We start from the raw sequence: 56371 nt of genomic DNA on the forward strand, positions 1-56371 counted from the left end.
CTGATAACCCGGCTCCCTCACCAATCTCACCTGCCAGTCAAGGCCACCACCGAAGCCTAACAACCGGCCCAAAACCATCCCGGGGGAAACAAATCCCACCTCACCGCTCAAACGAGGCGTTTCGCTGTGGTCTCTCAAAAGATTTCGCACCGCTTTCTTTTCAAGAAAGCGGTGCCCCAGCTTTCCCAGCCGGGCAAAGCGCGCTAGCTTTCGCCCATGTTCCCGATCCGCGATCACAACCCGTCGGGCTCGACCCCTTATGTCACCTGGGCGCTCATCGCGCTCAACGTGGTCGTGTTCCTGAGCTACTGGCAGCTCTTCTCGGACGAGCGCGCGCTCAGTCTGTTCTTTCGCGACTGGGCGATGATCCCGGCCCTGGTTACGGCACGGGGCGAGTATGCGGGGCTGTTCACCTCGATGTTCCTGCACGGTGGGCTGATTCATCTCGCGGGCAACATGCTGTTCCTGTGGATATTCGGCGACAATCTCGAGGACCGGATGGGCCACCTGCCCTTCCTCGCCTTCTACCTCGCCTCGGGACTGGCGGCTGGGGCCACGCAGGTAATGGGCGCACCGGGCTCGATGGTGCCGACGGTGGGCGCATCTGGGGCGATCGCGGGGGTTATGGGGGGCTACATGCTGCTGTTTCCGCGCGCGCGGGTCGATATCCTGATCATCATCATCTTCTTCGTGCGCATCATCACGATCCCGGCGGCGCTGGTGCTGCTGCTGTGGTTCGCCATCCAGGTGGTCGCGGGGCTGGGCAGCGATCCGGACATGGGCGGCGTGGCCTACTGGGCCCATGCCGGCGGCTTCGTCGCTGGTATAATCCTGACACTGCCGGTGTTCCTGCGGCTGGGCGGGCCGCGGTTCTGGGCGCTCCATGACGGGGTGCCGCCCAACCCCGAGACACTCTACCGCTTTCGCCGCACGCCCATACCGCGCGTCGGGAGACGCCGATGACCGCCCCGCTCAAGGCCACCTGCCATTGCGGCGCGGTCGAGCTGCGCCTGCGCCCGCTCAACCCGGGCCTCGGCGATGCGCATCGCTGCGACTGCAGCTTCTGCCGGCGGCGCGGGCCGGCCACGATCAGCGTCGCGCTGGACGATCTGGAGATCGTCAGGGGGGCCGCGGCGCTGACACTCTACCGGTGGGGCACCGGCACGGCGCAGCACTGGTTCTGCAGCCGCTGCGGCATCTACACCCATCACCGGCGCCGATCGAATCCAAACGAATACGGCGTCAATCTCGGCGCGATCGAGGGGGTGAACCCGCGCGATTTCGACCCCATCCCGTGGGAGGACGGCGTCAACCACCCCTCCGACCGCTGATCCTTATCCCCGTTCCGACACCCCGCCTCAGCCGCGCGCCGCGCGGATGAGATCGAGGATATCGCGCGCTGCATCGGGGATGTTGGTGCCGGGCCCAAAGATCGCCTTGACCCCCGCCTTTTGCAGGAACTCGTAATCCTGCTGCGGGATGACCCCGCCGCAGATCACGATGATGTCGCCCGCATCGCGCGCGCGCAGCGCCTCGATCAGCTTGGGCGCCAGCGTCTTGTGCCCCGCTGCCTGGCTAGAGATTCCGACCACATGCACATCGTTGTCGATGGCATCCTGCGCCGCCTCCTCCGGCGTCTGGAAGAGCGGCCCCACATCCACGTCAAAGCCGATATCGGCAAACGCCGTGGCGATCACCTTGGCTCCGCGGTCGTGCCCGTCCTGTCCCATCTTGACCACCAGCATGCGCGGCCGCCGGCCCTCGTCCTCGGCGAATTTCTCGACATCGCGCTGGATCGCGGCGAACCCCGCATCGCCCTCGTAGGCCGCGCCATAGACGCCCGCGAGCGTCCGTACCTCGGCGCGGTGCCGACCGAATTCCTTTTCCAGTGCCATGCTGATTTCCCCTACAGTGGCGCGTGCGCGCGCGGCCTCGACCGCCGCCTCCAACAGGTTTCCGCCCTCGACCGCGCGGCGCGTGAGCTCATCGAGTGCCGCATCACAGGCCACCTGGTCGCGGCTGGCGCGGATGCGCTCCAACGCCTTGATCTGGCTGTCGCGCACCTTGACGTTGTCGACATCGAGAATGTCGATCGGGTCTTCTTTCTCCTTGCGATACTTGTTGACGCCGACGATCACCTCGTCTCCCCGGTCGATCATCGCCTGCCGCGTGGCCGCCGTCTCCTCGATGCGAAGCTTTGGCATACCGCTCTCGACCGCGCGGGTCATGCCGCCCATCTCCTCGACCTCCTCGATCAGCTCCCACGCCTTTTCAGCCAGGTCATGGGTCAGCTTCTCGACGTAGTAAGAGCCCGCCAGCGGATCGACCACATTGGTCACGCCCGTCTCTTCCTGCAAGATCAACTGCGTATTGCGCGCGATCCGGGCACTGAAATCCGTGGGCAGTGCAATCGCCTCGTCGAGGGCGTTGGTATGCAAGCTTTGCGTGCCGCCGAGAACCGCGCTCATCGCCTCATAGGCGGTGCGGATTACGTTATTGTACGGGTCCTGCTCCTGCAGGCTGACACCGGAGGTCTGGCAATGGGTGCGAAGCACCTTGGATTTCTCGGATTTCGCGCCGAATTCCGTCATGATCCGATGCCACAGCAGCCGCGCGGCGCGCAGCTTCGCGGCCTCCATGAAGAAATTCATGCCGATGGCAAAGAAGAACGACAGCCGCGGTGCAAAGCGGTCCACATCCATCCCCGCCTCGATCGCCGCCTTCACGTATTCGCGTCCATCGGCCAGCGTATAGGCCAGCTCCTGCACCAGGTTCGCGCCCGCCTCCTGCATGTGGTAGCCCGAGATCGAGATCGAGTTGAATCGCGGCATGTGCTCGGCGGTGTAGCCGATGATGTCCGACACGATCCGCATCGAGGGCGCAGGCGGGTAGATATAGGTGTTGCGCACCATGAATTCCTTCAGAATGTCGTTCTGAATGGTGCCCGAGAGTAGCGCCTTGTCGTGCCCCTGCTCCTCGCCCGCGACGATGAAACTGGCCAGAACCGGGATCACCGCGCCGTTCATCGTCATGGACACGCTGACCTTGTCGAGCGGAATGCCATCGAACAGGACCTTCATATCCTCGACCGAGTCGATGGCCACGCCCGCCTTGCCCACATCGCCCTCGACACGCGGATGATCGCTGTCATAGCCGCGATGGGTGGCGAGATCGAAGGCGACCGAAACCCCCTGCTGCCCGGCGGCCAGGTTGCGGCGGTAGAAGGCGTTCGATTCCTCCGCCGTGGAAAACCCGGCATATTGCCGGATCGTCCAGGGGCGGCCGGCATACATCGTCGCCTTGACGCCGCGGGTAAAGGGCGCCTGCCCGGGGATGCTGCCCATGTGCGGCAGCCCCTCGACATCCTCCTCGGTGTAGAGCGGCTCTACCGCGATCCCCTCCAGCGTCTGCCAGGTCAGGTCTTCAAGCGGGCGGCCCTTCAGTTCCGCCTCAGCCAGTTCACGCCAGGTGTCTTTCTTCGATGCCATCGTCTTGTCCTCTTGTCGGATGACCGTCGCGCGGCTGTATCTCCGCGTTCAACGGTCCGGTTTCCCCGGCCAGTCGTGCCAGCCCGTCCGCCCCGGTGCGCAGCCAGAACAGATCGTCGTCATAAGCCTCTTTCAGTGCGGCGGCCTGCGCCGCACCGAACGGGTACCAGCGCCCGATGCCGTCCGGCAGGCGCGCGGCATCGCCGCCCCGGCGCTCCACGGCGCGGCGCAGCGCGGGCAGGTCGGGCGCGCGGCCCAGCCATGCGGCGGCCTCGTGCCCATGTCCGGTGTCGGCCTCGCCCGTCATCAGCGCCAGACGCGCGGCAGGGCGATCAGCGAATTGCTCGTGCGGCAGGATCACGATCTCGACACCCGGCAGCGCGCAGGCCACGTCCGCGATGACATCGCGCCATTGCCGACCTCCCGTCACCAGCCGGTCGAGATCCCCCGCCGAGGGCAGCCGGTGGCCACGCGCCACCGCATAGGCCAGAACCGAGGCCCACCACGCGTCCTGCGCCCGGATCGACAGCACGGCGCGGGTGATCCGCCCGCCGAAGGCATCGCCAAGGCGCGCCATGCGCTCGCCCGCCCCGGGATAGAGCCGGTGACGCCGCAGGCAGGTGCGCGGCGCGCCGATCATGTTCTCGTCGCTGACCACGAGCCGCGTTACGCCCGCCTCGCGCGCCCGCGCGACACGCAGAGCAATCCGCCCCCGGGCGCGCGCGGCCCGCGCCGCGTCGGAATGGTCACCCGGCGCCGGAATTACCCCGGCCAGCAGCCCGTCGCGGGTGACCGGCGGCCCCCAGAACGCCAGCCCGTGCGTGGCCAGCGCGGCTGTCTGCGCCTGCGCATGGCGTTGAAGGCTCGTGGTGGCGGTGCGGTGGGCTCCGAGGTGAAGAATGATATCCATGATCGCGCGCGTCCCTTGCTGCCCGGCGTCGGGCCACAGGATGCCACCAACACGTGAGCGCGGGATTAACCGCGTCGTTTTTTCCCAATGCGGCCAAACGGGCTTCGCAATCCGGCGCGATCCGCCTATATCTTGCCGGACAGGAGATCGCATGAAACCGTTACTCGCCCTTGTTTTGCTTGCCTTCGCAGCGGCCCCCGCCGACGCACAAGACACTGCGCCGGAGACCGACACGTCCCTGATCGTCCCCGCCGAAGAGGTCACACCGGACGAATTGCTCTGGATCAAGCGACCGCTCGTGGTGTTTGCCGACACCCCCGCGGATCCGCGATATGCCGAGCAGATGGGATACATCACCGACCGGATCGACGCGCTCGCCGTGCGCGACGTGGTGGTGATCACTGACACCGACCCCCCGGCGCGCTCGGAATGGCGGCAGAAGCTGCGGCCGCGCGGCTTCAACCTCGTGCTCGTGGGCAAGGACGGAGAGATATACCTGCGCAAGCCCGCGCCGTGGCAGGTGCGAGAGATCGTGCGCTCCATCGACAAGCTGCCGGCGCGCCAGCGCGAGATGCGCGAGGGAACGGCAGGGGGAAGCTGAGCGCGCACCATCGCTCAGCCCTCCCCCATCGCCACGACGAGCAGCCCCTCGCCCGGCATCATCAGCAGGAGCGCGCGGCGCGCCCCGTCCCAGGCCAATACCGTCTCTCCGTCATCGAGCGCATGGCGAAACACGCTCTCGCTGCGCGCGTCCATGCAGGCCCGCGCCTCGATCCCGGCACGGCGCATCGCCATGCCGGTTTCGCGGTGGTGGTTGGCCATCGCCACCAGAGCCGCATCCGCCGCCTGCCCCGGCAGATCGAGCGCCGCCGCCCCCCGTCCCGCGATCTCGCGGCGCATCTGCGCCACGTCACGGGTAACCGGCAGGGCCGATTTCACCTCTGCGTTCACCACAGAGTAGAGCCCCACGGCACAGTCCCGCCTTGCCACGAAGGACAGCGTCTCGCACAGCGCGAACCACTGCCCCAGCCACACCCGCTGCGCCGCCTCCTGCTCGCGCTGACAGGCGGCGAGGATGACGAGCGCGGCAAGACAGGCCACCGGCACGGGATTATGGCGCGGGGCGCGGGTCATCCTCTCACTCGAACTCCATGATGACCTCGTCCACCGCGAGGCTGTCGCCGGGCGCGGCGTTGACGCATGAAACCACGGCCTTGCGTTCGGCGCGCAGGATGTTCTCCATCTTCATCGCCTCCACGGTGCACAGCGCCTGCCCCTCCTGCACCTCGTCACCCTCGGCCACGTGGACCTTCACGATCATGCCGGGCATCGGGCAGAGCAGCATCCGCGACGTATCAGGCGGAAGTTTCTCGGGCATTAACGCTGCCAGTTCCGCCTGCCGCGGCGTGCGGATATTGACCTTGAGATCGGCCCCGCGGCTCCGGATACGGAATCCCTGCGTGATCTTGCCGACCTTGAGCACCAGCGGCCTGCCGTCCACGTCAAGCCGCGCGAGTTGATCGCCGGGCGTCCAGTCACTTGTGACGCGCAGGATGGCACCATCCTCGAAGCGCACGCTCGCGCCCTCCCGGTCCGCGGAAACGGTGACCGGATAGCTCTCGCCCTGAAGGCTCACCACCCAGTCCTCGCCGACGTGGCGCTCGTGGTTGTCCATCCGCCCCGAGATGCGCGTGCGCCGGATTTCCGCCACCCGGTGCATCGCCGCCGTGCTCGCCGCGATCCGGCGCAGCACGCCCTCGGGCAACTCAACCCCGTCGAAGCCGTCGGGATATTCCTCGGCGATAAACGCGGTGGTGATGTCGCCCGAGACGAATTTCGCATGATCCATCACCGCGCTGAGGAATGGCAGGTTGTGCCCGATCCCCTCGACCTCGAAACTGTCGAGCGCCACGCGCATCGCCTCGATCGCCTGCGCACGGTCCGGGGCCCATGTGCACAACTTGGCGATCATCGGGTCGTAATACATGCTGATCTCGCCGCCCTCGTAGACGCCGGTATCGTTACGCACCGCCGTCTCGCCGGCGGGCGCCTCGCCCTGCCATTTGGCCGAGTCCAGCAGCGGCCCGGCGGCGATTTCCTGCGGCGGGCGATAGCGCGTGAGCCGCCCGATCGAGGGCAGGAAGCCGCGATAGGGGTCCTCGGCATAAAGGCGGCTCTCCATCGCCCAGCCCTTGAGCGTCACGTCGTCCTGCGTGATCGACAGCTTCTCGCCCGCCGCGACGCGGATCATCTGCTCGACGAGGTCCACACCGGTGACAAGCTCGGTCACCGGATGCTCCACCTGCAGGCGCGTGTTCATTTCGAGAAAATAGAAATTTCGCGCGCCATCGACGATGAATTCCACCGTCCCGGCACTGGCATAGCCCACGGCATGGGCCAATGCGACCGCCTGCTCGCCCATCGCGCGGCGGGTCTCTTCGTCGAGGAACGGGCTCGGCGCCTCCTCGATCACCTTCTGGTTCCGGCGCTGGATCGAGCACTCGCGCTCGCCCAGGTAGATGCCGTTGCCATGAGCGTCGCACAGCACCTGTATCTCGATGTGGCGCGGCTGGGTGACGAACTTCTCGATAAAGATGCGGTCGTCGCCGAAACTGCTGGCCGCCTCGTTCTTCGAACTTTGAAAGCCCTCGCGCGCCTCCTCGTCATTCCACGCGATGCGCATGCCCTTGCCGCCGCCGCCCGCGCTCGCCTTGATCATCACCGGATAGCCGATCTCGCCGGAAATCTTCACCGCCTCGTCGGCGTCCTCGATCAGGCCCATCACGCCGGGCACGGTGCTCACCTCCGCCTCCTGCGCGATCTTCTTGGAGGTGATCTTGTCGCCCATCGCCTCTATCGCGCGCACCGGCGGGCCGACAAACGCCACACCCTCGGCCTCCAGCGCCTTGGCGAACTTGGGGTTTTCCGACAGGAAGCCATAGCCCGGATGCACCGCCTCGGCGCCGGTCTTGCGAATCGCGTCCATCACCTTGTCGATGACGATATAGCTCTCGTTGGCGGGCGAGGGACCGATATGCACGGCCTCGTCGGCCATCTGCACATGCAGCGCCTGCGCGTCGGCATCGGAATGGATCGCGACGGTGGCGATCCCCATCTTGCGCGCGGTCTTTATCACCCGACAGGCGATCTCTCCCCGGTTCGCGATCAGGATTTTCTTGAACATTCCTCGTCCCTTCCTCTAGCGGTTCCAGCCCGCGCGGCGGGGCGCGCAGACAGTGTCACATTCCGATAACGGATTTGTAACGAAAGATTTATTATCAATTTTTTTCAAGTGCTTACACATTTTCGTAGATCACCTTGACGTGAGGGGCACGTGACCAAACGGCTTGGCATTGTGGGACAGGCCGCCTGTGCGACGCGGCCTGCGGGGCGCGCAGCGTGCCCGCCTGACACCACAACCGGGAGGAGACCACCCCATGAAACGACACGTCGCAATGGCCCTTGCGCCATCCGCGCTGCTGGTGGCAATCCATGCCGCCCCCGCGTTCGCCGAGAGCGACGCGGAACTCAAGCAACAGGTGCGCGCGCTGACCGAACGTGTGAACGAACTCGAGGATCGCGGGCACGTCAACCTGCCCGCGGGCACGACACTCACCTTCGGCGGCTACACCAAGCTCGACTTGATCTACGATTTCGATCAGGGGCAGGGTGACACCACCTTCGTCCCCGGCCTCGCGATCGGCGCGCCCGATGGCGGCGGCTTCGACGCCCATGTGCGCCAGACGCGCCTCAACTTCCGCACCGATACCCAGACCGACAAGGGGCCGCTCACCACCTTTGTCGAGATCGACTTCTTCGGCACGCGCGGCAACGATGTGCAAACCAACTCGCACCGCCCGCGCCTGCGCCACGCCTATGGTCGCTGGAACGGCTGGACCACGGGCCAGACCTGGACCACGTTCATGCCGATCGAGGCCTACCCCTCGACCGTCGATTTCCAGGGCCCGTCGGGCATTCCCTTCATCCGGCAGGCGCAGCTTCGCTACACCTTCCCGGCGGGCGAGGGGCTCGATGTCTCTGTCGCGCTCGAGAACGGCGAATTCTCCGGTCGCGGTGTGGTCGGCGGTGCGACCGTGCCCATCGGCGAGACCATCGGCGGTGCCTTCTCGGGCAACAACTCGGATTTCGACCAGTCGCCCGACCTCGTACTCGCGGCCAAGTGGCAGCAGGATGACACCCTCCTGCGCGGGGCGTTGGTACTGCGCGACCTCGAAGCCCCGCGCCAGATGGGCGGCGACAGCGATACCGGCTGGGGCATCAACATCGCCGGCGGCGCACCGCTCTGGGCGGGCGGCCGGATCGTCGGCTCGTTCACCTATGGCGACGGCGTGGGCCGGTACATCATCGACGGCGCCGGGCAGGATGCGTTCGTCGATGCCACCGGACGGCTCAACACCATCGAGTCCTACGGCGCCACCGCGCAGGTGTCGCACGACTTCTCCGACAAGGTGACGGCGGGGCTGTCTTACGGCTTCTACTCGGTCGAGGACACTTTCGCGCCCACCGACAGCGACCAGCACCAGACGGTGCACGCGTCGATCTTCTACAGGCCGGTCGATCGCATGACCGTCGGCGCAGAACTGAGCTGGGTCGAGCGCGAGCTTGTCAGCGGCGCCTCGGAGGACGCCACGCGCCTGCAAACCTCGGTTCAGTTCAGCTTCTGAGCCACGGGCACCTGCACCCGCAAAAAGGGGCAGCCCGGCGCCCGAACTGGCACCGGACTGCCCGCAAGAGGGGACACCATGGACCAAGCGCCGAAATGGCGCGCTCGGGGAAAGACGATCCATGGCTCCAAAAAGACTGTCAGCGACGGGGGCCCGGGCCAAGCCCCGCATCACACGCGCCCCGCATTCGGCATGCGACCGCCGGAAACCGGCCCGGCTGCGCAAAACTCCGCCGATCCCGGCCCGACTCATGGCGCATCCCCACCGTCGAACACCTCGGGAAAGCTCTGCCGGGCAACGCCCAGGTCGAGCACCAGCAACGCCTCGTAGCTTTTCGGATCGAACGGGTCCTCTGCGGGCTTGATTTCGCGCCCCAGCAGCCAGCTCAGCCGCCCGGCATCGAGGTTGCCCCGCTCAAAGGGCTGGTCGCCGAAATGCTCCCAGATGGCGCGCAGGAACTCGGTATCTGCACGCCTGTCGATTGGCTTGCGGTCACGATAGCGCTCGCGCGCGATAAGCGGCGTGATCCCGCGCGGGTTGCCCCGCCTGATTGTGAACTGGTAGTCTGTACCTGCAAGACGTCCCGGAAAACCGCGATGTTTCAACATGTTGCACCTCCAAAGACGCAGAGGTGCGGCACGTTTGGCAGGTGTGGCGGGACGGACGATACCGCCCGTCCCGCCGTCAGCCCGAAGGGCTTACTTGTACTTGCCGGTCTGCTCCGGCTCGGTCGTGACCGGCTCGACCACGACGAATTCTTCCTCGGCCGGCTGTGCGCACGCGGCGACGACGGCAACGAAGCCAAGGGCGAGAACGCTCTTGAGGGTCTTGGACATGTAATACTCCTGTCTCTCGTGTCTTCGGTTGATGGCGCGTTCGGGCACAATGCCGAAACCCGCCACGTTGGCGAGGTAAAGGTCGCTTGGGCGCAACCTGGGACAACGCTAGCGGAAATCGAGCGATTTGAATACATTGAATGCGCGATCCCACGCGCATGTGTCCCCAAAGACGCACCTCGCCAAAGGCCGGTCCATTTGCTTGAGCGATATCGCGACGGCATCAGAACATCTCCCATGTACAACGGTCATCCTCGATCCGGTAGGCCTCGAAGACCTGCGTGACCGTCTCGTCGTAGACGCCGAATTCCGACTCGCGGTCGGCCAGCGAAACAACCACCTGCCCGGGCTGCGGGCCGATATTCGAAATCCGGGGCAGCGCATGCGTCTCGCACAGCCACACAAGATCGCCGGAGATGGCATCGAACCGCTCCGCCCCGGCTGTGAACCCGTCGGCGACATAGCGAAACCGATAGATCAGCCCGCCGCCAGAGGGCCGGTTGGTCAGCACCTCGAAGAACCGCGCCTCCAGCCCCGAGGGCAGCCGCAGCGCCTCCTCCTGCGCCGCGGCTGCGGGGGCCTGCGCCAGCAGCACGCTCGCGGCCATGCCCGCCAGCGGCCTCATCCGCCCGCCCCCGTCCAGCGCGCCACGCGCGCCGGATCCTGGAACAGCGCGGCGATCCGCGCCTCCGCTTCTGCCCGCGCGAACCGGCCCGCCACCGTGCCGCCCGCCCGTACATGCAGGCCGCCTGGCACGCGCCACACACGCACCACGGGGGCAAAGCCGCGCAAGTGCCGCAGCGCCCGCCACATGTCCTGCCGCAACCGGTGCGCGACACGGGCGCGCGATGCCTCTGGCACCCGCCCCTCGACCGCCAGATCGAAGCGCACGGGCAGCCGCCGCGCCAGCGTCAGCGCGCCGTCCTCCTCGTGGGTCAGATGCCATTGGTCGCGGGCCATGTCCTGCGTCTGTCCTTGCTTCTTCTTGGTTCGGATACCCTGGCGGGGGCAGCGCCCCCAGCCCTCACAACGGGATGTTGTCGTGCTTCTTCCAGGGCAGCGCGATCTTCTTGTTGCGCAACGACGCGAACGCCCGGCTCACGCGCATCCGCGTGCTGCGCGGCTGGATCACCTCGTCGATAAAGCCGCGCTCGGCGGCGACAAACGGATTGGCGAACCGGTCCTCGTAGCTCTCGGTATGCGCCGCGATCTTCTCGGGGTCCTTGAGATCGGAGCGATAGATGATCTCGGTCGCGCCCTTGGCGCCCATCACCGCAATCTCTGCCGTCGGCCAAGCATAGTTGAAATCGCCGCGCAAATGCTTTGACGACATCACGTCATAGGCCCCGCCATAGGCCTTGCGGGTGATCACCGTGACCTTGGGCACCGTCGCCTCGCCATAGGCAAAGAGCAGCTTGGCGCCATGCTTGATCACCCCGCCGTATTCCTGCCCCGTGCCGGGCAGGAAGCCGGGCACGTCCACCAGCGTCAGGATCGGGATCTCGAAACAGTCACAGAACCGCACGAACCGCGCCGCCTTGCGGCTGCTGTCGATATCGAGACACCCCGCCAGCACCATCGGCTGGTTGGCCACCACACCCACGGTCTGCCCCTCCAGCCGGATGAATCCGGTGATCATGTTCTTGGCGAATTCCTCCTGGATCTCGTAGAAATCCGCCTCGTCCGCGATCTTCAGGATCAGCTCCTTCATGTCATAGGGCATGTTGGGGTTCTCGGGGATCAGCGTGTCGAGGCTCGCCTCGACACGCACCGGCTGGTCAAAGAACGGGCGCACCGGCGGCTTCTCGCGATTGTTCAGCGGCAGGAAATCCACCAGCCGCCGCACCTCGGCAAGCGCCTCGACATCGCTGTCGAAGGCCCCGTCGGCGACGCTCGACTTGCGCGTATGGGTGAGCGCGCCGCCCAGCTCCTCCGCCGTCACCTGCTCATTGGTCACGGTGCGCACCACGTCGGGGCCGGTGACGAACATGTAAGAGCTGTCCTTCACCATGAAGATGAAATCGGTCATCGCGGGGGAATAGACGGCGCCGCCCGCGCAGGGCCCCATGATGACGCTGATCTGCGGGATCACGCCCGACGCCTCGATATTGCGCTGGAATACCTCGCCATACCCCGCGAGACTGTCTACCCCCTCCTGGATGCGCGCGCCGCCCGAATCGTTGATGCCGATGACCGGCGCACCGTTCTGCATGGCCATGTCCATGATCTTGCAAATCTTCTGCGCATGGGTGGCGCTGACCGAGCCGCCCAGCACGGTGAAATCCTGGCTAAAGACATAGACCTGCCGGCCGTTGATCGTGCCCCAGCCGGTGACCACGCCATCGCCGTAGGGGCGGTTCTTCTCCATGCCGAAATCGGTGCAGCGATGTGCCACGAACATGTCGAATTCCTCGAAGCTGCCCTCGTCAAGCAGCAGCTCGATCCGCTCGCGCGCGGTAAGCTTGCCGCGCCCGTGCTGCGCGTCGATGCGCGCCTGTCCGCCCCCGAGCCGGGCATCGGCACGGCGGGTTTCGAGTTCCTGAAGGATATCTTTCATGGCGGTCCCCTTTCCTCACCGGGCCTCCCCGGCCATCGTTGGCGCGCACCATACGCAGTCGGGGCCACAGGGCCAAACGGAATCCCGCAAATTTGCAAATTACTGCGAACAAATTCTTGAATACCTGCAAATCAGCAAATCAACCCCGGCTTTGCACCCTATGCAAATGGACATCTTCACCCGATACCCCTAGCGTGCCGCCATGCTGTCCGAGGTCAAGGTCCGGTTTCTGGACCGCTCAACCCCACCACATATCGTCACGCTGATCCTGATGGCGGGATTGTCGGCGCTGGCGATCAACATCTTTCTGCCGTCCCTGCCCGGAATGGTGGCGTATTTCGACACCGAGTATCGGCTGATCCAGCTTTCGGTGGCGCTCTATCTCGCGGTGAACGCGGGGCTGCAATTGCTGATGGGGCCGATCTCGGACCGCTGGGGGCGGCGCCCGGTGGTGCTATGGGGGGTCGGGCTGTTCCTCGTCGCGACGGTCGGCTGCCTGCTCGCGCCGACCGTCACGGTCTTTCTCGCCTTCCGCATGGTGCAGGCCAGCATCGTCGTGGCGATGGTGCTGTCGCGCGCCATCGTGCGCGACATGGTGCCCCAGGACCGCGCGGCCTCGATGATCGGCTATGTGACGATGGGCATGGCCGTGGTGCCGATGATCGGCCCGGCGTTCGGCGGACTGCTCGACGAGGCGTTCGGCTGGCAAGCGAATTTCTGGGCGCTCCTCGTTCTGGGCGCCGGGCTGTTCTGGCTGTGCTGGTACGATCTGGGCGAGACCGCGCCGCTCTCGGGGCGCACCCTGGCACAGCAGTTCCGCGACTACCCTGCACTTCTCACCTCCTACCGGTTCTGGGGCTACGCGCTGGCGGCGGGGCTCAGTTCGGGGTCGTTCTTTGCCTATCTGGGCGGTGCGCCCTTCGTCGGCGACCAGGTGTTCGGGCTGTCGCCCTCGCTTCTGGGGCTTTTGTTCGGGGCGCCCGCCGTTGGCTATTTCCTCGGCAATTTCGCCTCTGGGCGCTTTTCCACGCGGATCGGCGTCAACCGGATGGTGCTGTGGGGGACACTGTCCAACGCGGGTGGCATCGGGCTCAACCTCACGCTCTTCTACGCGGGCTTCGGCACGCCGCTCAGCTTCTTCGGGCTGATGATGTTCATGGGGCTGGGCAACGGCATGGTGATCCCCAACGCCACCGCCGGCGCGCTATCGATCCGGCCCGACCTCGCCGGCACGGCAAGCGGCCTTTCGGGCGCGCTGATGATCGGGCTGGGGGCGGTGCTCTCGGCGCTGGCGGGGCTGCTGCTGACGCCCGAACGCGGGGCATTCCCGCTGTTGTGGCTGATGTTCGCCACCGGGGTCGCGGGCGTCGTCACAATCCGTCTGGTCATGCGCCGCGAGCGGCGATTGGGGCTGGCAGGCTAGAAGGCGCGGCTGATCGATCACGGCGCTCCGCGCGATCCACCCACCGTCAGGGCAAGGCCCACGAACCCCACCTCCACCCCGGGCGATTCGAAACAGCACAGCCGCCCACACCGTCCGACCTCACCGGCACATCACGGCCCCCACGGGAAATCGTGGGCCTGCATCTGGCGCGAACACGACCGCGGCCAGCGCAGGCCGGAAAATCGAATCAAATCACGCGTGATTCGCATCAGATTCCACGCCCCAGGCTGGTTGAACATCAGGAATCGCGATGTTTCCGAGCATTTTCCAAACCGGATTCACAACTTTCTTGGAAATCATGGGAAGTTTCGAATGAGTAGCATATGTTGCGTTATCTTGATAATCGAGGCCTATATGAAGGGAAGAATACCTGAATATTGGCACATAAAATTATTCCGAGAGGGCACACAGGGCACCAAAACATGCAGAGAAACGCAGAAAAAGATTGCCATGGGACAATTTCCCATATTATCTAGGAAACACGATGAGGACGGGATCATAGAGAGGCATCAAGACCTCCGGAGAACTCCCAAGTCAGGTTTCATACAGGCACCCGGCTTCATCGAACAAAGAGTTCCGGCGCGCGGGCGAGCAGACATCCCCCCAGGTGGCGCGCGCAGTCGGACCCCCCGCTCAGGCGGGACGAGGGCGGCGGGTTGATCAGTGGCAGCAGATCAACCCGCTGTTTCGTATCCGGGGGGCGGTTTTCGGGACGCGGGGGCGCAACAAGGGACCAGCGGGACAGTGGGCCGGATATTCAGGGGCGAGAGCCTCCACAAGGTGGATGGAAAGGGCAGGGTATCGATCCCGGCCCTCTATCGCCGTGTGATAGAGGCCTCCGACCCCAACTGGACCGACGGCCTCAGCCCCGAGCTCATCATCGTCTACGGCGACCACCGCCGCAATTTCCTCGAATGCTACACGGTCGAGGCGATGCAGGAGGTGGATGCCAAGATCGCCGCCCTGCCCCGCGGCTCGAACGCGCGCAAGCATCTTCAGCGGCTGTTCCACGGCCAAAGCTTTCCCACCAGCATCGACGAAACCGGGCGGCTGGTGCTGCCCGCCAAGCTGCGCCGCAAGATCGACCTCGAGGGCGAGGCGTTCTTCATCGCCGCGGGTGACACCTTCCAGATATGGAAGCCCGAGACCTACGAGTCCGAGGAACTCGCCAAGACCGAGGAATGGCTCGACGAATTCCCCGACGATTTCGACCCGCTCATCCTGCTCGACAATCCCGAAGGCGCCTGAACGATGGCCGCTGCCGCTGCCACACCGCCCTCTCCTGCCCCGCACGTCCCCGTCCTTTTGCGCCCGCTGCTGGCGGCGGTGGCCCCGGTGCGCGGCACCTGGCTCGATGGCACGCTGGGCGCAGGCGGCTATGCGCGCGGGCTGCTCGACGCGGGGGCAGAGCACGTGATCGGCGTCGACCAGGACCCTCTGGCCATCGAGATGGCGCGGGACTGGGGGGCCGAATATGGCGAGCGGCTCAGCCTCGTGCAGGGCAATTTCGCGCAACTTGACAGCTATGCCGACGCGCTCGACGGCGTCGTGCTCGATCTCGGCGTCTCCTCGATGCAGCTCGACCGGCCGGAACGCGGGTTCTCCTTCCAAAAGGACGGCCCGCTCGACATGCGGATGAGCCAGCAAGGCCCCACCGCCGCCGATCTGGTCAACCAAACCCCCGAGGCCCGCCTCGCCGACATCCTATTCCTCTACGGCGAAGAGCGCGCCAGCCGGCGCATCGCCCGCGCCATCGTGCGGGCGCGCACCGAGGCCCCCTTCGAGACCACCGGCGCGCTCGCGGCCATCGTGGAACGCTGCCTGCCGCGCCCCAAGCCCGGGCAGGTCCATCCCGCCACCCGCACGTTTCAGGCCATCCGCATCGCCGTCAACGACGAGTATCGCGCCCTCGTGGACGGGCTCGAGGCCGCCGAGCGCGCGCTGGTCCCCGGCGGGCGGCTCGCGGTCGTCACCTTCCATTCCATCGAGGATCGCATCGTCAAGCGTTTCTTCCAGGACCGCGCCGGACACGGCGGCGGCGGCAGCCGCCACGCCCCCGAGGCCGCGGCAAAACCCGCGCAGTTCACCCTGCCCTCGCGCAAGCCAATCGCCGCCGATGCCGAAGAGTTGGACGCCAACCCGCGCGCCCGCTCGGCGCGGCTGCGCATGGGCATCCGCACCGACGCCCCACCGGGCACAAGCGACCGCACCGCGCTCGGGCTTCCCCCGCTCGCAGGAGAGAGATGATGCGCAGCCTCGTTCACGTCCTCACCGCGCTCGCCGTGATCGGCCTCGCCTTCTGGGCCTACCGCGAGAATTACCGCACCCAAGAGGCGCTCGCGCGCGCCGACACGCTGCAATCCGATATCGCCACCGCCCGCCAGCGGCTGCGGATGCTCAACGCGGAATGGGCCTATCTAAACCGCCCCGACCGGCTCGCGGCGCTGGTCGAGATGAATTACGACCGGCTCGGGCTGATGCCGCTGCAACCGCATCAGTTCGGGCGCATCGACCAGGTCGCCTACCCGCAGACCAAACCGGATTTCACCATCACGAACCCCGTCGATGTCATGAGCGACGGAGGGCGCCCATGATCCGCACCCCGCTGCGCCCGCTCGCGCGTATCCTCGATGCCCGCCGCAAGGGCGAAAACCCCGACGCGATCGAGCGCGAAAACATCCGCCTGCGCCACGAGGAAATGCGCGACCGTGCCCGCCGCCGGGCCGAGGGGCGGCTGCTGGTGCTGGCGGGGCTGTTTCTCGCCGGGTTCGCGGTGATCGGCGGCCAGATGGCGGTGCTGGCACAATCGGAACCGGCCGAACCCCGCGCCGGGGCGAGCGGCGCGCGCATCCTCGCCCAGCGCGCCGATATCACGGATCGCCGCGGCCGCGTGCTGGCCACGAATTTCGACACCTACAGCCTCTATGCCCAGCCGCAGCAGATGATCGACCCAGAGGGCGCCGCCGAACAACTGGCCGCCATCTTCCCCGACCTCGACCGCGCGCGGCTGCTGCGCGGCTTCACCGGCAAGCGCAAGTTCCTGTGGATCCGCCGCACCCTCAGCCCCGAGCAGAAGCAGGCCGTGCACGACATCGGCGAGCCGGGGCTGCTGTTCGGCCCGCGCGAGATGCGGCTCTATCCCAACGGACAGATCGCCGCGCATGTGCTGGGCGGGGCGAGCTTTGGCGACGAGGGCGTCAGCGCCGCCGAGATTGTGGGCGTGGCCGGGATCGAAAAAGCGCTCGACGCGCGCCTGCGCGATCCGGCCCGCGCCCACGAGCCGCTGGCGCTGTCGCTCGATCTCAGCGTGCAGGCGGCGATGGAAAAGGTACTCGCCGGCGGCATGAGCATCATGAACGCCAAGGGCGCCGCGGGCATCCTGATGGAGGCCGACACCGGCGAGATCGTCGCCATCGCCTCGCTTCCGGATTTCGACCCCAACAACCGCCCCGCGCCGCCCGTGCAGGGCAACCCCGACGATAGCCCGTTGTTCAACCGCGCGGTGCAGGGCGTCTACGAGCTCGGCTCCACCTTCAAGACCTTCACCATCGCGCAGGCGCTGGAACGCGGGCAGGTCGAACCCGACACCATGATCAACACCCAGAGCCCGATGACATGGGGCAAGTACAGGATCCGCGATTTCCACAACTACGGACGCGAGTTGAGCGTCGAGAAGGTGCTGGTGAAATCCTCCAACGTGGGCACCGCGCGCATCGCCGTCGAGATCGGGGCCGAGCGGCAGCAGGCGTTTCTGCGCACACTGGGCTTGCTCGATCCCGTGCCGCTCGAGATCACCGAGGCCGGCGGCAGCCAGCCGCTTCTGCCGCCGAAATGGTCGGAGTTGTCGACCATGACCATCTCTTACGGGCATGGCCTTGCCATCAGCCCGCTGCACCTCGCCGCGGCCTATGCCACGGTGGTGAACGGCGGGCGGCGGGTGACGCCCACGCTCCTGCGCGATCCGGATCGCGCGCCCGGGCCGCGTGTCATCTCCGAGACGACATCGGCCGCGATGCGCGACTTGCTGCGCCGGGTGGTGACCGATGGCACCGCCAGCCTCGCCGAGGTGCCGGGCTATGCCGTGGGCGGAAAGACCGGCACCGCCGACAAGCCAAAGGCCAGCGGCGGCGGCTATCACGACGACCGGGTGATCGCGACTTTCGCGGGCATGTTCCCGGCCCACGATCCACGCTACGTGATCGTCGTCACCCTCGACGAGCCGGTCGAGACCTCGGGCGAGGAGCCGCGCCGCACCGCGGGGTGGACCGCCGTGCCGGTGGCCGCCGAGATCATCCGCCGCACCGCACCGCTTCTGGGCCTCAGGCCCGCGATTGAACAGGTCGGGGCGGCTGCTATAAGGCGGGCATCGAACTGAGATGACAACCGGGGTGGCAGGCGCGTGGCGCATATCCGAACACTGGCAGAACTGGGGCTGACCGCGCAGGGCGGGCGGCAGGCACGCGTCACGGCGCTCGCCACCAACAGCCGCGCGGTCGAGGACGGCGCGCTGTTCGCCGCCCTGCCCGGCACGCATACCCACGGCGCACGCTTCATCGCCACCGCGCTTGACCGGGGCGCCGGGGCGATCCTGACCGATGCCGCGGGCGCGCGCCTCGCCGCCGACGCGCTCGCGGGCTCGGATGCCGCGCTCGTCATCGCCGAAGACCCGCGCCAGACGTTGGCCTATGCCGCCGCGCTGTGGTTCGGCGCCCAGCCCGAGGTGATGGTCGCCGTCACCGGCACCAACGGCAAGACCTCGGTGGCCACCTTCACCCGCCAGATATGGGAGGCACTGGGCCTTGCCGCGGTCAACCTCGGCACCACGGGCGTCGAGGGGGCGGTGCGTGCGCCCCTGAGCCACACCACGCCCGAGCCGGTGACGCTCCACCGGCTGCTGGCGGACTGCGCAGCCCAGGGCGTCACCCATGCCGCGATGGAGGCCTCATCGCACGGGCTCGACCAGCGCCGCCTCGACGGCGTGCGGCTCGCGGCGGCGGCGTTCACCAACATCACGCAGGACCACCTCGATTATCACCCGGATTTCGCCGCCTATCTCGCGGCCAAGGCCGGGCTTTTCGACCGTGTGCTGCCCGAGGACGGGGTGGCCGTGGTCAATATCGACGACCCCCACGGCACCCACATGGCCGAGATCGTGGCGGCGCGCGGGCAGGACCTCATCACCGTGGGCCGCCGCCCGGGGGCCGATCTGCACATCACCGGCCAGCGCTTCGATGCCACCGGGCAAGTGCTCCGCTTCGACTGGGAGGATCGCGCCCACCAGGTTCGGCTCGACCTGATCGGCGGGTTCCAGGCGGAAAACGCGGCGCTTGCCGCGTGCCTCGCCATCGCCGCCGGGGCGGATGCCACCCGCGTAATCGCCGCCCTGCCCGCGATGACCACCGTGCGCGGGCGGATGCAGCTTGCCGCGACCCGCGGCAACGGCGCGGCGGTATTTGTCGATTACGCCCACACCCCCGACGCCGTGGCCACCGCGCTCAAGGCGCTGCGCCCGCACGTCATGGGCCGGCTCACCGCCATCGTTGGCGCGGGCGGCGACCGCGACCGCGGCAAGCGGCCCCTGATGGGACAGGCCGCAGCCCAGTTCGCCGACGCGGTGATCGTCACCGACGACAACCCCCGCACCGAGGATCCCGCCACGATCCGCGCCGCGGTGCGCGCGGGCTGTCCCGGCGCGACGGAGGTCGCCGACCGCGCCGAGGCGATCCTGCGCGGGGTGGACACATTGGGCCCCGGTGACGCGCTCCTGATTTGCGGCAAGGGGCACGAGACCGGGCAGGTCGTAGGCGCCGACGTGCTGCCCTTCGACGACGCAGAACAGGCGAGCCTTGCCGTCTCGGTGCTCGACGGGGGCGTGGCATGACGCTGTGGACCGCGACAGACGCCGCCGCCGCCACCGCCGGGCGCAGCACGGCTGACTGGGCTGCCAGCGGCGTCTCCATCGACACCCGCACGCTTCAACCCGGCGATCTCTTCGTGGCGCTGAGCGCGGCACGCGACGGCCACGACTTCGTGGCCGACGCGCTGGCCAGGGGCGCCGCGGCGGCGATGGTCAGCCACGTCCCCGAGGGCACCCCCGCCGACGCGCCGCTCCTTGTGGTGGCCGACGTGCAGGCGGGGCTCGAGGCGCTGGGCCGCGCGGGCCGCGCGCGCACGCCCGCCCGCGTGATCGCCGTCACCGGCTCGGTCGGCAAGACCTCGACCAAGGAAATGCTGCGCGCGGTGCTGTCGCATCAGGGCCGCACCCACGCCTCGGTCCAGAGCTACAACAACCACTGGGGCGTGCCGCTGACACTGGCACGGATGCCCGCCGACACCGAATTCGCGGTGATCGAGATCGGCATGAACGCACCGGGCGAGATCGCGCCGCTATCGCGCATGGCCCGGCCCCATATCGCGCTGATCACCACCGTCGCCGCCGCCCATCTCGAGGCGTTCGACGACCTCGCGGGCATCGCCCGCGAGAAGGCGTCGATCTACGCGGGGCTGGAGCCCGGCGGCACCGCCCTCTACCACGCCGACGTGGACACAGCCCCGATCCTGCGCGCGGCCGCCACGACCCACGCCAACCGCACCATCAGCTTTGGCCGCGCGCGCGGCGCGCATCACCGGCTGCTGTCGGCTGACCTGCACGCCACCTCCACGGTGGCGCGCGCCCGCGCCTGGCGCACGCCGCTGCTCTACAAGATCGGCACGCCGGGGCGGCACTTCGCGATGAACGGACTGGCGGTCCTGGCCTGCGTTCAGGCGCTCGGCCTCGACCGCGCGGTGGCCATCGCCGACCTCGCCGCCTGGGCCCCGCCCGAGGGGCGCGGCACGCGCGAACGGCTGGTGCTAGACCTCGCCGCCGACGGCATGAGCATCGACCTCATCGACGACGCCTTCAACGCCAACCCCGCCTCGATGGCGGCCGCGCTCGACATTCTCGCCGCCAGCCGCCCGCTCGACGACGTGGGCCGCGTGGCGCGCGGACGCCGCATCGCCATCCTCGGCGACATGCTGGAGCTGGGCCCGACCGAGGCCGCGCTCCACGCCGCCCTCGCCCAACTGCCCGCAATGCAGGCGGTGGACGAGGTGCATTGCGTGGGGCCGCGGATGCGCGCATTGTGGGACGCCCTGCCCGACGCCAAGCGCGGCCACAAGGCCGCCACCGCCGAGGCACTCGCCACCCGCGCGCACCGGCTCGTGGATGCGGGCGATGTCGTGCTCGTCAAGGGATCGAAGGGCAGCCGCGTCAGCCTCGTCGCCGAGGCGCTGCGCCGCGCGGACCGCCGCCTAGAAAAGGACCAAGGCTAATGCTTTACTGGCTCACCCTCCTGTCGGATGGCGGCGACGTGTTTAACCTGTTTCGCTACATCACCTTCCGCGCGGGCGGCGCGTTCCTCACCGCGCTCACCTTCGGCTTCCTGTTCGGGCCGCCGCTCATCCTGTCGCTGCGCCGCCGCCAGGGCAAGGGGCAGCCGATCCGCGAGGACGGGCCCGAGACCCACTTCTCCAAGGCCGGCACGCCCACCATGGGGGGCTTGCTGATCGTCGGCGCGCTGGTCACCTCGACGCTGCTGTGGGCGCGGCTCGACAACCCGTATGTCTGGCTGGTGCTGTTCGTCACGCTGGCCTTCGGGCTGATCGGGTTCGCCGACGATTACGCCAAGGTCTCGCGCGGCAACGTCAAGGGCGTGCCGGGCCGGGTGCGGCTGATCCTCGGCTTTGCCATCGCGCTCGCCGCCGCGGGCTGGGCCACCTGGCACCACCCCGCCGAGTTGCAGCTTCAACTGGCGCTGCCGGTGTTCAAGGACGTGCTGGTAAACCTGGGCTGGGTCTTCATGCCCTTCGCGATGATCGTGATCGTCGGCTCGGCCAACGCGGTCAACCTCACAGACGGGCTCGACGGGCTCGCGATCATGCCGGTGATGATCGCCTCGGGCGCGCTCGGCATCATCGCCTACACGGTGGGGCGCACCGACTTCACCGAATATCTCGGGCTGCACTACGTGCCCGGCACCGGCGAGATCCTGATCTTCGTCGCGGGGCTCGTGGGCGGGGGCCTGGGCTTCCTGTGGTACAACGCGCCCCCGGCGGCGGTGTTCATGGGCGATACCGGCTCGCTCGCGCTGGGCGGCGCACTGGGCGCCATCGCCGTGGCCACCAAGCACGAGCTGGTGCTGGGCATCGTCGGCGGGCTGTTCGTGGCCGAGGCGCTCAGCGTGATCGTGCAGGTGATCTACTTCAAGCGCACCGGCAAGCGCGTGTTCCTGATGGCCCCCATCCACCACCATTATGAGAAGAAGGGTTGGGCCGAGCCGCAGATCGTGATCCGCTTCTGGATCATCGCGCTGATACTGGCGATGATCGGGCTGGCGACACTGAAATTGCGGTAGGGTCGGGGGGCGCGTCTGACCTTAAGGGGGCGGTCGGGCAAGCCGCGCATCAACGGGCCGCGGCGCGGCGATCCAACGGTCGTTCTGCCGCACTTTATGGCAGCCAAATCCGAAAAAGGCCCAAGCGGCGCGCAGGTGGCAGTCATATCGCCGGGCCGGGGGGCGGCCCGTCGATGCGCGGCGGCGTGCAAGCACGCCTCGATTCCGCGCGGGGGACGCGACCCTTCCCACATCGCCTCAAACGGGTATTGTGATCGCGAGCAGCAAGCGAACAGTTTACCGATGTTGGAAGCATTTCTGGGTTTTCTCTCTGACCACAGCAAGGAACTTGGCGGAGCCGGGGGGGGCTGGTTGCCGTACTTCTGTTCACCTGGGCCATCACCACCCACCTTAACAACCTCGCGGGTGTGCTGGTAAAACTGAACCGGACCGCAGAGGCCCGTCCGCTGCTGGAACAGGCGCTGGCCATCTTCCGCGCCACGCTTCCCGCCGACCACCCGCATATCGGAGTGGTCGAGGGCCGCCTCGCCGCCCTCCCCGACGACTGACCTTCGCACGCCGCTCCCCCCTGCACCCCCGTCATCCTCGGGCTTGACCCGAGGACCTCCCCGGCAACTGCTCTTCCGGCCAAGCCCTAGGATCACGCCCGCAGACGTCCCATTCATCGCGCGCCCCGTTAACCGCCCCCCTCTCCCGCCCCCCGCACCGTCGCGATACCGCCGGAATACCGACGCGATACCGACGTGCCATTTCCCCCCATCCCCCTTGTTAACCTGCCGATTCGCCGCGCCCCGCCCATCCAACCGCGCGCACCGCGCAACCTCTCGTTAACCCGCTTGCGCGCGCCGCCCCGCCGGGGCACTCTGCCCCGCGCTGGCATATCCGAGGGGGACAGGGCGCGATGATCGAGGTTCAGGGGGTATCCGGGCGGCGCGTGGCGGTGCTGGGGCTGGGCCGCTCGGGCCTCTCGGCGGCGCGCGCCCTGATGGCCGGGGGCGCCGAGGTGGTCGCCTGGGACGACACCCCCACCCCCCGCGACGCCGCGCAAGCCGAGGGCATCGAGATCGCCGACCTCACCCGCGACGGCGCGATGGCGGGGCTCGACATGCTCATCGTCTCGCCCGGCATCCCGCATCTCTACCCCGCCCCCAACCGCGTGGTCGCCGCCGCCCTTGGCCTTGGTATCCCGGTGGATAACGACATCGGCCTCTTCTTCCGCTCGCTCGCGACCGATGCATGGCACCGTTTTGATACCCCGCCAAAGGTAATCGCGGTGACGGGAAGCAACGGGAAATCAACCACTTCCGCCCTCATCCACCATGTGCTCGACCAGGCGGGCAAGCCCGTGCAGCTAGCCGGAAATATCGGCCGCGGCGTGCTCGATCTGGACCCGCCGGGCGATGGCGGCATGATCGTGCTCGAACTCAGCAGCTACCAGACCGAGCTTGCCCGCGCCCTCACCCCCGATATCGCTGTTTTCACGAACCTATCCCCCGACCATCTCGACCGTCACGGCGGGCTTGGCGGCTATTTCGCAGCCAAGCGGCGGCTCTTTGCCGAGGGCGGGCCCGACCGCGCGGTGATCGGCGTGGACGAGGACGAGGGCCGCTTCCTCGCCGGGCAACTGAGCGAAGCTCCCGCCGACGACCGGGTGATCCGCGTCTCCTCGGGGCAGAAGCTCTCCGGGCCGGGATGGGCCGTGTTCGCGCGCAAGGGCTTTCTCGCCGAGACCCGAAAGGGGCGGCAGGTGGGCGCCATCGACCTGCGCGAGGTCAAGGGCCTGCCCGGCGCGCACAACCACCAGAACGCCTGCGCCGCCTACGCCGCCTGCCGCGCCGCGGGGCTTGCCCCGCGCGTGATCGAGCAGGGCTTTCACAGCTTTGCCGGCCTGCCCCATCGCAGCCAGCTCGTGGCCGAAACGGGCGGCGTGCGGATCGTTAACGACAGCAAGGCCACCAACGTCGATGCCGCGCTCAAGGCCCTCCTCGCCTTCCCCCGCATCCGCTGGATCTGCGGCGGGCTGGAAAAAGAGGGCGGCCTCGCCGCCCTCGCCCCCGGCCTGCCCCACGTGGTCAAGGCCTACGTGATCGGGCGCGAGGCGGCGCAGTTCGCGCTCGGCCTCGACGGGGTGGAGGCGGCGATCTGCACCACCATGTCCGCCGCCGTCGCCGCCGCGATGGCCGAGGCCGAACCGGGCGAGGTGGTGCTCCTCGCCCCCGCAGCGGCGAGCTTTGACCAGTATGACAATTTCGAACGGCGCGGTGAAGATTTCATCGCCGAGGTGCGCACACGGCTTGGCACCGACGGGAACTCGGCAGCGGGGGGATGAGCCTGGGAGGCTGGGTTCGGCCTTGAGCGGTCGTTGCGGTGAGCCGCGCCGGGACCAAATCCCAAACGTCCGCTCAAGGCCAACCGGGCCTGTCCCCCGTACCCCTCACCCCGCCCGCATCCAGCGGTGCATCACGTCGCCGCCCAAGGGCCGCGTCTCGACCAGCTCGAACCGGGGCGCCTCGTCGAGCCGTGACAGACCCAGCGCGCCCAGCCCCGGCAAACCCTCGGCGCCGATGGCAAGCCCGGCGGTGAAGCCTACCAGTTCATCCACCAGCCCCGCCGACATCAGCGACGCCGCCAGCGCCCCGCCGCCCTCGCACAGCACCCGCGTGAGGCCCGCCGCCCCCAGCGCGCGCAGCACCGATCCCGGCTCCACCTGCCCCGCCACCACCGCGCAGGGCAGCAACCGCGCACCCAGACCCTGCCACGCCGCGGCGAGCTCCGGATCGACCCCGTCGCCGTGGCACAGCCACAGCGGCGCCTCGCCCGCGCTCTGCGCCAGTTGCGAATTCAGCGGCAGGTCGAGCCTGCGCGACACCACCACGCGCACCGGTTGCCGCCGCACGCCCATGCCGCGCACCGTCAGCATCGGATCGTCCGCCCGCGCCGTGCCCGCGCCGACCATCACCGCGTCGTGGCGCGCGCGCATGGCATGGACCGCGCGCCGCGCCTGCGGGCCGGTGATCCATTGACTGTGCCCCGAGGCGGTGGCGATCCGCCCGTCGAAGCTCGTCGCCAGCTTGAGCGTGACCATGGGCCGCCCCTCGGCATTGCGTAGCAGGAACCCGGCGTGGTCGCGCGCCGCCTCCTCGGCGAGCACGCCAGTCTCCACTTCGATCCCGGCGGCGCGCAGCGCGGCAAAGCCCTGCCCCGAGACGCGCGGATCGGTATCGTCGAAGGGGGCGACCACCCGCGCCACGCCCGCCGCGATCAGCGCCTCGGCGCAGGGCGGGGTGCGCCCGTGATGCATGCAGGGCTCGAGCGTGACATAGGCGGTGGCCCCGCGCGCTGCCGCGCCGGCCTGCGCCAAGGCCAGCGGTTCGGCATGGGGCCGCCCGCCGGGTGCCGTCACCCCGCGCCCGAGGATGCGCCCGTCACGCACGATGACACATCCGACGGCCGGGTTGGGCGCGCATTGCCCCATCCCCCGCCGCCCAAGCGACAGCGCCAGCGCCATGAAGCGAGTATCGTCGTGGGGCACGCCGTCAGTCTTTTGCCTGCGCACCGTCATCGGGGCGCAACTCGCTCACGAAGCGGTCGAAGTCGTCAGCAGCCTGAAAATTCTTGTAGACGCTGGCAAAGCGGACATAGGCCACGGTATCGATCCGCGCGAGCGTCTCCATCACGATCTCGCCGATGGTCTTGGAGGGGATGTCTGTGTCGCCCATGCTCTCTAGCCGGCGCACGATGCCAGAGATCATCTGCTCCACGCGCTCGGGCTCTATAGGGCGTTTCTGCATGGCGATGCGGATCGAGCGTTCGAGCTTGTCGCGGTCGAAATCCTCGCGCCGCCCGTTGGTCTTGATCACCACGAGGTCGCGCAACTGCACGCGCTCATAGGTGGTGAACCGGCCGCCGCAGCCCGGGCAGAACCGCCGTCTGCGGATCGAGACATGCTCTTCCGCGGGGCGGGAATCCTTGACCTGCGTGTCGATATTTCCGCAAAACGGGCAGCGCATCCCCGTCCCCCTTTTCTTCTCTGCCTCTTGGATCGTGGGTCTGCCGCCCGGTTATCCACAGGCACTATAGGGCAGCCGCAAGGTTTTGGGTAGGGGGGATTTGCCGCCCCCAGATCAAGGGGGGCGATGCACGCGTTACTTGCGCAGTCGCATGAAGGCGCGCGGCCCCCGCAGGTCGCGCAACGACCCCAGGATCGCGTGCCACAGACTTGGCTCATCTCGTTCGCGGTGCTGCGACCGTGGTGCGCGATACCACGCGGAATCAAAGAGCGGCATCAGCACCGCCTCGTCCAGCACCCACCGGCCACACCGCCCCTCCTGTCGGTCGGCGCGCTGATAGTCGAGCCACCGGTCGAGCGTATCCCGGCACCCCAGCCGACCGTCAGGCTGCGGCAGGTAAAAGCCGCTGTTGATGCGCAGGCAAATGTTGTCGAGATGGCGCGCGACTGCGCGATACCCGTCCGGCACATGCGGCTTGGGCAGGTAGTTGAACCGCTCGGGCGCGCCGCGAAAGAACACGCACAGCGCGGTCGCGAGATCGACATCGCGGCGCGCCATGATCCGCCCTAGCCCGTCGCACGGGCTCTCCGACCAGTCGACCGCGTTGAGCGCCACCGCGAGGGCGTCACCCGACAGGGGCTCCAGCCTGCCAATCTCCGAGCTTGTCTCATCACTCCGCGCGTGGGCCGACAATTGTTTTGTCATGTGCAATCATCCTTTGAAATTCAGCAGCCCGCGCAGGCTCTGGCCGCAACACGCGATTTCTTTGGAACAATCGTGGCAACGATGCGGCAGAAACGGGCGGGTTGTGAACAGAGTGTTCACACCGGAGTGTTCGTGCCGAATTTCCGCTTTGGCCCTGCGGCGCGCACGGCTAGGCTTTACGTATGTGGTCCCGCATCCTCACGGCGCTATCGGCGTCGAAACCCGCCCCGCTGCCCGAACCCGACGAGCGGCTCGCCCTCGGGGCGCTGATGGTGCGCATCGCCAAGTCAGACCGCGACTATGCTCTGGCTGAAATCAAGCGGATCGACCGGTTGCTCGCAGCGCTTTACGGGATCGGACCGATCGAGGCGGCGCGCATGCGCGCCACGTGCGAGCGTCTCGAACGCGCCGCGCCGGACACCGACCGTTTCGGCCACATGATCCACGACCGCGTCACCATCGACGCGCGCCGCGCCGCGCTCGAAGCCCTGTGGGACGTGGTGTTGTCGGACGGAAACTGTGCGCCCGAAGAGGTCGCCGTGCTCGACCTCGCGCGCGACGCAATGGGTCTGGGCGAGGACGACAGTTCCGCGGCACGCGCGCGCGCCGAGGGGCGGGGACAGGATTAACGCAAACGTGATTACGGGCACCGACGAATCAGGAAAAGCCCCTGCCATCCGGCAGGATTGCCACTGAACTGGAAACAATTACACGTCTTTGAACGGATTGGCCCCGTTTTGCAGACGGCTACACTAACCATTTGCCTCGTATGGCGGCAGACATCTGCACATGGGACCGACGGCCTTGTATTGGAAACAATCGCGCCCCTGTTGCCCGGCAGAACGCGTGAAAGCCAATGGATACGCCTGATTTTCCCGGTATTGGCGCAACTTTTGGGCACGTTGCGCGAAACAATCCCCCCCCGGGCAATCATGGCAAGATCATGGCAAAGATGGCGAAAATCGTTCGAAACCTGCTGTTTGCGGGCCCAATTATGACAAGATTCTTCTTGGGCTAACGTTTGCACTCACGTAAAACAGTCTCAGCCCAACTGGGGGGTCATGTTCATAGGTCACGGGGGCGACCGCTTGTATCCGCTGCGCGATCCGTCGCGCATTCGGAGGGGTGATCGCCAGACTGCCGGTCGTTTGACCGGCGTCTACAGCCGCACGGCACTGCCGTGACGCCAGGCCATTTCCCTCACGTTCGCGGTTACGACGGTCGTCCAGGCCTTTCGGCATATTCATCGGTCCGGGGCAGAGGATTCGAACGTCGGAGAACCGGTCGTCCCGGCCGCTTCGCGAGATTGGAGTTGTGACATGGCGATGCACAGGGTCGAACGCGAAAACGGTGCATACCTGTTTGTCGACTTGTTTCTCGACGTCCCCCAGAATAACCGCAACAGCGACGCCGATGGCCACGAGGACATGCCTGTTGGCCAGCATTGGCAAACACCTGTCCCGTTTGACGACGCTCTAAGTGTTGCCCGGCGGGCTGGCAATTTCGTCCGACTTGGGCTCCTTCCAGACAGCGCGCACGGCGCGCCCGGCCATGACGAACACGGGGGCCGCGCCGTGGCAGAGCGGACAGGCCGCAGCCAGTTGCGCCGCCCGGTCGGCGAGAGCAGCGGCCATCGCCGGATGCGCGCCCAGCCGGTCGCGGCGCAGGATGTCCGCGTGGCTCTGCCAGCCCTCGCGATGGGCACGGCGCAGGATCCGGCCCAGACGACCGCCCGCATGAAGGACTGCGCGGGCACGCAGATCGGCGATGTAAGCGGATGGGTCATCGGTATCCCGCGGGTCGAGACCCGCAGCGATGATATCCAGCATCTCCTCGGGCGGCACTGGCCATGTCTCGTCGTTCATAAGGCGGACGAAATCCTCAGCCCCCGGACCGCGACCGGCGTCCTCGAAATCGAACCAACGCACCCTCCCGGCGGCGTCCAGCACGGCGTTGCCCGCGCGGCAGTCGCCCCGCACGAACCCGGCAGGCGCAACGGCCATCGCCTCGGTCACCAGAGCGCGGTCCATGGCCGGCGGCTCCGCGCCGAGCGCATGTGCCAGCGCCGCGATCATGTCCAGACGGCGACCAGTGATCTGGGTATCGAGCCCAACCGCAGGCAGCGTAGGCTCCTCGGCCAGCCCGGCCGTTACCGCCGCACGCTGCACCGAAAGAATCGAGGCGACCGCGCTCTGTGCCAATATGCGCCGCTGCCGGATGTCGGCGCGATGTGCCGCGACACTCAGGCGGTCGCGGCCAAGATCGGACTGGATCGTCAGTTCGCCCTCGGCGGCCAGAAGGCGCGGAACCGCGTCGGTCAACGGTGCCAGCCGGGTCAGGACCAGCCGCTCGCGTGCGGCTCGCTCCGGGTCCGGGCGGCGGGTGACGATCACGGTGGCGTCGGACAGATGAATTCGCCAACTGGCCTGATCGCGCGCGGCGGGTGCGGTGATGCGCAACACCCGCCGACCCAGCAGCTTAGAGGCCCGTCGAGCGATCTCGGCGGCCTCCGCCTCGGTTTCGCCGTCCGTCATGGCACTCTCCCTCAGTCAGTATCTTGCCTGTCCGGCCAGGCAGCACCGCCTCGCCGCGCATGGGGTGGTCGAAACGCGTCGAGCGCACATGCCGCACTTTTTTCCGGCAGTATTAATCACTTTTCACATCGTCCGGAAGAGACGTGTGGGGACCAGTTGCTGCCGGGGGAAAGCGTTGTGGGCAACCACGACCTGTCGGCACGCATGACAGCCCGCAGGTCGCAGCATGAATCTACGGGTCTGGAAACAGAAGGATTTCGCAAATGAGTGGTTTTGGATATGGATCGGGCTCAAGCTCGGGATCGGGATCGGGGATAGGCCCGAACGGGATTGTCGACGGAACAACAAACGATGATGTGATCCTGCCGCTCTTCATCGATGTCGATGGCGACCAGGTCGACGGCGCTGACGGCGACGACGATGTCATTTTCGCCTATGAGGGCGACGATTACGTCGATGCCGGTGCTGGCAACGATACGGTCGAAGGTGGACAAGGCGCCGACACGCTGTCCGGCGGCGAGGGGACCAATATCCTGCGCGGCGGCGACGAGGACGACGTCTTCATAGGCGGCGCCGGTGCCGACAAGTTCGACGGCGGCCGCGACGAGGACGTGATCGACTACTCCGGCTCCGGCGCGGCCGTGAACGTGGACCTCTCCACCTCCAGCCTGTCGGGCGGAGATGCCGACAACGACACGATCATCGGCGGCATTGACGGCGTGATCGGCTCGGACTTTGACGACGTGCTCACCGGGTTCGACCATCAGGGAACCTCGGACCCGGACGTGTACAGCAACTTCTTCGATGGCGGCGCCGGCGACGACACGATCGACGGGCGCGGCGGTGATGACGAGTTGATCGGCGGGGACGGCAGCGATTCGATCCTCGGCGGGGACGGCAACGACACGATCGACTCCTCGGGCAACACCCCGCTTCCCGATGACGGCTTCGGCATCGCCGTGCCCCCGGATCCCGACCCGAACAATGACCTCGACTTTGTCGATGGCGGCAGCGGCGACGATTCGATCACCACCGGCGATGACGCGGACACGGTCCTCGGCGGCACCGGCGACGATACCATCGATGGCGGGCTTGATGACGACTACATCGAGGGCAACGACGGCCACGACGAGATTACCGCCGGCGAGGGCAGCGATACCGTCTTCGGCGGCGACGGCGATGACACGATCTATGGCGGCATCAACGATCCGTTGGCCAACATCCCCGATCCCATTGATCCCGAACTGGACAATGGCGACGACTCGCTCGTCGGCGGCAAGGGCGATGACCTCATCTTCGGCGAGGACGACAACGACACCCTCGAGGGTGGCGACGGCAACGATACGCTCCACGGGGGTGTCGATGACGACACGCTGATCGGGGGCGCCGGTGCCGACAGCATGACCGGTGGCGCCGATCGCGACACGTTCATCATCACCTCGGTTTCCGATGCGAATGGCGACATCGTTGATGGCGGCACCGGCGGCGACGATGTCGATACCCTGGACCTGACCGGGCTGGGACCGTTCGTGAAGGTGGGGGAAACCACAGATCCCGACGGCGACTCCACCAGCGGCACGATCAATTTTCTCGACAGCCCGGGCGGGAGCGTCACCGGCACGCTCACCTACAAGGAAATCGAGGACATCGTCCCCTGCTTCACCCCCGGCACGCGGATCGCGACGCCGCGCGGAGAGGTGGCGGTCGAGGATCTGCGCGAAGGCGACCGGGTCATCACCCGCGACAACGGCTTGCAGGAAATCCGCTGGGTGGGTGCGCGTGCGCTCGGGGCCGCAGACATGGAGACCGCGCCGCATCTTCGGCCCGTGCTGATCCGCGCCGGTGCTCTCGGCCACGGCCTGCCCGAGCGCGACATGCTGGTGAGTCCGCAGCACCGCTTGCTGCTCACCTCCGAGCGTGCCGCGCTTTATTTCGGCGAACGCGAGGTCCTGGCAGCGGCCAAGCACCTCACCGGGATGGAGGGGATTGACGAGGTCCGTGCCAACGGCACGACCTACATCCACTTCATGTGCGACCGGCACGAGGTGGTGCTGTCCGACGGGGCCTGGACCGAGAGCTTCCAGCCCGGCGAGCAGGTGCTCGACGGCATGGGCGACGCCTCGCGCGAGGAAATCTTCACCCTGTTCCCCGAATTACGGGAAAGCACGGGCGTCGAGGCCTACCAGGCCGCGCGCCGCTCTCTCAAGCACCACGAGGCCCGGCTGTTGGTGGAGTGATCGCGCGCTGCAAACGCGAAGCCACCTTATGGAAAACAAAAACAATCCCGGCCAATGCGCCGGGATTGTCTCTATTTTGGAAGCCCACGCGCTGGAATTGCAGCCATCGGACGCCCCCCGGGCGCGTGCTTGATCCACACCGGGGGCTGTGTCACAGTTTCGCCTTGGCCGCTCCTTAACCAGAACAGGAACCGCGGCCAGTGCTGGTTCCCGTCGCGTTTGCGCGCGTTCACAGGGAATTTGCAAGTCGAGGGAACCATGCGCCACGTCTTCCTGCCCATCTGCCTGGTCCTCGGCGCCTGTGTTCCTGCCTCGTATCAGTCGGATACCGCGTCGCGCGCAGCGCCGTCACACGAGAGCGCGCTGCCCCCGATGAAGAGCTTCTCGGCCCCGAGCCCGGTGCCGCCACAACGCGCGAACCGCGACATCCTGCGCGACTTTCTCGATCTCGCATTCCAGATGGAGTCCGGGCGGGTTCTAGAGCGGTTCTCGCGATTCGAGGGCCCCATCACCGTGCGCGTGACCGGTGATGTGCCGATCACGCTGATGGCCGATCTCAACCGGGTGATACACCGGCTGCGCGACGAGGCACGGATCGACATCCGCCGCGTCTCGGGTGGTGCGGCCAACATCACCATCGAGGCGGTGAGCCGCGGCGACATCCGCCGCAACCTTCCAAGCGCGGCCTGTTTCGTGGTGCCCAATGTTGACAGCCTCGCGGAATACCGGCGTGCACGCGGTACACAAGCCACCGACTGGACCCGCATCACCCGGCGCGAGAAGATCGCGATCTTCGTGCCCAACGATGCCAGCCCGCAGGAAACCCGCGATTGCCTCCACGAGGAGCTGGCGCAGGCGCTCGGGCCCCTCAACGATCTCTACCGGCTTTCCGACAGCGTATTCAACGACGACAACGTGCACGCCGTTCTGACGGGCTTCGACATGCTGATCCTGCGCGCCTACTACGTGCCCGAATTGCGCGCGGGCATGTCCCGCCAAGAGGTGGCGCAGCGCCTGCCCGCGATCCTCAGCCGGCTCAACCCCGCGGGCGACCGGATCGCGCCGCGCTTCTCCGGTCCGACGCCACGCGCCTGGATCGACGCGATCCAGACCGCACTCGGCCCCGGCGCGCACGCATCCGCGCGCCGCGCCGCCGCGATCGACGCCGTGCGCATCGCGCAGACCGTCGGCTGGACCGACCACCGCCGCGCCTTCAGCCATTTCGCGCTGGGGCGTCTCGCGCAATCCAGCGACCCCGACTTCGCCCGCGAGCAATTCGTGATCGCCGACAAGTTCTACGCCACGGTGCCCGGCACCGGGCTACACCGCGCCTACGTGGCAGCACAGCTCGCCAGCCATGCCATTGCCCGGGGCGACGGCGCCGCGGCACTCGAAGTGCTGACCCCGCATGTGGCCGTGGCCGAACGGTTCGAGAATGCCGCGCTCGTTGCCACGCTCAAGATGCTCCAGGCCGAGGCGCTTGAAATCGAGAACCGCGTCGCCGAGGCACAGTCGGTTAGGCTGGACAGTCTCGGCTGGGCACGGTACGGCTATGGGGCGGATTGGGCCGTGCAGGCCAAGCTCCGCGAGGTGGGGGCGCTCAGTCCTCTCAGGGGACCGAACGGATAGGCGATGATCGTCATTATCGGCGCAATACTCGGGGCCGCGGGGGGCGGCCTGATCGCGTGGCGGCGCAAGGGCAAGCTGGCCGACATCCTGCTCTATGCCTTCGTCTACGGCCTGATCTTCGCGCTTGCGGGTCTGTTTCTCACACTGATCCTGCACCGCGCCTCCGTGTGAGGCGACGATGTTCCTGCCCTTCTTCGAGACCCTCCGACAGGGCGGCGTTCCGGTCTCTCTGCGCGAGTACCTGACCTTTCTGGAGGCGGTGCGCGCAGGGCTCGTCACCTACGATATCGACGCGTTCTACTACCTCGCGCGCAGCGCGATGGTAAAGGACGAGCGCCACATAGACCGCTTTGACCGCGCCTTCGCCACCAGCTTCAAGGGGCTGGAAAGCATCAGCACCGATGACGTGCTAGAGGCCGTGGACCTGCCCGCCGACTGGCTGGAGAAGATGGCCGAAAAGCACCTCAGTGCAGAGGAAAAGGCCGAGATCGAGGCGCTTGGCGGGTTTGACAAGCTGATGGAGACGCTCAAGGAGCGTCTCCGCGAACAGGAGGGCCGCCACCAGGGCGGGTCGAAATGGATCGGCACGGCTGGCACCTCGCCCTTCGGCGCCTATGGCTACAACCCCGAGGGCGTGCGCATCGGCCAGGACGAGAGCCGCCACCGCCGCGCCGTCAAGGTCTGGGACAAGCGCGAATTCCGCAATCTCGACGACAGCGTCGAATTGGGCACCCGCAACATCAAGGTGGCGCTCAAGCGGCTGCGCCAATGGGCGCGCGACGGCGCGAACGAGGAGCTGGACCTCGACGGCACAATCCGCGCCACTGCCGAGCATGGCTATCTCGACGTGAAAACCCGACCCGAACGGCGGAACGCGGTCAAGGTACTGCTGTTTCTCGATGTGGGCGGCTCGATGGACCCGCATATCAAGGTGGTGGAAGAGCTGTTTTCGGCCGCGCGCGCCGAATTCAAGCATCTCGAATACTACTATTTCCACAACTGCCTCTACGAGGGCGTCTGGCGCGACAACGCCCGCCGCTGGAACGCACAGACCCCCACGTGGGAGGTGCTCAACACCTACGGGCCGGATTACAAATGCATCTTCGTCGGCGATGCCAGCATGTCACCTTACGAGATTGCCTATCCCGGCGGTGCCAACGAACACTGGAACGCCGAAGCCGGGCAGGTCTGGCTGGACCGCGCCCGCGCGCAATGGCCCGATCACCTCTGGATCAACCCGGTGCCCCGGCGCGAATGGAATTACACCCACTCCATCGGCATGATCCGCGAGATTTTCGACGACCGCATGGTGCCGATGACGCTCGAAGGGCTGGACCAGGGGATGAAGGCACTGGTGCGGTGAGGGTCGGGCAGGTTCCGGGGTTGGGGTTGGTTCTGGCCAATGAGCGGTCGTTGGACGTCCGTGTCGGGCTGAACCGTCACGGCAAGGTAAGATCAAGAAAGTTTAAAACTTCCTTGTACGGAATCTTTTAAAGATTCCGCTCGTCAACGGCAGCTTCAGGCCATTCTCACCCGCCCGACAACGCCTTGGCCAATCGCGGCAGCCGCGCCTTCTTCAACAGCGGGCGCATCTCCCAATCTCCCTTCGACAGGTGCCGCGCCTTGGCCAGAACACCTTCGGCCACCTTCGCCACCATCCCCGGCTGCGCCTGCCAAATGCCGTGCAGGAACCCGTCCGGTTCGGCCCGCCACAGCCCGTCCTCGGCCAGCACATTGCGCGGGAAATCGCGGGCGTTGAGCGTCAGGATACCGTCCGCCGACCCTGCAATGGCGGCGGCCAGAACGTGGGTGTCGGCAGGATCGGGCAGCCACAACCGCGCCTCCAGCGACGGCTTCCAGGCGACACTTGCCTCAGGCCAGTGCGCCGCCATCAGCGCCGCCTCTCCCGCCGCCTGCGCCTGCGCATCGGGGCCCAGTTTCGCCGCCGCGTGCAGCCATTCACCGATGATCCGCTCGGACCAGAGCGGGATAAACGCCCCCGTTCCGGCCACGCCGAGGATCATTTCGCGCATCACCGTGGGATAGATCACGCAGGCGTCGAGCAACACCTTCATAGCCGATAGAACAACGCCTTGAGGTATCCGCTCTCGGCAAGGTGGGGGTGCTGCGGATGGTCGGGTCCGGCAAAGCCGGTGTGTATGAGCGCAGCGTCGCGCCCCGCCCGTCCGATACCGCGCGTACAGGCGGTTCGGAACCGGGCCAGGTCGGCGGCGTGCGAGCATGAGCACAAGCCAAGGTAGCCACCCGGTGCCACCAGCCCGGCGGCCAGCCGGGCCACCCGCTCGTAGGCGCGCAGCCCCTTTTCGAGGGCCTTTTTCGACGGCGCGAACGCCGGTGGATCGCAGATCACAACATCGAATTGCGCACGCTCCCCGGTCAGCGCCTCCATCACCTCGAACGCATCGCCGCGGCGGATTTCCAGCCGGTCAGCCACCCCCGTCCGCTCCGCGCCCGCCCGCGCCAGATCGAGCGCCGGGGCAGAGCCATCCACCGCCAGCGCATGCGTCGCCCCGCCCGCAAGCGCCGCGAGGGCAAAACCGCCGACATGGGAAAACACGTCGAGCACCCGCGCGCCCCCCGCCAGCCGCGCGGCAAAGGCATGGTTGGGCCGCTGGTCGTAGAATATCCCGGTTTTCTGCCCGCCCACGAGATCGGCCATATAGGTGGCCGCGTTCATCGGCACCGGCACCGGCCCCTCCGGCGCGCGACCGGCGAGAACAGCGCTCTCCTCGTCCAGCCCCTCCAGTGTCCGCGCGCGCCCGGCGGCGTTCTTGAGCACGGCCTTGACGCCGGTGACCGCCTGCACCGCCTCCGCGATCTGCGGCAGCAGAACCTCGGCCCAGGCGGCATTCGGCTGGATCACGGCAATATCGTCGAACCGGTCGATCACCACGCCAGGCAGGCCATCGGCCTCGGCATGAACCAGCCGGTAGAAGGGCGCATCGTAGAGCCGCTCCCGCATCCCGGCCGCACGCTCCAATCGCCGCGTCAGCCACGCGCCGTCGATCCGCGCGGCCGCGTCACGATCCAGCATCCGCCCCATGATGCGCGAGGCCGGATTGACGGCGACCAGACCAAGCGGCGTACGCTCGGCATCCTCCAGCACCGCGATGGTGCCGGCGGTCAGAGCGCGGGTACGCCGGTCGGTCACGATTTCATTGTCGAACACCCACGGCGCGCCGTGGCGGATGGCGCGGGCTTCGGCCTTGGGCCGCAGGCGGACCACGGGATAAGGGGACGGTGTCATGCCGCCCCCTTACGCCGTTTCGATTGTTCCTGAAAGCTCAGAGTTGGTTGAGCGCGCCGATGAGGCCGAGCGCCTGCGCCTGATACCCATCCCCGGCGCCAAGCTCGGCGCGGATCACCTTCGCCAACTGCCCGGTGATGCGCACCTTCTGCGTGATGCCGCGCCGTTCGGCCGCGATCGCCTTTTGCCCGCCAAGCGCCTTGAAATCGGCCTTGACGAATTTCGGCTCGGTAAGCGCGACACCGGTCTCGGGATCGCGCAACGTGTAGGTAAACTGGATCGCGTGCACCCCGCCGAAGGTATAGCGTGCCTTCTCGCTCAGCGCGTGAAATTTCGTCAGCTCGACATCGAGTACCACCGGCACCGCGCCCACGGGCAACGCCGCGACGCCGCGCTCGAGCCCCTGCTCGAGGATCGCCGCCACCTGCGCGTGCCGATCTCCGGGCGGGTCCTCGCGCCAGACGATATCACCGCCGGGAAGGTAGCGGTTGGCCTCCGACACCCTGAGACTGCGGGGCACGCGCACGCGCACCTCCTGCACGTCGAGCGGCACCGCGGCGGGCCGCAACGCGGGCGCATCATGCGGGGCATTTCTCGTGGCGGTCTCGACGCTGGCGCAGGCCGAAACGCCCAGACCGAGCATGAGTGCGGCAATCAATCTAACAAGGTACATGGTCGTCTCCGTGGACAAAGCCTCATTAACGAGGCTCTTTGTGCACGCAGAATACGGCTCGTTTTAGACAAACCCTGTTCATTTCGCGGGCAGGCACCGCGCGGGTGTTCAGTCCCGCTTGCGCCCGCGCCAGCCGCCTCGACGGCGCGGACTTTCCGCCTGCGCAAGCCCTGCGCGCAGCACCGCCGTCATCGGGTGGTCGGGGGCGTCAGTTGCATGGCGCACCAGCAGCGCCTCGAGCGCGGCGGGGACCTCCTGCCCCTGCGGCAGCGATAGCGCCCAGTCGAGAAATATCGACCGGCATTCGCCCTCGTCGATGCCGTCGATGCGATAGGCCTCGCGAATGAGCCCCTTGGGATCGAGTGCGTCGCCACGCGCCATCGCCTAGCCTCCCTCGCCCGCGCCAAGCGCCGCGTCGATCACGCAGGCGGCCTCGTCGCATGTTCTGTCAAGCCGATGCGCGAGCATCTCCAGGCTCTCCTCACCGGTTTCACGCAGCACAAAGGCCGCCCCCGCCTTGCCGATCCGGTCGGGATCGAGCGGGCCGGCCCCAAAGAGGCGCGCCACCATCTGCAAGGTCGAGCAAAGCCCGAACGCGGCCTCGAGCGCTGCACCGCCCGCGGCATCCAACCACCCGGATGCGACAGCCCCGCGCAACCCCGAGACCGGATCACGCGCGCCATGCCCGACCAGAAGGTTGCCAGCCTGCGCGACCAGCTCCAGCTCCAACAGCCGTCCGCGCCCCAGCTTGACGTCCCAAGCCCCCTCGGGCGGCTTGGCGCCGGCCACGCGCGCGCGCATGTCGGCCACGGCCCGCAGCACCGGCTCCCGCGCGGCCTTGTCGGCGATGAGCGCGGTTCGGAACGCCTCGAAATCGTCGGCCAGCCCGGCATCCCCGGCGATCACCCGTGCCCGCGTCAGCGCCAGGTGTTCCCACGTCCAGGCCTCGTCCGCCTGATAGCTCCGGAAACTCGGCCAGCTTGTCGCCACCGGCCCCTGGTTGCCCGAGGGGCGTAATCGCATGTCCACCTCGTAAAGCCGCCCCTCCGCCATCGGCGCGGTCAGCGCGGTGATCAGCGCCTGCGTGAGCCGCGCGTAATAGGGCCGGACCGACAGCGGGCGCGCCCCGTCCGAGCCCTCGGCATCGCCCGCGTCATAGATCACGATAAGGTCGAGGTCCGAGCGCGCGTGCAGCCGCCCCGCCCCCAGCGAGCCCATCCCGATCACCGCCGCGCCACGCCCCGGTGGCACCCCGTGCCTTGTGGCGAACTGCGCCATCACCCGCGGCCAGAGCGCACCGATCACCGCCCCGGCGAGATCGGCGTATTGCGTGCCCGCGCACGCCGCATCGACCAGCCCGCGCAGGTGGTGCACGCCGACGCGGAAATGCCATTCCTTGTGCCAGCGGCGTGCGAGATCGAGGGCACGCTCGTAATCAGGCTCGGCCTCCAGCCGCTCGACCAGGGCCGTCTCGAGCGCCGCGCGCCCGGGCCAGGGCGCAAAGAAATCACCTGCGATCACCGCGTCGAACACGCCCGCGTTGCGCGACAGGTATTGAGCCAGCGACGGCGCGGTGCCGACGATATCAACCAGCAGGTCGATAAGCTGCGGGTTTGCCTCGAACAGCGCAAAGACCTGCACTCCAGCGGGCAGCCCACGCAGGAACCCGTCAAAGGCGAGAAGCGCCTCGTCAGGATTGGCCGCACGGGCGAGGCGCGCGAGGATCTCCGGGCGCAGCCGCTCGAATATCTGCTGCGCGCGTTCCGAGCGCAGCGCCGGGTAGCCGTGCCAGCGCGCAATCACCTCCTCGTCGAACGCGGCCTCCGGCACCTCTTCCACCGCGTCCCCACCCGGCGCCTCCTGTCGAAAGAACCCCTCGATCAGGTCATCCACCGTCGCCACACGATCGGCGATTTCGTCACGCAGCTCGTCGGTCTCGCGCCCCATGAAGGCAGCGAGCCGGTCGAACTCCGCGGCGGAATTCGGCAGGAGGTGGGTCTGCGCGTCGCGCAGCATCTGCACGCGGTGCTCGAGTTCGCGATGAAACCGGTAATTCTCCGTCAGCGTATCCGCCGCCTCTTGCGGCACCCAGCCCTTCTCCGCCAGCCGTGCCAGCCCCTCTACCGTGCCGCGCACCCGCAGGTCCGGGTCGCGCCCGCCCGCGATCAACTGCCGTGTCTGGGTGAAGAACTCGATCTCGCGGATACCGCCGCGTCCCAGCTTGACATTGTGCCCCTCAAGGCAGAACGCGCCGCCCAGCCCCTTGTGCGCGCGAATGGCCAGCCGCATGTTGTGCGCGTCCTCGATCGCCGCGAAATCCAGGTGCTTGCGCCAGACGAAGGGCCGTAGCGTGGCGAGGAACCGCTCTCCGGCGGCGAGATCGCCCGCGCAGGGCCGCGCCTTGATCCAGGCCGCGCGCTCCCATGTGCGCCCGAGGCTCTCGTAATAGGTCTCCGCCGCCGCCATCGCCATGCACACGGGCGTGACCGACGGATCGGGGCGCAGCCGCAGGTCAGTGCGAAACACGTAGCCGTCGGCGGTGCGATCGTTGAGCATGGCCGACATCCTGCGCGTGGCCCGCACGAGCGAGGAACGCGCCTCGTGGAAATCGTCGCGCTCGAACCGGGTCTCGTCGAACAGGCAGATGAGGTCGATATCCGAGCTGTAGTTGAGCTCGCGCGCCCCCATCTTTCCCATCGCGAAAACGACCATACCCGCTCCGGTGGCGATGTCATCCTCGCCCATGCCCGGCAGCTTGCCGCGCCGAACCTCTGCCGAGAGAGCGGCCCGCAGTGCGAGATCACAGGCGAGATCGGCAAAGTCGGTCAGGTGCCCGGTGATCTCCTCCAGCGACCACACGCCGCCCAGGTCCGCGAGCCCGGTGATGAGCGCCACCCGCCGCTTGGCGCGGCGCATCTCGGGGCCGAGCCGGTCGGCCCCGGTCTCGCGCAGATCGTGATGGATGGCCTCCAGCGCCGCCTCGGGGGCCTGCGCCGCGCCGGCCAGCCAATCGCCCTCGCTCTCCACGAGCGACTTCAAGAACGGGCTGCTCCCCGCCGCCCCGGTGACGAGGTCGGCCACCGGGCCGCTCATGCCGGGCGCGTGGCGCAGCGCCTCGGCCCCCTCTTCGGGGGAATAGGCGCGCGGGCTGCGGGTGAGGCGATCTGCCAAGGTCATGCGCGCGAGTGATACAGGCGCGGCGGGTCTGGTCAATGGCCCGGCGTCGTGAAACACTGATGCAATACCGACGGAATACCGACAGGATACAGATGAGCAAAAGTGTCGCCCGAGTGCGCCGCGCCCTCGCCGGCGCCGGTCTGGATATAGAGCCGATCGAGATCGGCAACGCCACCACCGCGCAGATGGCCGCGGACCTCGTGGGCTGCGACGTGGCGCAGATCGCCAAGTCGATCATGTTCCGCGACGAAAGCAGCGGCGACGCGATCCTGTTCGTCACCTCTGGTGCCAATCAGGTCGATCTGGGGGCGGCAGGCACTGTGGCAGGCACACCGCTGGGCCGCGCCGATGCCGCGCTGATCCGCGCGCAGACAGGCTTTGCCATCGGCGGGGTCTCGCCCGTGGGTCACCTGACGCCGCCGCGTGCCTTCTTCGATCCGGACCTGCTGCGCTTCGATGAGGTCTGGGCCGCGGCGGGCACGCCGCGCCACCTGTTCGGGATCGCTCCGGGGCGGCTCATGGAGATTTCCGGGGCTCAACGCGCGGATTTCACCGCCTGACCTCTTGCAATCGGCGGCCCCCTCGCCAAGCTATAGCGCATGGCGATGCACGACACATGGGCCCTGCCCGACCCCGACACGCAACCTGAATTCTACGCCGATGTCGCGGCCAAGCGGCTGGTGGCCTTCGTCGTCGATACGCTCGTGATCATCGTGCTGAGCCTTCTGGTGGTGCCCTTTACCGCCTTCACCGGGCTTTTTTTCTTCCCGGTTCTGATGGCTGTGATCGGGTTTGCCTATCGCGTGGTGACCATCGCGCGCGGCTCGGCCACCTGGGGGATGCGCCTCGTCGCGATCGAGTTCCGCGCCGCCGATGGCCGCCGCTTCGACCTCGGATTGGCCTTTGCGCACACGCTGGGACTCGCGATCTCTTTCGCGCTGCCACTGTTGCAGGTGATCTCGATTGTGCTGATGCTGACGCGTCCGCGCGGCGAAGGATTGAGCGATCTGGTGCTGGGCACGGTCGCGCTCAACCGTCGCGCCACGATGTAACAGCGCGGTGACGTTCCCCTTGGCGGGCCGGGGTTTCGTTGTTAACGTCAGGGCTGAATACCGCTGGACACCCTGATGAGACACACGCTTCCCATAGCGCCCCAGTTCTACGTGACGGCGCCGCAGCCCTGCCCCTACCTGCCGGGCCGGATGGAGCGAAAGCTGTTTACCGCACTTCAGGGTGAGGGGGCACAGCGGCTCAATGACGGGCTGTCGAAACAGGGATTCCGCCGGTCGCAGAATGTGCTCTACCGCCCGTCCTGCGCCGATTGCGCGGCGTGCCTCTCGGCGCGGATCGACGTGGCGGATTTCTCCCCTTCGCGCACGCAGCGGCGCGTTGCGCGTCGAAACGCCGGTCTCGAACGGCAGGTCGCCTCGCCCTGGGCTACCGAGGAGCAATACGCCCTCTTCCGCCGCTATCTCGAGAGCCGCCACGCCAGCGGCGGCATGGCGGACATGGACACGTTCGAATTCGCCGCGATGATCGAGGAGACACCGATCCGCACGCGCGTGGTGGAATATCTCGACCCCGAGACCGGCGCTCTCGTGGCCACCAGCCTCACCGATATTCTCGATGACGGGGTGAGCATGGTCTATTCCTTCTTCGAACCGGACTTGCCCAAAGCGTCGCTCGGCACCTACCTGATCCTCGACCATGTCGAGATCGCACGCGAGATCGGGCTGCCTTACGTCTACCTGGGTTACTGGGTGCCGGGCAGCGACAAGATGGGCTACAAGGCGGCGTTTGCGGGGCTGGATGTCTATGCGGGCGGGCGCTGGCAACGCGTCCATGACCCCGACGCCTTTCGCTCACAGGCGCATCCGCTGGTCAACGACCCGATCGCCGAACAGGTCGCCAATATCTCGCTACCCGATACCGGACCGGTGCGGCGCAGGGGTTGAATGGGTCTGAACCGTGCCGCGGCGTCCTGCCTGGGCGTACATGCCGGTTTCGAGCCACCCGAACATGCCAGATCAACGAATGAGTCCGGGCGCGGGAGCGCGAAAACGTGTCACACCGCGGGCGCGAACACCCTCAGCGTCCCGTGCAACCCCGGATATCGACGGCGTCGCCGGTGGTGAGCACGGTAAAGCGCAACGCACCGCGGTCGAGCACGAAGCCACGCCCGTCGACATGGTAGATTTCGGTGCGTGCGCTGATCCGACTGCCCGCGCGTGCGGTCTCGGCCTGCGCCACCCACAGCTCGGGGTCGCCGCTCTCGACCACCACCATCTCGCGCGCGCCCATCTGTGCCATCTCGATCTCGACGGCAAGTTCCATGCCACCCGCCACCGGCGCGACCCGGCAGGTCACCTGCCCGACACCGGCCTCGGTGGCGGTGTAGGGTCGCGCGGCAAGCGCCGCCGCGATCCGCGGATCGCGGTCGCCGTCGCCGTCGCCGTCGAGCGGAAGATCAAGGCTCACCTCCGTCTCGACCGGCACACAAATATCGCTGCACACGCCAATCTCCAGATCACCGGCAAGCGAAACAGGCTCCCCCGTCCGCGCCGGTGTGATGCGAACCGGCAGGATCAGGTCGTGCGAATAGCCGATGGTACGCAACCCGTTGGTGGTGGTCTGCTGTGGCGTGGGCCACAGGACCTCGACCGCGCCGACATTGCGCGACCCTCGCCAGTCGAACCGCGGCGGGATGCCCGCCTCGCCCGGCGCGCGCCAGTAGGTCTTCCATCCCGGTGCCAGCTCGAATCGCAACGCCGCCATTAGCGTGCCATCCGCCATGCGCCAGCCCGGAAGGATGCTGACCGCGACCATTTCCTGCGGCGTGCGCGCCGACGCCGGTGCGACCACGGTTACCGCCAAGAGGACCAAAGTCAGGAGATATCTTGCGAACATGGGCCTGACATGGGGCATTTTGCGATCAAAGCCAACTCACAAACAGGCGAGAATTCCTGCTCGCGCGTCAACACACCGCTTGCACAGTCCCGCTCCCCTCCCCATTCTCGGGGTATGAGCGCTCCCATGCCGTCCCCCGCGCCAGTCGACCTGACCGGCAAGATCCTGATCGCGATGCCAGGAATGGGCGATCCGCGGTTTGCCTACTCGGTCGTCTATCTCTGCGCGCACAGCGCCGAGGGTGCCATGGGGCTGATCGTCAACAAACCCGCGCAGGATCTCCAGATGTGCGACCTGCTCGAACACCTGTCGATCACCCCGGGCCCTGAAATGCGCGACATGCCGGTGCATTTCGGCGGCCCGGTAGAGCATGGCCGGGGATTCGTGCTGCACGATGACGGCTACCGCTCGGACATCGCAACGCTCAATGTGGCGGAGGGGTTCGGGATGACGGCAACGCTCGATATTCTCGAGGATATCGCGCAAGGCCGCGGGCCGGATCGGGCCATTCTGGCGCTGGGATATGCCGGCTGGGGGCCCGAGCAACTCGAATCGGAGTTGGCAGAGAACGGTTGGCTAACCTGCGACGCCGATGCCGATCTCGTCTTCGACAGCGTTGATACCGACAAATGGGAGACCGCGCTCACCCGCCTCGGCATCTCGTCGCTGACGCTGTCGTCAGATGCCGGGCACGCCTGAGACGCTTGGCACTGGCCAACCGCGCGGTAGGCGGGGTAATCTGCGCACCATGCTGCGCGCGACCCCACGTTTTTTCCTCGTTATTCCGTTCCTGCTGGTATCGGCGATGATCACCGGCGCGGTCTGGCAATATGGATACCGGCAGGCACTGGACGATCTCGCGCAGCGCGGTAAGGCCGACCTGTCGCTGGTGGTGGGCGGGCTGGTGGCCGATCTTCAGCGCTACCGCGATCAGGTCGTGGCGCTGGCCGATCATCCCACGCTTGTGGCGCTTACCGGACCGGCGGGGCCGCGAGCGCGGGACCGGGCCGAACGCCTTCTGACCGCCGCCGCGGACCGAACCGGAGCGGCGGCCCTCTATTACACCGATACCGGGGGCAATATCCTCGCAGGAACCGATGCGCATGGCGGCGCGTTTACCGGCACCGCGGTGTTCAAGCGCGCCATGGATGGCGCGCTCGGAACCGCCCGAGCCGACGCCCGCGCACATGGCGGCAGGGTCTTCGAATTCGCCGCTCCCACCTTCGCAAGCGACGGGCGCGTTTCCGGCGCGGTGATCTCGGTGGCAGCGGCCGAACACATGGAGTTCGGCTGGCGCGGCATGAGCACGGCGGTGTTCCTGGTGGACGGCGCGGGCACGGTGTTCCTGTCCAACCGCTCCGAACTTTTGGGCTGGCGCAAGGCATCGGACCGGCCGCAACTGATCCCACCGGGCGGCAAACCTGTGCCACTGGAACAAAGCAAGGGTGGACCACATGAGATCTGGCACATCGATCTCGGCAACTACCTGCCACGGCAGGCGCTGCGGGTGGCTCAGGACGTGCCGCGCATCGGCATGACCGGCGCGGCACTTGTCGATACCGCCCCGGCACGCCGGCTTGCCGCGCTTCAGGCAGGGGCGGTGGCGGCGCTGTTCCTGTTCTTCGGAATGCTGCTATTGCTGGCACAGGAACGCCGCCGCGCGCTGGCCGCAGCCAATGCCGATCTCGAGCGCCGTGTGGCCGAGCGCACCGAGACGCTCAGCCGCACGAACCGTGCGCTCCAGCGCGAGATCGGCGAGCGGCAGGAGGCCGAGGCCGCCCTGCGCCGCGCGCAAGCCGAACTGGTGCAGGCCGGCAAGCTGAACGCGCTGGGCAAGATGAGCGCTGGCATCAGCCACGAGCTTAACCAGCCACTCATGGCAATCCGCCAGTTCACGAGCAACGCCGCCGCCTTCCTCCACCGCGACGCCCCCGACCGCGCCGCCGAGAACCTCGCGCGCATCGATGAGATGGCACACCGCATGAGCCGTATCATCCGCAACCTGCGCGCCTTCGTGCGCAACGAGAACGAACCAATGGGCCGCGTCGATATCCGCGCCGTGGTAGATGCCGCGCTCGACATGATGACTGAGCGGCTCCGCAAGGACGAGATCACGGTCGACTGGACGCGGCCGCCGCACCCGGTTTTTGTCCAAGGCGGCGAAGTCCGGCTGGGGCAGGTTCTGGTCAACCTGATGACCAATGCCGCCGACGCCATGCGCGAGAGTCCCGAACGCCGCATCGCGATCACGGTCGAACACGCCGACGGCGCACCGGTGCGTCTGAGCCTGCGGGACACAGGCCCCGGAATCGATGAGCCCGACAAGATATTCGATCCGTTCTACACCACCAAGGATGTCGGCGGCGAGGGCATGGGGCTGGGGCTGTCGATCTCCTACGGGTTGGTGCAGAGCTTCGGTGGTCGCATCACCGGCAGCAACACCGGGAGCGGCGCGGAATTCACAATCGAACTCGACCAGTGGAACGACGCGCGGGAGAGCGCGGCATGAACCGCGAGGTACTCGTCGTGGACGACGACCGCCCGGTGCGAGAGGCGCTGGCGCAGACGCTGGAACTGGCGGATTGCAAGGTGCGCGCCACCGGATCGTTCATCGAGGCAAAGGACCATATCGCCGCCGATTTTCCCGGCGTGATCCTCTCGGACATCCGCATGCCGGGACGCGACGGTTTTCACCTGCTGGACCACGCGCACGGGATCGACGCCGAACTGCCGGTCATCCTGCTGACCGGCGAGGGCGACATCCCTATGGCGGTCAAGGCGATGGGCGCGGGTGCCTTCGACTTTCTCGAAAAGCCCTGCGCGCCCGAACAGCTCGTCGCGGTGATCGACCGCGCGCTCAACACCCGTCGCCTCGTGCTGGAAAACCGCCACCTCAAGGCACAGCTGGAAACCGGCGATCCGGCGGCACGCATGATTTTCGGCACCTCGGATCTAGCCGAGAGCCTGCGTCACACGGTGCGGCAGGCGGCGCGCGCGGGCACCGAGGTTTTGGTCACTGGCCCACCCGGTGCGGGCGTGTCCAAAGTGGCCGAGGTTATCCACCTGATGTCGAATGGCGCGAACGGCCCCTTCATCAAGCGCGCAGCGGCCGGACTCACCCCGGACGGGCTCGATGCCGCCTACGGGCAAGCGACGGGCGGCAACCTGTTCCTGGACGAGGTGATGGCCCTACCCACCGAGAGCCAATACGCCCTGCTCGACCGGCTCGACCCCGGCGGCGAGGCGCGGCTCATCGCTGGCTGCACCGCCGACCTGGCGCAGGCCGCCGCCAACGGACGCTTCAACGCCGATCTATATTACCGGCTGGAGGTGCTGCGTGTCCGCATCCCGGCGCTGTCGGAGCGGCCCGAGGACATTCCGGTACTGTTTCGTCACTACGTCGCGCAGGCCGCCGAGCAGGCGGGGCTCGCCGCGCCGGAAATCAACCCCGATCACCTCGCCGCGCTGATGGCGCAGGACTGGCCAGGCAATGCCCGCTCGCTCATGTCAGCGGCGATGCGTTTCGTACTGGGGATGCCCGACAGCGGCGCCGACACGGCGGAGCTGGGTCTCGCCGAACAGATGGCGCGGCTCGAACGCTCGCTGCTTATCGCGGCACTGGGGCGGCAGAACGGGCGGGCCGCGCAGGCGGCGGAAGCGCTCAAACTGCCACGCAAGACCTTCTACGATAAGCTGGCGCGCTACGGGATTCGCCCCGAGGATTACCGCCGCTAAGCCGCCAGTAAACTGTGCGGAAATCCGCACGATCACTGTGCACCCAGTGCGGAATACCGCACAAGCCATGACGCAAGTACAAGGCCGCCATGCAAAGAGTGGTGTGTAATAGCCTGAACACGCTTCAAAAACAGGCAGCGCGCCCGACAATTGCACAAAAACTTGAGTGGCACGCCCGTTTCTCCCACCATGGCCGTACCGCGCCGCACTGGCGCTGTGGAAGACTCAGAACCTATGGGAGGAGACCCAAGATGAAATTCCTGACCGCTGCCGTATCGGCACTGGCTCTGACCGCGGGCGCGACCACCGCGATGGCCGCCTGCGACGACGGCGAGATCGTCGTCAAGTTCAGCCACGTAACCAACACCGACAAACACCCCAAGGGCATCGCCGCCTCGCTGCTGGAAAAGCGCGTCAACGAAGAGATGGACGGCACGATGTGCATGGAGGTGTTCCCCAACTCCACGCTCTACAACGACAACAAGGTGCTCGAGGCAATGCTTCAGGGCGACGTGCAGCTCGCCGCGCCGAGCCTCTCGAAATTCGAGAAGTTCACCAAGCAGTTCCGCCTGTTCGACCTGCCCTTCATGTTCAAGGACATCAACGCCGTCGATGCCTTCCAGGCCTCCGACAACGGGCAGGCGCTGCTCGATTCCATGCAGCGCCGTGGCCTTCAGGGACTGGCCTACTGGCATAACGGCATGAAGCAGATGTCGGCCAACGTACCGCTGATCGAGCCCTCCGACGCCGAGGGGCTGAAGTTCCGCGTACAGCAATCCGACGTGCTGGTGGCACAGTTCGAGCAGCTGGGTGCCAACCCGCAGAAGATGGCCTTCTCCGAGGTCTATGGCGCGCTCCAGCAGGGGGTCGTGGACGGGCAGGAGAACACTTGGTCGAACATCTACGGCAAGAAGTTCTTCGAAGTGCAGGACGGCGTGACCGAAACCAATCACGGCATCATCGACTATCTGGTGGTAACCAGCGTCGACTGGCTCGACAGCCTCGATCCGGAGGTACGTGATCAGTTCCTGACGATCTTGGACGAGGTGACCGAGACCCGCAACAAGGAGTCCTACGAGGTCAACCAGGCTGCCAAGCAGGCGGTTATCGACGCCGGCGGCGAGGTTCGCACGCTCACGCCCGAGCAACGCAGCGCTTGGGTAGACGCGATGAAGCCGGTCTGGAATCAGTTCACGGACGATGTCGGCCAGGAGAACATCGACGCGGCCCAGGCGATCAATGCCAGCATGTAAGATCGCGTGCCGCGCCTGAACGCGCGGCCTACGGGGCGGGCCAAAATCGATTGGCCCGCCCCTTTTGCAAGTACTCCGGGGAGGAGGGAACGATGCAGACCCGTCACAGCATGGTAGACCGGATCGAGGAGACGCTGATCGCCGCGCTTCTCGGCCTGATGACAGTGGTGACCTTCGCCAATGTCGTCGCGCGCTACCTGTTCAACTCGAATATTCTCTGGGCGCTGGAACTGACCGTGTTCATGTTCGCCTGGCTGGTGTTGCTCGGCGCGTCCTACGCTGTCAAGAAACGCGCCCATCTCGGCGTCGATGTGGTGCTAAACATGCTGGCCCCACCCGCACGCCGCGTGCTTGCGCTGGTGTCGGTGGCGTGCTGTCTCGTGTTCTCTCTCTTTCTGCTCAAGGGCGCGTGGGATTACTGGTCGGTGTTTGCCGAACTGCCACCCACCACCGGGCGCTGGTTCCCCACCGGGCTCGATTTCGACGCCCGCGGGCAGGGCTGGTATGAGGTCGAGAGCGTGCCCATGCCCGAGGTTCTGCGGTTCGTCGAGGACTGGATCAACTACGGCGAGGAATACGAAAAGGTGCCGCGCGCGATCCCTTATGTTGTGCTGCCTTTGTCGATGCTGCTTCTGACGCTGCGCTTCGCGCAGGTGGCGATCGCCATCTGGCAGGGCCGTGAAGACCGGCTGGTGGCAAGCCACGAGGTCGAGGACGAACTCGAAAGCGTCCGCGCGCAGCACGGAGGACAGGACTGATGGAAGTCGCACTTCTCTTTTCACTGGTCATCGGCCTGCTGCTCATCGGCGTGCCGATCGCCGTCTCGCTGGGGCTCAGCTCGACGCTTTTCCTTCTGTGGTTCTCGGAATCCTCGCTCGCCTCGATAGCACAGACCCTGTTCTCGGCCTTCGAGGGGCACTTCACGCTGCTCGCGATCCCGTTCTTCATCCTCGCGTCGGCCTTTATGACGACAGGCGGCGTGGCGCAGCGAATTATCCGCTTTTCCATTGCCTGCGTGGGGCACCTGCATGGCGGGCTGGCGATTGCCGGTGTGTTCGCCTGCATGCTGTTTGCCGCGCTGTCGGGCTCGTCGCCAGCGACTGTGGTGGCAATCGGCTCCATCGTGATCGCGGGAATGCGGCAAGTCGGCTATACTCGCGAATTCGCCGCCGGTGTCATCGCCAATGCCGGCACGCTCGGCATCCTGATCCCGCCGTCCATCGTGATGGTGGTCTATGCCGCCGCAGTGGATGTGTCGGTGGGGCGGATGTTTCTCGCCGGGGTCATTCCTGGCCTGGTGGCGGGCGGGATGCTAATGTCGACGATCTACATCATGGCACGCATCCGCAACATGCCCAAGGGCGAGTGGCAGGGCTGGGGCGAGATCTTCGCCTCGGGCCGGGATGCAGCATGGGGCCTATTCCTGATCGTGATCATCCTGGGCGGTATCTATGGTGGCATCTTCACGCCAACCGAGGCCGCAGCGGTAGCCGCCGTCTACGCCTTCTTCATCGCTTGTTTCGTCTACAAGGATATGGGGCCGCTCGCCACCGAGGGTGAGGAACGCAACACCTCGCTACTGCGCAAGCCTCAGGCACTCGTGACGGCGTTCTTCCACGCCGACACGCAGCGCACGCTGCTGGAGGCGGGCAAGCTGACGGTAACGCTCCTGTTCGTGATCGCCAACGCTCTCATCCTCAAGCATGTCCTGACCGACGAGCAGATCCCGCAGTCCATCGCCAACGCCATGCTCTCGGCGGGGTTCGGGCCGGTGATGTTCCTTATCGTGGTGAACATCATCCTGCTCATCGGCGGACAATTCATGGAGCCCTCGGGCCTCCTCGTGATCGTCGCGCCACTGGTCTTTCCCATCGCGATCGAGCTGGGGATCGACCCCATTCACCTCGGCATCATCATGGTGGTGAACATGGAAATCGGAATGATCACGCCGCCGGTGGGGCTCAACCTCTTCGTCACCTCCGGCGTGGCGGGGATGCCGATGATGGCGGTGGTACGCGCGGCCCTGCCGTTCCTCGCCGTACTCTTCGTGTTCCTGATCATCGTCACCTACGTGCCATGGTTGTCAACCGTCCTGCCCAATACCTTCATGGGGCCGGAGCTTATCATGCGCTAGCCTGTGCTCCGCGTAACTGCGGGCCACGCGCGGCGGGGGCGGCAGCCCCCGCCGCATGGCATTTTTCGAGACCTTGCCGTTACGGCACTTGGAAACCACACGGGGCCACGCTACCTGATCCGTCCGGGGCGGGCCTTTACCGGGGCACGTTTCGCCGCTACCCATGCTTGGCAAACGACAGGGAGAGCCTCGTGACTGTTTCCGGTGCCGTCGTGGACAGCGATGCCTTCCTTGCCGCCATGCGACAGGTCGCGGCGACCGTCACCGTGGTAACGACCGACGGGCCGGCGGGGCGCGCGGGTGCAACGGTGAGCGCCTTCACCTCGCTCTCGGCCGACCCACCCTCGGTCATCGTCTGCCTGCGCGCCGACAGCCGGATCGCGCGCACGGTTCTGGATAACCGCGCATTCTGCGTCAACGTCCTGCCCGAGGACGCGGTAAACGTGGCACGCGCGTTTGCCGGCCCGTCGCCCGACGACCCGGCGGACCGATTCCGTGACCTAGAGATCGCCTACGGGGCGCACGGTCCCCTGCTTCCGCGCGCCACGAGCTTTTCCTGCGCGCTGATGGAACACGTGCTGCACAACACCCACGCCATCTGCATCGGATCGGTCCGCGCGCTGGCGGTGGCGGGAGAAAAGCCGCTCACCTATCTCAGCGGCGACTACCACCGCGTGCGCCCGCACGAGGGCTGAGCACAGCCTCTTGCGTCCACCCCGACCGCGGTCTAGCACTGCGTGCATGTCCGACACCGCCCTCCCCCAAGACGACAGCCGTGCGCGCCGCAACGTGGCCGTACTCGTGGGTGCACAAGCTGTTCTCGGCGCGCAGATGCCGATGATCTTCGTGGTGGGCGGGCTGGCCGGGCAATCGCTCGCCTCCAACCCCTGCTTCGCGACGCTGCCCATCTCGCTCATCGTGCTGGGCTCTATGCTGTCGGCCACGCCGATGGCGCACGTGATGCAGCGCTTCGGGCGGCGCACGGGCTTCTTCCTTGGAGCGCTTTTCGGCGCGGTGGGCGCCGCGGTGGGTGCGTGGGGGCTCTATACCGCCTCCTTCCCGGTCTTCCTGCTGGGCAGCTTCCTGACCGGCACGTACATGTCGGCGCAGGGCTTCTACCGCTTCGCCGCCGCCGATACGGCAAGCGACGCGTTCCGTCCCAAGGCGATCTCCTACGTGATGGCAGGCGGTCTCCTGAGCGCCATCGTCGGCCCGCAACTGGTCAAGCTCACCTCGATGAGCATGGTGATTCCGTTTCTCGGCACTTACCTCGCGGTGATCGCGGTCAACCTCGTGGGGGCGCTGCTATTCCTGCTGCTCGACATCCCGCGCCCGCCGGTGCCCGCGCATGACGCGCCGCGCGGACGCTCGCGGCTCGAATTGCTGAAAACCCCGCGCATCGCCGTGGCGGTGATCTGCGCGACGGTGGCCTATTCGCTGATGAACCTGGTGATGACCTCGACACCGCTCGCGGTGGTGGGCTGCGGCTTCACGCCCAGCCACGCCGCCGATATCGTGTCGGCGCATGTGCTGGCAATGTATATCCCATCGTTCTTCACCGGCCACCTGATTGCGCGATTCGGGGTGGAACGGATCGTGACCACCGGCCTCGTCATCCTCGCGGGCGCCGGCGCGGTGGCGCTTTCAGGGGTAACGATAGACAGGTTCTACGCCGCGCTCATCCTCTTGGGACTAGGCTGGAATTTCGGCTTTATCGGGGCCACGGCCATGCTCGCAGGAGAGCACGAGCCCCATGAACGGGGCCGCGTGCAGGGGATGAACGACCTCATCGTGTTCGGCGGCGTGACCTTCGCCTCGCTCGCCTCAGGCGGGCTGATGAACTGCTCGGGCGGCACGGCGGAGGCGGGCTGGACTGCTGTCAACGTTGCAATGGTGCCGTTCCTCACACTCGCGGGCGGTGCGCTCATCTGGCTAGCGATGCGCCCACGCACGGCCTGACCGCTGGCGGCAGCGGCGGATACTGAGTATTTTTGCCAAGAAGAAGCCGGGAGCGCGCGCATGATCCGCGAGATTTGGCACAGCTACCGCCGCCTGCCCCTCTGGGTGCAGCTCTGGGTGGCGGTGATTCTCGTGCCAATAAACGCTGCCTCCCTGACCTTTGTCGCGCACCCCTCTGGCGTGTGGGTCGCAGCGATGGCGGTGGGCGCGATGCTGCTCAACGGCGCGATCATGCTGGCCGAGCGCGGGTTTTCCAAGCTCATGGCGCTGCCGCATGTGGCGATCTGGACACCGATGCTGGGGCTGGTGGCGTGGTTGCTGGCGCAGGATATCGCTCCCGCTTACCGGGGCTATCTTCTGATCCTGCTGGTCATTGATACGGTGTCGCTGGTCCTTGACGTGCTCGACACGCGCAAATGGCTGTCAGGCGACCGGGAGGTCGCCTGACCGCGGCCGGGTCTCAGCCCAGCTTGCGCAGACGCGCCAACAGGCTGGAGGTGTCCCAGCGCCCACCGCCCATCTTCTGCACGTCCTTGTAGAACTGGTCGACCAGCGCGGTAACCGGCAGGCTCGCACCCACCTCGTCGGCGGTGTCGAGGCAGATACCCAGATCCTTGCGCATCCAGTCCACCGCGAATCCATGGTTCCATTTGTCATCGAGCATGGTCTCGTAGCGGTTGGACATCTGCCATGAACCGGCCGCCCCCTGGCTGATAACCTCGACCACCGCGCGCCCGTCGAGCCCTGCCTCCTCTGCGAAATGCAGCGCCTCGCTGAGGCCCTGAACCAGCCCGGCGATAGCAATCTGGTTGGCCATCTTGGTCATCTGCCCCGCGCCGCTCTCTCCGATGCGGCGGCAGAGCTTGGCATAGACCTGCATCACCGGCTCGGCGCGCGCATAGACGGCCTCGTCGCCGCCGCACATGATCGAGAGCTGCCCGTTCTCGGCCCCCGCCTGCCCGCCGGAGACCGGCGCATCGACAAAGCCCACGCCGCGCGCCTGCGCCGCCGAATAAAGCTCGCGGGTGACCTTCGCCGATACGGTGGTGTGATCGACGAAGATCGCGCCCTCCGCCATGCCGGCGAAGGCACCATCATCTCCCAGGCAGACGCTGCGCAGGTCGTCGTCGTTGCCTACGCAGGCCATCACAAATTCGGCGCCCTGCGCCGCCTCGCGCGGTGTGGCGGCAGACCGTCCGCCATGCTCGGCCACCCATTTGTCGGCCTTGGCGGCAGTGCGGTTGAAGACGCAGACCTCGTGGTCCGCCGCCTGAAGATGCCCGGCCATCGGGTAGCCCATGACGCCCAATCCAAGAAATGCCAGTTTTGCCATGTCGCTTTCCTCCTGTCGCGTGCCCATTGTCTCGCCCCGGATTTCTGACTATCCCCGGCGGGGATGCAAGCACAAACTCGGAAAGGCACCGCCGATGCCGGTGATCCTTAAATGGCTGTTGCGCGCCGCGGGCGGGCTGGTTGCGCTGGCGCTGGCGGCGGTGGTAATCGTCTACATGCTGCTCGCACGCTCGCTGCCCGAGTATGACAAGCGGCTCGCCGTCGAGGGGGTTTCCGACCCGGTCGAGATCGTGCGCGACAATGCAAACGTGCCGCATATCTTCGGTGAATCCGACGCCGACACCTTCTTTGGCCTCGGCTATGCCCATGCGCAGGACCGGCTGTGGCAAATGACCATGATGCGCCGCACCGTGCAGGGACGGCTGTCGGAGGTATTCGGGCCGCGTACCGTCAAGATCGACACCACGCTGAGGCGTTTTGATCTCTACAATCTCGCGCGGGCCTCGGTCGCTGCGCAAGATGCCAAGACGCTGGCAGCACTCAAGGCCTATTCCGACGGGGTCAATGCCCGCCTGACCGAGATCAACCGCGAGGCGCTGGGGCGTGGTGCACCGGAGCAGTTCATGTTCAACGCCCCCGTGGCCCCCTGGCAGCCTGCCGATTCGATTGCGCTCATCAAGCTGATGGCGGTGCAATTGTCGGGACATCTGAGCGAGGAGGTGCTGCGCGCCCGCGTCTCGCTCGCGCTCGAGGACGAGAACCGGCTCGACGACCTCCTGCCTGACGCGCCCGGCGGCGGCATCGCGGCGTTACCAGATTACGCAAGCCTGGTTCCCGGCGCGAAGTTTGCCCACACGGCGGAGGCCAAGCCCCCGGTCCACCCGCTTTCGCCATTCAAGGAGCGCGCATTCGCAGGGGCGTCCAATGCCTGGGCCGCAGCCCCGGACCGCGCCGCATCGGGCGGCACACTGCTGGCCAACGATCCGCACCTGGGCTTTTCCGCGCCGTCGATCTGGTATCTTGCGCGACTCGAGCTCGAGACGGGCGGGGTGATCGGCGGCACCATTCCCGGCATACCCGCCATCCTGACAGGCCGCAGCGCGCGGCTGGGCTGGGGGCTGACCTCGTCCTACCTCGACGACCAGGACGTATTCATCGAACGGCTCAACCCTGATGATCCGAACCAGTACCTGACGCCCGATGGCTGGGCTCCCTTTCGCTCCGCGCGCTCGATCGTCGAGGTCAAGGACGCTGATCCCGTCACCCTCACCCTACGCTGGACGGAAAACGGCCCCGTCCTGCCCGGCAGCCACTACAACCTCGGCGAGGTGACGCCGCGGGGCCATGTGGCGGCTGTGAGCTGGACCGCGCTCTCGGGCGAGGACACAACCATGACCGCGGCGATGCGGCTGATGCAGGCGCAATCGGTCGCCGAGGCGCTGGAAGGCACACGACTCTTCGTCGCACCCTCGCAGAACCTGACGGTCGCAGACGAGACCGGCATCGCGCTCAAGCTCATCGGCGCGATGCCCCGCCGCGACGCCCGCCACGAGAGCGAGGGCCGCATGCCCGCGCGCGGCTGGATCGCCGAGAACCGCTGGCAGGGGATGCTGCCAACCGCGGCGAACCCGGAATTCATCGACCCCTCGGGCGGCATCCTCGGCAATACCAACAACAAAATCGTGGACCGCCCCTTTCCCATGCATGTCAGCCACAACTGGGGCGACACGCAGCGTATCCATCGTTGGCGCGAGCTGATGCAGCGGCGCGAGGTGCATACGCGCGACAGTTTCATAGAGGCACAGCTTGACACGGTAAGTTTTACCGCGCGCTCGCTCCTGCCGCTGATCGGGGCGGACCTGTGGTTCACCGGCGAGGCCGCCCCCGAGGGCACGCCAGAGCGCCTGCGCCAGCGCGCGCTAGAACTGCTGGCCGACTGGAACGGCGAGATGAACGAGCACCTGCCCGAGCCACTTATCTACGCGGCATGGATGCGATCACTGATGAAGCGGCTCATCGAGGACGATCTCGGGCCACTTGTACGCGACTTCGATCACCCCGAGCCGGTGTTCATCGAGCGGGTGTTTCGCGACGTGGACGGGGCGTCAGCGTGGTGCGACATCCGGCACTCAGCCGCACGCGAGACCTGCGCTGACATCGCGCGGATGGCGCTCGACGACGCGCTGATCTGGATATCCGAGCGCTATGGCCGGTCATTGGAAAGCCTGCGATGGGGTGACGCCCACCAGGCCACGCACGATCATCAGGTGCTGGGCGAGGTCCCGCTCCTACGCTATTTCGTCAACATCCGCCAATCGACCTCGGGCGGTGACAACACGCTCCTGCGCGGGCGCACGCGAGGCGCTGAGGGGCCTGACCCCTTTCAAAATGTCCACGGGGCTGGCTATCGCGGTGTCTACGATTTCGCCGATCCCGACAGCAGCGTGTTTATCACATCCACCGGCCAGTCGGGTCATTTCCTGAGCCGCCATTACGACGACCTCGCCCAGCTCTGGAGACGCGGCGAATACATCCCGATGT

At 67.0% G+C, this 56371-nt stretch carries 52 protein-coding genes (1 of these 52 cut by a window edge); 32 read left to right on the top strand and 20 right to left on the bottom strand.

The genetic code is table 11. The features are described 5' to 3' along the window. Window positions 1-216 precede the first annotated feature (216 nt). Both C6W92_RS07580 and C6W92_RS07585 read left to right on the top strand, forming a co-directional pair. The gene (locus C6W92_RS07580; RefSeq protein WP_129432404.1) at window positions 217-963 is read left to right on the top strand and encodes a rhomboid family intramembrane serine protease; all 747 of its coding nucleotides are present in this window, start codon (window positions 217-219) and stop codon (window positions 961-963) included. Then, window positions 960-1331 carry a GFA family protein gene (locus C6W92_RS07585; RefSeq protein WP_129432405.1) on the top strand — a complete coding sequence of 124 codons (372 nt, stop codon included), beginning with the start codon at window positions 960-962 and terminating at the stop codon, window positions 1329-1331. The genes C6W92_RS07580 and C6W92_RS07585 overlap by 4 nt, the downstream gene beginning before the upstream one ends. 27 nt (window positions 1332-1358) lie before the next feature. Here C6W92_RS07585 and scpA read toward each other — a convergent pair whose 3' ends face one another. Both scpA and C6W92_RS07595 read right to left on the bottom strand, forming a co-directional pair. Further along, complete coding sequence (gene scpA / locus C6W92_RS07590; RefSeq protein ID WP_129432406.1) at window positions 1359-3488, bottom strand: methylmalonyl-CoA mutase; 2130 nt, start codon at window positions 3486-3488, stop codon at window positions 1359-1361. Continuing rightward, on the bottom strand, window positions 3460-4398 hold the full coding sequence (locus C6W92_RS07595) for a hypothetical protein (RefSeq protein ID WP_129432407.1): 939 nt from the start codon (window positions 4396-4398) through the stop codon (window positions 3460-3462). The genes scpA and C6W92_RS07595 overlap by 29 nt, the downstream gene beginning before the upstream one ends. Window positions 4399-4549: 151 nt before the next feature. Here C6W92_RS07595 and C6W92_RS07600 point away from each other — a divergent pair, with 151 nt between their 5' ends. Beyond that, on the top strand, window positions 4550-4999 hold the full coding sequence (locus C6W92_RS07600; RefSeq protein WP_129432408.1) for a DUF4174 domain-containing protein: 450 nt from the start codon (window positions 4550-4552) through the stop codon (window positions 4997-4999). A gap of 14 nt (window positions 5000-5013) precedes the next feature. Here C6W92_RS07600 and C6W92_RS07605 read toward each other — a convergent pair whose 3' ends face one another. Then, on the bottom strand, window positions 5014-5532 hold the full coding sequence (locus C6W92_RS07605) for a hypothetical protein (protein ID WP_129432409.1): 519 nt from the start codon (window positions 5530-5532) through the stop codon (window positions 5014-5016). Window positions 5533-5536: 4 nt separating this feature from the next. Then, on the bottom strand, window positions 5537-7582 hold the full coding sequence (locus C6W92_RS07610) for an acetyl/propionyl/methylcrotonyl-CoA carboxylase subunit alpha (protein WP_129432410.1): 2046 nt from the start codon (window positions 7580-7582) through the stop codon (window positions 5537-5539). A gap of 253 nt (window positions 7583-7835) precedes the next feature. Here C6W92_RS07610 and C6W92_RS07615 point away from each other — a divergent pair, with 253 nt between their 5' ends. Further along, a complete protein-coding gene (locus tag C6W92_RS07615) occupies window positions 7836-9083 on the top strand; it encodes a DcaP family trimeric outer membrane transporter (protein ID WP_129432411.1) in 1248 nt (415 codons plus the stop codon). Between the two features lie 248 nt (window positions 9084-9331). On the opposite strand, the gene C6W92_RS07620 is transcribed toward C6W92_RS07615, so the two are convergent. From C6W92_RS07620 to C6W92_RS07635, 5 genes are all read right to left on the bottom strand, one after another. Beyond that, entirely contained in the window at window positions 9332-9691 is a 360-nt protein-coding gene (locus C6W92_RS07620; RefSeq protein ID WP_104019296.1) for a hypothetical protein, read from the bottom strand. Window positions 9692-9781: 90 nt separating this feature from the next. Beyond that, window positions 9782-9919, bottom strand: a complete 138-nt coding sequence (locus C6W92_RS17630) for a hypothetical protein (RefSeq protein WP_164989188.1) — start codon at window positions 9917-9919, stop codon at window positions 9782-9784. A 223-nt stretch (window positions 9920-10142) separates the two neighbouring features. After that, complete coding sequence (locus C6W92_RS07625) at window positions 10143-10544, bottom strand: DUF6497 family protein (RefSeq protein ID WP_241691100.1); 402 nt, start codon at window positions 10542-10544, stop codon at window positions 10143-10145. Next, window positions 10541-10879, bottom strand: a complete 339-nt coding sequence (locus C6W92_RS07630; protein ID WP_129432412.1) for a hypothetical protein — start codon at window positions 10877-10879, stop codon at window positions 10541-10543. Before C6W92_RS07630 ends, C6W92_RS07625 begins: the two co-directional genes overlap by 4 nt. Before the next feature lie 64 nt (window positions 10880-10943). Further along, window positions 10944-12476: an acyl-CoA carboxylase subunit beta gene (locus C6W92_RS07635; protein WP_129432413.1), complete on the bottom strand. Its 1533-nt coding sequence runs from the start codon at window positions 12474-12476 to the stop codon at window positions 10944-10946. A 202-nt stretch (window positions 12477-12678) separates the two neighbouring features. On the opposite strand from C6W92_RS07635, the gene C6W92_RS07640 reads away from it, so the two are divergent. From C6W92_RS07640 to murD, 10 genes are all read left to right on the top strand, one after another. Continuing rightward, a complete protein-coding gene (locus tag C6W92_RS07640; RefSeq protein ID WP_129432414.1) occupies window positions 12679-13899 on the top strand; it encodes a multidrug effflux MFS transporter in 1221 nt (406 codons plus the stop codon). 765 nt (window positions 13900-14664) lie between these two features. Next, entirely contained in the window at window positions 14665-15168 is a 504-nt protein-coding gene (gene mraZ, locus C6W92_RS07645) for a division/cell wall cluster transcriptional repressor MraZ (RefSeq protein WP_129432415.1), read from the top strand. A 3-nt stretch (window positions 15169-15171) separates the two neighbouring features. After that, complete coding sequence (gene rsmH / locus C6W92_RS07650) at window positions 15172-16167, top strand: 16S rRNA (cytosine(1402)-N(4))-methyltransferase RsmH (protein WP_129432416.1); 996 nt, start codon at window positions 15172-15174, stop codon at window positions 16165-16167. Beyond that, complete coding sequence (locus C6W92_RS07655; protein WP_206735513.1) at window positions 16167-16514, top strand: cell division protein FtsL; 348 nt, start codon at window positions 16167-16169, stop codon at window positions 16512-16514. Before rsmH ends, C6W92_RS07655 begins: the two co-directional genes overlap by 1 nt. Then, a complete protein-coding gene (locus C6W92_RS07660; RefSeq protein ID WP_129432418.1) occupies window positions 16511-18295 on the top strand; it encodes a penicillin-binding protein 2 in 1785 nt (594 codons plus the stop codon). The genes C6W92_RS07655 and C6W92_RS07660 overlap by 4 nt, the downstream gene beginning before the upstream one ends. Window positions 18296-18319: 24 nt before the next feature. Next, window positions 18320-19801 carry a UDP-N-acetylmuramoyl-L-alanyl-D-glutamate--2,6-diaminopimelate ligase gene (locus C6W92_RS07665; protein ID WP_129432419.1) on the top strand — a complete coding sequence of 494 codons (1482 nt, stop codon included), beginning with the start codon at window positions 18320-18322 and terminating at the stop codon, window positions 19799-19801. Next, entirely contained in the window at window positions 19798-21234 is a 1437-nt protein-coding gene (gene murF, locus C6W92_RS07670; protein ID WP_129432420.1) for a UDP-N-acetylmuramoyl-tripeptide--D-alanyl-D-alanine ligase, read from the top strand. Before C6W92_RS07665 ends, murF begins: the two co-directional genes overlap by 4 nt. Continuing rightward, the gene (gene mraY, locus C6W92_RS07675) at window positions 21234-22316 is read left to right on the top strand and encodes a phospho-N-acetylmuramoyl-pentapeptide-transferase (RefSeq protein ID WP_129432421.1); all 1083 of its coding nucleotides are present in this window, start codon (window positions 21234-21236) and stop codon (window positions 22314-22316) included. Before murF ends, mraY begins: the two co-directional genes overlap by 1 nt. 377 nt (window positions 22317-22693) lie before the next feature. Beyond that, window positions 22694-22864 (top strand): tetratricopeptide repeat protein, encoded by a 171-nt coding sequence (locus tag C6W92_RS07680; protein WP_277815894.1) that lies wholly within the window; start codon window positions 22694-22696, stop codon window positions 22862-22864. 353 nt (window positions 22865-23217) lie between these two features. Then, window positions 23218-24645 carry a UDP-N-acetylmuramoyl-L-alanine--D-glutamate ligase gene (gene murD / locus C6W92_RS07685; RefSeq protein WP_129432423.1) on the top strand — a complete coding sequence of 476 codons (1428 nt, stop codon included), beginning with the start codon at window positions 23218-23220 and terminating at the stop codon, window positions 24643-24645. A gap of 105 nt (window positions 24646-24750) precedes the next feature. Here the strand turns inward: murD and ribD are convergent, their stop codons facing one another. From ribD to C6W92_RS07700, 3 genes are all read right to left on the bottom strand, one after another. Then, a complete protein-coding gene (gene ribD / locus C6W92_RS07690; RefSeq protein WP_277815892.1) occupies window positions 24751-25848 on the bottom strand; it encodes a bifunctional diaminohydroxyphosphoribosylaminopyrimidine deaminase/5-amino-6-(5-phosphoribosylamino)uracil reductase RibD in 1098 nt (365 codons plus the stop codon). A gap of 4 nt (window positions 25849-25852) precedes the next feature. Further along, on the bottom strand, window positions 25853-26326 hold the full coding sequence (nrdR, locus tag C6W92_RS07695; protein WP_129432424.1) for a transcriptional regulator NrdR: 474 nt from the start codon (window positions 26324-26326) through the stop codon (window positions 25853-25855). Between the two features lie 135 nt (window positions 26327-26461). After that, window positions 26462-27031 (bottom strand): hypothetical protein, encoded by a 570-nt coding sequence (locus C6W92_RS07700; protein WP_129432425.1) that lies wholly within the window; start codon window positions 27029-27031, stop codon window positions 26462-26464. 182 nt (window positions 27032-27213) lie between these two features. On the opposite strand from C6W92_RS07700, the gene C6W92_RS07705 reads away from it, so the two are divergent. Beyond that, window positions 27214-27660, top strand: a complete 447-nt coding sequence (locus C6W92_RS07705; protein ID WP_129432426.1) for a TerB family tellurite resistance protein — start codon at window positions 27214-27216, stop codon at window positions 27658-27660. Window positions 27661-28506: 846 nt separating this feature from the next. Here the strand turns inward: C6W92_RS07705 and C6W92_RS07710 are convergent. After that, complete coding sequence (locus C6W92_RS07710) at window positions 28507-29565, bottom strand: aminoglycoside phosphotransferase family protein (RefSeq protein ID WP_129432427.1); 1059 nt, start codon at window positions 29563-29565, stop codon at window positions 28507-28509. A gap of 263 nt (window positions 29566-29828) precedes the next feature. Between C6W92_RS07710 and C6W92_RS07715 the strand changes: the two genes are divergently transcribed. From C6W92_RS07715 to C6W92_RS07725, 4 genes are all read left to right on the top strand, one after another. Further along, window positions 29829-31802 carry a Hint domain-containing protein gene (locus C6W92_RS07715; RefSeq protein WP_129432428.1) on the top strand — a complete coding sequence of 658 codons (1974 nt, stop codon included), beginning with the start codon at window positions 29829-29831 and terminating at the stop codon, window positions 31800-31802. A gap of 258 nt (window positions 31803-32060) precedes the next feature. Beyond that, a complete protein-coding gene (locus tag C6W92_RS07720) occupies window positions 32061-33431 on the top strand; it encodes a DUF2927 domain-containing protein (RefSeq protein ID WP_129432429.1) in 1371 nt (456 codons plus the stop codon). Between the two features lie 3 nt (window positions 33432-33434). Next, entirely contained in the window at window positions 33435-33602 is a 168-nt protein-coding gene (locus tag C6W92_RS17635; RefSeq protein ID WP_164989190.1) for a hypothetical protein, read from the top strand. Window positions 33603-33609: 7 nt separating this feature from the next. Beyond that, window positions 33610-34794 (top strand): VWA domain-containing protein, encoded by a 1185-nt coding sequence (locus tag C6W92_RS07725; RefSeq protein WP_129432430.1) that lies wholly within the window; start codon window positions 33610-33612, stop codon window positions 34792-34794. Window positions 34795-34960: 166 nt separating this feature from the next. On the opposite strand, the gene C6W92_RS07730 is transcribed toward C6W92_RS07725, so the two are convergent. From C6W92_RS07730 to C6W92_RS07750, 5 genes are all read right to left on the bottom strand, one after another. Further along, window positions 34961-35506 (bottom strand): PIN domain-containing protein, encoded by a 546-nt coding sequence (locus C6W92_RS07730; RefSeq protein WP_129432431.1) that lies wholly within the window; start codon window positions 35504-35506, stop codon window positions 34961-34963. Continuing rightward, the gene (locus C6W92_RS07735; protein WP_129432432.1) at window positions 35503-36699 is read right to left on the bottom strand and encodes a class I SAM-dependent rRNA methyltransferase; all 1197 of its coding nucleotides are present in this window, start codon (window positions 36697-36699) and stop codon (window positions 35503-35505) included. Before C6W92_RS07735 ends, C6W92_RS07730 begins: the two co-directional genes overlap by 4 nt. Before the next feature lie 37 nt (window positions 36700-36736). Continuing rightward, window positions 36737-37372 (bottom strand): DUF6778 family protein, encoded by a 636-nt coding sequence (locus C6W92_RS07740; RefSeq protein ID WP_129432433.1) that lies wholly within the window; start codon window positions 37370-37372, stop codon window positions 36737-36739. Between the two features lie 108 nt (window positions 37373-37480). Further along, the gene (locus C6W92_RS07745; protein ID WP_104019320.1) at window positions 37481-37753 is read right to left on the bottom strand and encodes a hypothetical protein; all 273 of its coding nucleotides are present in this window, start codon (window positions 37751-37753) and stop codon (window positions 37481-37483) included. A 3-nt stretch (window positions 37754-37756) separates the two neighbouring features. Continuing rightward, a complete protein-coding gene (locus C6W92_RS07750; protein WP_129432434.1) occupies window positions 37757-40549 on the bottom strand; it encodes a bifunctional [glutamine synthetase] adenylyltransferase/[glutamine synthetase]-adenylyl-L-tyrosine phosphorylase in 2793 nt (930 codons plus the stop codon). Window positions 40550-40641: 92 nt separating this feature from the next. Between C6W92_RS07750 and C6W92_RS07755 the strand changes: the two genes are divergently transcribed. The 3 genes from C6W92_RS07755 (at window position 40642) to C6W92_RS07765 (ending at window position 42504) form a co-directional block, all read left to right on the top strand. Beyond that, window positions 40642-41109, top strand: a complete 468-nt coding sequence (locus C6W92_RS07755) for a YbaK/EbsC family protein (protein WP_129432435.1) — start codon at window positions 40642-40644, stop codon at window positions 41107-41109. 45 nt (window positions 41110-41154) lie between these two features. Then, on the top strand, window positions 41155-41601 hold the full coding sequence (locus tag C6W92_RS07760) for an RDD family protein (protein ID WP_104019624.1): 447 nt from the start codon (window positions 41155-41157) through the stop codon (window positions 41599-41601). A gap of 75 nt (window positions 41602-41676) precedes the next feature. Continuing rightward, window positions 41677-42504 (top strand): arginyltransferase, encoded by an 828-nt coding sequence (locus tag C6W92_RS07765; protein ID WP_129432436.1) that lies wholly within the window; start codon window positions 41677-41679, stop codon window positions 42502-42504. Between the two features lie 133 nt (window positions 42505-42637). On the opposite strand, the gene C6W92_RS07770 is transcribed toward C6W92_RS07765, so the two are convergent. Continuing rightward, window positions 42638-43456, bottom strand: a complete 819-nt coding sequence (locus C6W92_RS07770; RefSeq protein WP_129432437.1) for a protein-disulfide reductase DsbD domain-containing protein — start codon at window positions 43454-43456, stop codon at window positions 42638-42640. A gap of 114 nt (window positions 43457-43570) precedes the next feature. Here C6W92_RS07770 and C6W92_RS07775 point away from each other — a divergent pair, with 114 nt between their 5' ends. From C6W92_RS07775 to C6W92_RS07815, 9 genes are all read left to right on the top strand, one after another. Beyond that, a complete protein-coding gene (locus C6W92_RS07775; RefSeq protein WP_241691101.1) occupies window positions 43571-44155 on the top strand; it encodes a YqgE/AlgH family protein in 585 nt (194 codons plus the stop codon). Window positions 44156-44204: 49 nt separating this feature from the next. Beyond that, window positions 44205-45965 (top strand): ATP-binding protein, encoded by a 1761-nt coding sequence (locus C6W92_RS07780; protein ID WP_129432438.1) that lies wholly within the window; start codon window positions 44205-44207, stop codon window positions 45963-45965. Then, complete coding sequence (locus C6W92_RS07785) at window positions 45962-47191, top strand: sigma-54 dependent transcriptional regulator (RefSeq protein WP_129432439.1); 1230 nt, start codon at window positions 45962-45964, stop codon at window positions 47189-47191. The genes C6W92_RS07780 and C6W92_RS07785 overlap by 4 nt, the downstream gene beginning before the upstream one ends. A gap of 251 nt (window positions 47192-47442) precedes the next feature. After that, the gene (locus tag C6W92_RS07790) at window positions 47443-48444 is read left to right on the top strand and encodes a DctP family TRAP transporter solute-binding subunit (protein WP_104019327.1); all 1002 of its coding nucleotides are present in this window, start codon (window positions 47443-47445) and stop codon (window positions 48442-48444) included. 92 nt (window positions 48445-48536) lie between these two features. Beyond that, window positions 48537-49202 carry a TRAP transporter small permease gene (locus C6W92_RS07795; protein WP_129432440.1) on the top strand — a complete coding sequence of 222 codons (666 nt, stop codon included), beginning with the start codon at window positions 48537-48539 and terminating at the stop codon, window positions 49200-49202. Further along, a complete protein-coding gene (locus C6W92_RS07800; protein WP_129432441.1) occupies window positions 49202-50578 on the top strand; it encodes a TRAP transporter large permease in 1377 nt (458 codons plus the stop codon). The genes C6W92_RS07795 and C6W92_RS07800 overlap by 1 nt, the downstream gene beginning before the upstream one ends. A gap of 167 nt (window positions 50579-50745) precedes the next feature. After that, entirely contained in the window at window positions 50746-51273 is a 528-nt protein-coding gene (locus tag C6W92_RS07805) for a flavin reductase family protein (RefSeq protein WP_347232792.1), read from the top strand. 46 nt (window positions 51274-51319) lie between these two features. After that, entirely contained in the window at window positions 51320-52537 is a 1218-nt protein-coding gene (locus C6W92_RS07810) for an MFS transporter (protein WP_129432442.1), read from the top strand. 60 nt (window positions 52538-52597) lie between these two features. Next, window positions 52598-52984: a hypothetical protein gene (locus tag C6W92_RS07815; RefSeq protein WP_129432443.1), complete on the top strand. Its 387-nt coding sequence runs from the start codon at window positions 52598-52600 to the stop codon at window positions 52982-52984. Window positions 52985-52997: 13 nt separating this feature from the next. On the opposite strand, the gene C6W92_RS07820 is transcribed toward C6W92_RS07815, so the two are convergent. Then, window positions 52998-53870 carry an NAD(P)-dependent oxidoreductase gene (locus tag C6W92_RS07820; RefSeq protein ID WP_104019332.1) on the bottom strand — a complete coding sequence of 291 codons (873 nt, stop codon included), beginning with the start codon at window positions 53868-53870 and terminating at the stop codon, window positions 52998-53000. Between the two features lie 94 nt (window positions 53871-53964). Here C6W92_RS07820 and C6W92_RS07825 point away from each other — a divergent pair, with 94 nt between their 5' ends. Beyond that, a protein-coding gene (locus C6W92_RS07825) for a penicillin acylase family protein (RefSeq protein ID WP_129432444.1) crosses the window boundary here: on the top strand, window positions 53965-56371 show its 5' portion. 68 nt of this gene lie beyond the right edge of the window; 2407 of the gene's 2475 nt are visible here — the first part of the coding sequence; it begins with the start codon at window positions 53965-53967; the stop codon falls past the right edge of the window.

It is taken from the genome of Roseovarius sp. A46 (assembly GCF_004126395.1).
GTDB lineage: Bacteria > Pseudomonadota > Alphaproteobacteria > Rhodobacterales > Rhodobacteraceae > Roseovarius > Roseovarius nitratireducens.

Excerpts from the sequence above, each read along its gene's own strand:
- C6W92_RS07725 (WP_129432430.1), top strand. The coding sequence starts at position 33,610 with ATGTTCCTGCCCTTCTTCGAGACCCTCCGACAGGGCGGCGTTCCGGTC.
- C6W92_RS07760 (WP_104019624.1), top strand. The coding sequence starts at position 41,155 with ATGCACGACACATGGGCCCTGCCCGACCCCGACACGCAACCTGAATTC.
- C6W92_RS07635 (WP_129432413.1), bottom strand. The coding sequence starts at position 12,476 with ATGAAAGATATCCTTCAGGAACTCGAAACCCGCCGTGCCGATGCCCGG.
- C6W92_RS07820 (WP_104019332.1), bottom strand. The coding sequence starts at position 53,870 with ATGGCAAAACTGGCATTTCTTGGATTGGGCGTCATGGGCTACCCGATG.
- C6W92_RS07620 (WP_104019296.1), bottom strand. The coding sequence starts at position 9,691 with ATGTTGAAACATCGCGGTTTTCCGGGACGTCTTGCAGGTACAGACTAC.
- C6W92_RS17635 (WP_164989190.1), top strand. The coding sequence starts at position 33,435 with ATGATCGTCATTATCGGCGCAATACTCGGGGCCGCGGGGGGCGGCCTG.
- C6W92_RS07770 (WP_129432437.1), bottom strand. The coding sequence starts at position 43,456 with ATGTTCGCAAGATATCTCCTGACTTTGGTCCTCTTGGCGGTAACCGTG.
- C6W92_RS07780 (WP_129432438.1), top strand. The coding sequence starts at position 44,205 with ATGCTGCGCGCGACCCCACGTTTTTTCCTCGTTATTCCGTTCCTGCTG.
- C6W92_RS07765 (WP_129432436.1), top strand. The coding sequence starts at position 41,677 with ATGAGACACACGCTTCCCATAGCGCCCCAGTTCTACGTGACGGCGCCG.
- mraY (WP_129432421.1), top strand. The coding sequence starts at position 21,234 with ATGCTTTACTGGCTCACCCTCCTGTCGGATGGCGGCGACGTGTTTAAC.
- C6W92_RS17630 (WP_164989188.1), bottom strand. The coding sequence starts at position 9,919 with ATGTCCAAGACCCTCAAGAGCGTTCTCGCCCTTGGCTTCGTTGCCGTC.
- C6W92_RS07610 (WP_129432410.1), bottom strand. The coding sequence starts at position 7,582 with ATGTTCAAGAAAATCCTGATCGCGAACCGGGGAGAGATCGCCTGTCGG.
- C6W92_RS07785 (WP_129432439.1), top strand. The coding sequence starts at position 45,962 with ATGAACCGCGAGGTACTCGTCGTGGACGACGACCGCCCGGTGCGAGAG.
- C6W92_RS07810 (WP_129432442.1), top strand. The coding sequence starts at position 51,320 with ATGTCCGACACCGCCCTCCCCCAAGACGACAGCCGTGCGCGCCGCAAC.
- scpA (WP_129432406.1), bottom strand. The coding sequence starts at position 3,488 with ATGGCATCGAAGAAAGACACCTGGCGTGAACTGGCTGAGGCGGAACTG.
- C6W92_RS07735 (WP_129432432.1), bottom strand. The coding sequence starts at position 36,699 with ATGACACCGTCCCCTTATCCCGTGGTCCGCCTGCGGCCCAAGGCCGAA.
- C6W92_RS07795 (WP_129432440.1), top strand. The coding sequence starts at position 48,537 with ATGCAGACCCGTCACAGCATGGTAGACCGGATCGAGGAGACGCTGATC.
- rsmH (WP_129432416.1), top strand. The coding sequence starts at position 15,172 with ATGGCCGCTGCCGCTGCCACACCGCCCTCTCCTGCCCCGCACGTCCCC.
- C6W92_RS07790 (WP_104019327.1), top strand. The coding sequence starts at position 47,443 with ATGAAATTCCTGACCGCTGCCGTATCGGCACTGGCTCTGACCGCGGGC.
- C6W92_RS07730 (WP_129432431.1), bottom strand. The coding sequence starts at position 35,506 with ATGAAGGTGTTGCTCGACGCCTGCGTGATCTATCCCACGGTGATGCGC.
- C6W92_RS07605 (WP_129432409.1), bottom strand. The coding sequence starts at position 5,532 with ATGACCCGCGCCCCGCGCCATAATCCCGTGCCGGTGGCCTGTCTTGCC.
- C6W92_RS07595 (WP_129432407.1), bottom strand. The coding sequence starts at position 4,398 with ATGGATATCATTCTTCACCTCGGAGCCCACCGCACCGCCACCACGAGC.
- C6W92_RS07800 (WP_129432441.1), top strand. The coding sequence starts at position 49,202 with ATGGAAGTCGCACTTCTCTTTTCACTGGTCATCGGCCTGCTGCTCATC.
- C6W92_RS07755 (WP_129432435.1), top strand. The coding sequence starts at position 40,642 with ATGAGCAAAAGTGTCGCCCGAGTGCGCCGCGCCCTCGCCGGCGCCGGT.
- C6W92_RS07640 (WP_129432414.1), top strand. The coding sequence starts at position 12,679 with ATGCTGTCCGAGGTCAAGGTCCGGTTTCTGGACCGCTCAACCCCACCA.
- C6W92_RS07600 (WP_129432408.1), top strand. The coding sequence starts at position 4,550 with ATGAAACCGTTACTCGCCCTTGTTTTGCTTGCCTTCGCAGCGGCCCCC.
- C6W92_RS07815 (WP_129432443.1), top strand. The coding sequence starts at position 52,598 with ATGATCCGCGAGATTTGGCACAGCTACCGCCGCCTGCCCCTCTGGGTG.
- C6W92_RS07580 (WP_129432404.1), top strand. The coding sequence starts at position 217 with ATGTTCCCGATCCGCGATCACAACCCGTCGGGCTCGACCCCTTATGTC.
- C6W92_RS07745 (WP_104019320.1), bottom strand. The coding sequence starts at position 37,753 with ATGGCGCGTGGCGACGCACTCGATCCCAAGGGGCTCATTCGCGAGGCC.
- C6W92_RS07655 (WP_206735513.1), top strand. The coding sequence starts at position 16,167 with ATGCGCAGCCTCGTTCACGTCCTCACCGCGCTCGCCGTGATCGGCCTC.
- C6W92_RS07705 (WP_129432426.1), top strand. The coding sequence starts at position 27,214 with ATGTGGTCCCGCATCCTCACGGCGCTATCGGCGTCGAAACCCGCCCCG.
- C6W92_RS07625 (WP_241691100.1), bottom strand. The coding sequence starts at position 10,544 with ATGAGGCCGCTGGCGGGCATGGCCGCGAGCGTGCTGCTGGCGCAGGCC.
- C6W92_RS07585 (WP_129432405.1), top strand. The coding sequence starts at position 960 with ATGACCGCCCCGCTCAAGGCCACCTGCCATTGCGGCGCGGTCGAGCTG.
- nrdR (WP_129432424.1), bottom strand. The coding sequence starts at position 26,326 with ATGCGCTGCCCGTTTTGCGGAAATATCGACACGCAGGTCAAGGATTCC.
- C6W92_RS07630 (WP_129432412.1), bottom strand. The coding sequence starts at position 10,879 with ATGGCCCGCGACCAATGGCATCTGACCCACGAGGAGGACGGCGCGCTG.
- C6W92_RS07615 (WP_129432411.1), top strand. The coding sequence starts at position 7,836 with ATGAAACGACACGTCGCAATGGCCCTTGCGCCATCCGCGCTGCTGGTG.
- C6W92_RS07710 (WP_129432427.1), bottom strand. The coding sequence starts at position 29,565 with ATGACGGACGGCGAAACCGAGGCGGAGGCCGCCGAGATCGCTCGACGG.
- C6W92_RS07700 (WP_129432425.1), bottom strand. The coding sequence starts at position 27,031 with ATGACAAAACAATTGTCGGCCCACGCGCGGAGTGATGAGACAAGCTCG.
- murD (WP_129432423.1), top strand. The coding sequence starts at position 23,218 with ATGATCGAGGTTCAGGGGGTATCCGGGCGGCGCGTGGCGGTGCTGGGG.
- C6W92_RS07715 (WP_129432428.1), top strand. The coding sequence starts at position 29,829 with ATGAGTGGTTTTGGATATGGATCGGGCTCAAGCTCGGGATCGGGATCG.
- C6W92_RS07720 (WP_129432429.1), top strand. The coding sequence starts at position 32,061 with ATGCGCCACGTCTTCCTGCCCATCTGCCTGGTCCTCGGCGCCTGTGTT.
- C6W92_RS07750 (WP_129432434.1), bottom strand. The coding sequence starts at position 40,549 with ATGACCTTGGCAGATCGCCTCACCCGCAGCCCGCGCGCCTATTCCCCC.
- C6W92_RS07660 (WP_129432418.1), top strand. The coding sequence starts at position 16,511 with ATGATCCGCACCCCGCTGCGCCCGCTCGCGCGTATCCTCGATGCCCGC.
- murF (WP_129432420.1), top strand. The coding sequence starts at position 19,798 with ATGACGCTGTGGACCGCGACAGACGCCGCCGCCGCCACCGCCGGGCGC.
- C6W92_RS07775 (WP_241691101.1), top strand. The coding sequence starts at position 43,571 with ATGAGCGCTCCCATGCCGTCCCCCGCGCCAGTCGACCTGACCGGCAAG.
- C6W92_RS07740 (WP_129432433.1), bottom strand. The coding sequence starts at position 37,372 with ATGTACCTTGTTAGATTGATTGCCGCACTCATGCTCGGTCTGGGCGTT.